The 57,671-nt window shown below is 42.3% G+C and carries 43 protein-coding genes (2 of these 43 running past the window's edge); 39 read left to right on the forward strand and 4 right to left on the reverse strand.

Going from position 1 to position 57,671, the window contains the following annotated elements:
- The 3 genes from ACTQ1L_RS04300 to ACTQ1L_RS04310 form a co-directional block, all read left to right on the forward strand.
- A protein-coding gene (locus tag ACTQ1L_RS04300; RefSeq protein WP_441365566.1) for a glycosyl hydrolase crosses the window boundary here: on the forward strand, nt 1–476 show its final stretch. It extends 3,601 nt beyond the left edge of the window; 476 of the gene's 4,077 nt are visible here — the last part of the coding sequence; the start codon falls outside the window, past its left edge; it ends in the stop codon at nt 474–476.
- 237 nt (nt 477–713) lie between these two features.
- On the forward strand, nt 714–1,517 hold the full coding sequence (locus ACTQ1L_RS04305) for an enoyl-CoA hydratase-related protein (RefSeq protein ID WP_441365568.1): 804 nt from the start codon (nt 714–716) through the stop codon (nt 1,515–1,517).
- A 281-nt stretch (nt 1,518–1,798) separates the two neighbouring features.
- A complete protein-coding gene (locus ACTQ1L_RS04310; RefSeq protein ID WP_321112111.1) occupies nt 1,799–3,145 on the forward strand; it encodes an MATE family efflux transporter in 1,347 nt (448 codons plus the stop codon).
- A gap of 10 nt (nt 3,146–3,155) precedes the next feature.
- On the opposite strand, the gene ACTQ1L_RS04315 is transcribed toward ACTQ1L_RS04310, so the two are convergent.
- Entirely contained in the window at nt 3,156–3,779 is a 624-nt protein-coding gene (locus ACTQ1L_RS04315; protein ID WP_441365570.1) for a TetR/AcrR family transcriptional regulator, read from the reverse strand.
- Nucleotides 3,780–4,019: 240 nt separating this feature from the next.
- On the opposite strand from ACTQ1L_RS04315, the gene ACTQ1L_RS04320 reads away from it, so the two are divergent.
- The 8 genes from ACTQ1L_RS04320 to ACTQ1L_RS04355 all read left to right on the forward strand — a co-directional run bounded on the left by ACTQ1L_RS04320 (nt 4,020) and on the right by ACTQ1L_RS04355 (nt 10,607).
- The gene (locus tag ACTQ1L_RS04320; RefSeq protein ID WP_441365571.1) at nt 4,020–4,352 is read left to right on the forward strand and encodes an SCP2 sterol-binding domain-containing protein; all 333 of its coding nucleotides are present in this window, start codon (nt 4,020–4,022) and stop codon (nt 4,350–4,352) included.
- Nucleotides 4,353–4,355: 3 nt separating this feature from the next.
- The gene (locus ACTQ1L_RS04325; protein WP_441365572.1) at nt 4,356–5,309 is read left to right on the forward strand and encodes an alpha/beta hydrolase; all 954 of its coding nucleotides are present in this window, start codon (nt 4,356–4,358) and stop codon (nt 5,307–5,309) included.
- A complete protein-coding gene (locus ACTQ1L_RS04330) occupies nt 5,309–6,724 on the forward strand; it encodes a condensation domain-containing protein (RefSeq protein ID WP_441365641.1) in 1,416 nt (471 codons plus the stop codon). The genes ACTQ1L_RS04325 and ACTQ1L_RS04330 overlap by 1 nt, the downstream gene beginning before the upstream one ends.
- 36 nt (nt 6,725–6,760) lie before the next feature.
- Nucleotides 6,761–6,991 carry an acyl carrier protein gene (locus ACTQ1L_RS04335; RefSeq protein ID WP_055061240.1) on the forward strand — a complete coding sequence of 77 codons (231 nt, stop codon included), beginning with the start codon at nt 6,761–6,763 and terminating at the stop codon, nt 6,989–6,991.
- 21 nt (nt 6,992–7,012) lie between these two features.
- Complete coding sequence (locus tag ACTQ1L_RS04340; RefSeq protein ID WP_441365573.1) at nt 7,013–8,527, forward strand: AMP-binding protein; 1,515 nt, start codon at nt 7,013–7,015, stop codon at nt 8,525–8,527.
- A gap of 362 nt (nt 8,528–8,889) precedes the next feature.
- A complete protein-coding gene (locus tag ACTQ1L_RS04345; RefSeq protein ID WP_441365574.1) occupies nt 8,890–9,903 on the forward strand; it encodes a glycosyltransferase in 1,014 nt (337 codons plus the stop codon).
- 25 nt (nt 9,904–9,928) lie between these two features.
- Entirely contained in the window at nt 9,929–10,210 is a 282-nt protein-coding gene (locus tag ACTQ1L_RS04350) for a nucleotidyltransferase family protein (RefSeq protein ID WP_441365575.1), read from the forward strand.
- A complete protein-coding gene (locus tag ACTQ1L_RS04355; protein WP_441365577.1) occupies nt 10,197–10,607 on the forward strand; it encodes an HI0074 family nucleotidyltransferase substrate-binding subunit in 411 nt (136 codons plus the stop codon). Before ACTQ1L_RS04350 ends, ACTQ1L_RS04355 begins: the two co-directional genes overlap by 14 nt.
- Nucleotides 10,608–10,663: 56 nt before the next feature.
- On the opposite strand, the gene nadA is transcribed toward ACTQ1L_RS04355, so the two are convergent.
- Entirely contained in the window at nt 10,664–11,584 is a 921-nt protein-coding gene (gene nadA / locus ACTQ1L_RS04360; RefSeq protein ID WP_441365578.1) for a quinolinate synthase NadA, read from the reverse strand.
- A gap of 280 nt (nt 11,585–11,864) precedes the next feature.
- Here nadA and ACTQ1L_RS04365 point away from each other — a divergent pair, with 280 nt between their 5' ends.
- The 5 genes from ACTQ1L_RS04365 to ACTQ1L_RS04385 all read left to right on the forward strand — a co-directional run bounded on the left by ACTQ1L_RS04365 (nt 11,865) and on the right by ACTQ1L_RS04385 (nt 17,113).
- Entirely contained in the window at nt 11,865–13,205 is a 1,341-nt protein-coding gene (locus tag ACTQ1L_RS04365) for an L-aspartate oxidase (protein ID WP_441365580.1), read from the forward strand.
- A gap of 88 nt (nt 13,206–13,293) precedes the next feature.
- Nucleotides 13,294–14,148 carry a carboxylating nicotinate-nucleotide diphosphorylase gene (gene nadC / locus ACTQ1L_RS04370; RefSeq protein ID WP_441365582.1) on the forward strand — a complete coding sequence of 285 codons (855 nt, stop codon included), beginning with the start codon at nt 13,294–13,296 and terminating at the stop codon, nt 14,146–14,148.
- 59 nt (nt 14,149–14,207) lie between these two features.
- Nucleotides 14,208–14,771, forward strand: coding sequence for a transcription repressor NadR (locus ACTQ1L_RS04375; protein ID WP_441365583.1), 564 nt, complete (start codon nt 14,208–14,210; stop codon nt 14,769–14,771).
- A 46-nt stretch (nt 14,772–14,817) separates the two neighbouring features.
- Nucleotides 14,818–15,531, forward strand: a complete 714-nt coding sequence (locus ACTQ1L_RS04380) for a PucR family transcriptional regulator (RefSeq protein WP_441365584.1) — start codon at nt 14,818–14,820, stop codon at nt 15,529–15,531.
- A gap of 205 nt (nt 15,532–15,736) precedes the next feature.
- Nucleotides 15,737–17,113 carry an aspartate aminotransferase family protein gene (locus tag ACTQ1L_RS04385; protein WP_441365586.1) on the forward strand — a complete coding sequence of 459 codons (1,377 nt, stop codon included), beginning with the start codon at nt 15,737–15,739 and terminating at the stop codon, nt 17,111–17,113.
- 49 nt (nt 17,114–17,162) lie between these two features.
- On the opposite strand, the gene ACTQ1L_RS04390 is transcribed toward ACTQ1L_RS04385, so the two are convergent.
- Nucleotides 17,163–17,780, reverse strand: coding sequence for a DUF4867 family protein (locus ACTQ1L_RS04390; protein ID WP_441365588.1), 618 nt, complete (start codon nt 17,778–17,780; stop codon nt 17,163–17,165).
- Nucleotides 17,781–17,983: 203 nt separating this feature from the next.
- On the opposite strand from ACTQ1L_RS04390, the gene ACTQ1L_RS04395 reads away from it, so the two are divergent.
- From ACTQ1L_RS04395 to ACTQ1L_RS04420, 6 genes are all read left to right on the forward strand, one after another.
- Nucleotides 17,984–19,609: a sugar ABC transporter substrate-binding protein gene (locus tag ACTQ1L_RS04395; protein WP_441365590.1), complete on the forward strand. Its 1,626-nt coding sequence runs from the start codon at nt 17,984–17,986 to the stop codon at nt 19,607–19,609.
- Between the two features lie 96 nt (nt 19,610–19,705).
- Complete coding sequence (locus ACTQ1L_RS04400; protein WP_441365592.1) at nt 19,706–21,637, forward strand: alpha/beta hydrolase-fold protein; 1,932 nt, start codon at nt 19,706–19,708, stop codon at nt 21,635–21,637.
- Between the two features lie 24 nt (nt 21,638–21,661).
- Nucleotides 21,662–22,804, forward strand: coding sequence for a glycosyl hydrolase family 8 (locus tag ACTQ1L_RS04405; protein WP_317350688.1), 1,143 nt, complete (start codon nt 21,662–21,664; stop codon nt 22,802–22,804).
- Between the two features lie 166 nt (nt 22,805–22,970).
- Entirely contained in the window at nt 22,971–26,384 is a 3,414-nt protein-coding gene (locus ACTQ1L_RS04410) for an endo-1,4-beta-xylanase (RefSeq protein ID WP_441365594.1), read from the forward strand.
- Between the two features lie 113 nt (nt 26,385–26,497).
- Complete coding sequence (locus ACTQ1L_RS04415; RefSeq protein ID WP_441365596.1) at nt 26,498–28,246, forward strand: SGNH/GDSL hydrolase family protein; 1,749 nt, start codon at nt 26,498–26,500, stop codon at nt 28,244–28,246.
- 19 nt (nt 28,247–28,265) lie between these two features.
- A complete protein-coding gene (locus ACTQ1L_RS04420) occupies nt 28,266–29,837 on the forward strand; it encodes a glycoside hydrolase family 43 protein (protein WP_441365597.1) in 1,572 nt (523 codons plus the stop codon).
- On the opposite strand, the gene ACTQ1L_RS04425 is transcribed toward ACTQ1L_RS04420, so the two are convergent.
- Nucleotides 29,827–30,684 carry an AraC family transcriptional regulator gene (locus ACTQ1L_RS04425; RefSeq protein ID WP_441365598.1) on the reverse strand — a complete coding sequence of 286 codons (858 nt, stop codon included), beginning with the start codon at nt 30,682–30,684 and terminating at the stop codon, nt 29,827–29,829. The two genes, ACTQ1L_RS04420 and ACTQ1L_RS04425, sit on opposite strands and share 11 nt — an antisense overlap.
- A 329-nt stretch (nt 30,685–31,013) precedes the next feature.
- Between ACTQ1L_RS04425 and ACTQ1L_RS04430 the strand changes: the two genes are divergently transcribed.
- From ACTQ1L_RS04430 to ACTQ1L_RS04510, 17 genes are all read left to right on the forward strand, one after another.
- Nucleotides 31,014–32,780, forward strand: a complete 1,767-nt coding sequence (locus ACTQ1L_RS04430) for a sensor histidine kinase (RefSeq protein WP_441365599.1) — start codon at nt 31,014–31,016, stop codon at nt 32,778–32,780.
- An 11-nt stretch (nt 32,781–32,791) separates the two neighbouring features.
- Nucleotides 32,792–34,387: a response regulator gene (locus ACTQ1L_RS04435; protein ID WP_441365601.1), complete on the forward strand. Its 1,596-nt coding sequence runs from the start codon at nt 32,792–32,794 to the stop codon at nt 34,385–34,387.
- Between the two features lie 141 nt (nt 34,388–34,528).
- The gene (locus tag ACTQ1L_RS04440; protein ID WP_317350676.1) at nt 34,529–36,199 is read left to right on the forward strand and encodes a sugar ABC transporter substrate-binding protein; all 1,671 of its coding nucleotides are present in this window, start codon (nt 34,529–34,531) and stop codon (nt 36,197–36,199) included.
- A 72-nt stretch (nt 36,200–36,271) separates the two neighbouring features.
- Entirely contained in the window at nt 36,272–37,228 is a 957-nt protein-coding gene (locus ACTQ1L_RS04445) for an ABC transporter permease (protein WP_317350674.1), read from the forward strand.
- 14 nt (nt 37,229–37,242) lie between these two features.
- On the forward strand, nt 37,243–38,151 hold the full coding sequence (locus tag ACTQ1L_RS04450; RefSeq protein ID WP_317350672.1) for a carbohydrate ABC transporter permease: 909 nt from the start codon (nt 37,243–37,245) through the stop codon (nt 38,149–38,151).
- Between the two features lie 207 nt (nt 38,152–38,358).
- Complete coding sequence (locus ACTQ1L_RS04455) at nt 38,359–40,116, forward strand: GGDEF domain-containing protein (protein ID WP_441365604.1); 1,758 nt, start codon at nt 38,359–38,361, stop codon at nt 40,114–40,116.
- A 101-nt stretch (nt 40,117–40,217) separates the two neighbouring features.
- Nucleotides 40,218–41,696, forward strand: coding sequence for a methyl-accepting chemotaxis protein (locus ACTQ1L_RS04460; protein WP_441365606.1), 1,479 nt, complete (start codon nt 40,218–40,220; stop codon nt 41,694–41,696).
- 237 nt (nt 41,697–41,933) lie between these two features.
- On the forward strand, nt 41,934–42,782 hold the full coding sequence (locus tag ACTQ1L_RS04465) for a hypothetical protein (protein ID WP_441365607.1): 849 nt from the start codon (nt 41,934–41,936) through the stop codon (nt 42,780–42,782).
- A 467-nt stretch (nt 42,783–43,249) separates the two neighbouring features.
- A complete protein-coding gene (ileS, locus tag ACTQ1L_RS04470) occupies nt 43,250–46,417 on the forward strand; it encodes an isoleucine--tRNA ligase (RefSeq protein WP_321110169.1) in 3,168 nt (1,055 codons plus the stop codon).
- A 58-nt stretch (nt 46,418–46,475) separates the two neighbouring features.
- Entirely contained in the window at nt 46,476–48,944 is a 2,469-nt protein-coding gene (locus ACTQ1L_RS04475; RefSeq protein WP_441365609.1) for a glycogen/starch/alpha-glucan phosphorylase, read from the forward strand.
- Between the two features lie 4 nt (nt 48,945–48,948).
- The gene (locus ACTQ1L_RS04480) at nt 48,949–49,734 is read left to right on the forward strand and encodes a TraX family protein (RefSeq protein WP_441365611.1); all 786 of its coding nucleotides are present in this window, start codon (nt 48,949–48,951) and stop codon (nt 49,732–49,734) included.
- A 35-nt stretch (nt 49,735–49,769) separates the two neighbouring features.
- Nucleotides 49,770–50,927: a transglutaminase domain-containing protein gene (locus ACTQ1L_RS04485; RefSeq protein ID WP_441365612.1), complete on the forward strand. Its 1,158-nt coding sequence runs from the start codon at nt 49,770–49,772 to the stop codon at nt 50,925–50,927.
- A 238-nt stretch (nt 50,928–51,165) separates the two neighbouring features.
- Nucleotides 51,166–54,666 (forward strand): DNA polymerase III subunit alpha, encoded by a 3,501-nt coding sequence (locus tag ACTQ1L_RS04490; protein WP_441365614.1) that lies wholly within the window; start codon nt 51,166–51,168, stop codon nt 54,664–54,666.
- Between the two features lie 63 nt (nt 54,667–54,729).
- Nucleotides 54,730–55,701, forward strand: coding sequence for a 6-phosphofructokinase (pfkA, locus tag ACTQ1L_RS04495; protein WP_441365616.1), 972 nt, complete (start codon nt 54,730–54,732; stop codon nt 55,699–55,701).
- Nucleotides 55,702–55,878: 177 nt separating this feature from the next.
- Nucleotides 55,879–56,670 carry a TrmH family RNA methyltransferase gene (locus ACTQ1L_RS04500; RefSeq protein WP_321110126.1) on the forward strand — a complete coding sequence of 264 codons (792 nt, stop codon included), beginning with the start codon at nt 55,879–55,881 and terminating at the stop codon, nt 56,668–56,670.
- 1 nt (nt 56,671) lies between these two features.
- Nucleotides 56,672–56,935 (forward strand): hypothetical protein, encoded by a 264-nt coding sequence (locus ACTQ1L_RS04505; RefSeq protein WP_321110127.1) that lies wholly within the window; start codon nt 56,672–56,674, stop codon nt 56,933–56,935.
- A 462-nt stretch (nt 56,936–57,397) separates the two neighbouring features.
- On the forward strand, nt 57,398–57,671 hold the 5' portion of the coding sequence (locus tag ACTQ1L_RS04510) for a GTP pyrophosphokinase (protein ID WP_012741925.1). Its footprint extends 401 nt past the window's final position; 274 of the gene's 675 nt are visible here — the first part of the coding sequence; its start codon is at nt 57,398–57,400; its stop codon lies off the right edge, out of view.

Raw genomic sequence — 57,671 nt, forward strand, 5'->3', positions numbered from 1 at the left:
CAAATATCACAAAGTTTGCAATCTGGTGTAATTCAATACCTGAAAATGGTGCAACAGATATCACATCAACTATTTACTTTGATGGTATCCGCGCTGTAAAACTCACAGACGATCAGCTTGCATTATCTGATCAGGATGCTGAGTACGGACTTATCGTAACAGACACAGCAATCGGTGAGCCTGCAATAAATGGTGGAAACCAGAACGACAGCGATGATAATAACGACAACAATGGTGGAAATCAGGGCGATAACAAAGACAATAATGGTGGAAGCAACGGTGGACAGGTAACAACACCTTCTACACAGCCATCACAGCCACAGGCTAAGCCAAACACGGTCAAGAAGAACACAACAACGAAAAAGGCTACAAAGACCGGAGACAACAGAAATATCCTTATCTGGGTTGCAGGATGTGCAGCAGGAGCAGGACTCCTCGGAGCATCAAGAAAGAAATCAAAGAAAACAATGAGATAGTATTGTTTTATGATATCAATCCAACACCGGTAAGAGGTATAACTACTCATAAATAAGCCAATGCAGGGAGCGGTTCACATAAAGTGAGCCGTTTTCTGCTGTATAATTAGATATGAAATAAAATTGGAAAATAAGGTCGGAAATAGTCTTACAGACATTGACAAAAATTTATCAAAGTGGTAGTATTTTGGTATAAATGTAGAACATACATATGGATTTTTAAGGAGGATTTATACAATGAGCGAGTTCAAAAATTTAACACTTGACGTAGCAGATCAGATTGCTGTACTTGCAATTTCAAGACCGGCTGCTCTTAATGCATTAAACAGTGAGACTCTTGATGAGTTAAACGTAGCATTAACAGAGATCGAGGCAAGAGATGATGTTAAGGTTGTTATCTTAACAGGTGGTCCTGACAAGAAGGGTAACGAGTTCAAGTCATTCGTAGCAGGAGCTGATATCGCTGAGATGGTTAACTTCACAGCACCACAGGCAAGAGCATTCGGAATCAAGGCTTCTGAGCCATTCTTCAAGCTTATGAATATGCGTCAGGTTACAATCGCAGCTGTTAACGGATTCGCACTCGGTGGTGGATGCGAGATCGCTATGGCATGTGATATCAGAATCGCTTCTGAAAACGCAATTTTCGGACAGCCAGAGACAGGACTTGGAATCATTCCTGGATTCGGTGGTACACAGAGACTTGCTCGTTTAGTAGGAATGGGACGTGCTAAGGAAATGATCTTCACATGCGACAACGTTGACGCTGCTGAAGCATACCGCATCGGTCTCGTTAATAAAGTAGTAGCTAAAGAAGAGTTAATGTCTACAGCAAAAGCTATGGCTGCTAAGATCATCTCTAAGGGAAGCTACGCAGTAGCAGTTGCTAAGGCTGCTATCAACAACGGATATGATATGGATATCAAGAACGCTGTTGAGATGGAAGCAAACCTCTTCGGTGTTGTAAATGATACAAACGACAAGAAAGAGGGAATGGGAGCATTCCTTGAGAAGAGAGCTGCAAACCTCACAGATTTCTAAATTATGATATACAGACGCTGTCTGGACGTGGGGCTGACATCATGATATCAGGCTGTGTGCAGCAGTGTAAATATGTAAGGTTTAAGGTATAAAAGCCGGTGCGTTTTAGCACCGGTTTTTTCTGCCCTTTTTAGATGTTTACAGGTCTTGAAAAAAGTATAAAATGTTTCTATAATAAATTAATATTTGATTTATCGGAGTATGACAAGAAAGTATTTGTAACTATTTCGTGAGAAAATATATTGTCATAGAAATATAATTTAAGCTTTACAAGAGGAAAAATGATGTCAAGAGCAGCACAGACCAAAGAACTGGATATGGTGAACGGACCACTCGCAAGGAAGATACTGATTTACTCCATACCGCTCATGTTTTCAAACCTGCTTCAGGTATTTTTTAATATGACGGATGTAGCAGTGGTGGGGAAATTTGCGGGTGCAAGAGCACTCGGCTCAGTCGGTTCCACGACAATCATCATCACACTCACAACAGGCATACTGCTTGGCATGGGAGGCGGTGTCAATGCTGTCACGGCACTGCACATGGGAGCAGAGGACTATCAGAGGGTGCATAAGACCGTCCACACATCAGTCATTCTGTGCTTTATAGCGGGACTTTTACTGTTAGTGGCAGGACTGGCTTTTTCAAAGCCCCTGCTTGAAGTGATGAATACAAAGCCGGAGCTGATAGACGGTGCCACAGCATATCTGATGATATACCTGTGCGGTTCGCCGGCGCTTGCGCTTTATAATTTCGGTAACGGTGTGCTGAGCGCAGTAGGAGATACAAAGAGGCCTCTTATATACCTGAGTGTCTCGGGAATTATCAATATAGTGCTCAACCTGTTTTTTGTAATAGTATGCAGACTGGGAGTGATAGGAGTAGCCATCGCAAGCATCATAGCACAGTACATCTCAGCGGCTCTCATCATCAGGTTTCTCATGAAGACATACGGCAGCTACGGTCTGCGCATGAAGGATATAGCGATTGACAGGGATGCAGCCGCAGCAGTGCTTCGGATTGGAGTTCCGGCAGCGATACAGTACTCGCTCTTTGCCATAGCAAATATATGCATCCAGACATCCATCAACTCCTTCAGCCATGTGGTCGTGGAGGGCAATTCAGCCGCCACCAATGCGGATTCACTCATCTATGACATGATGGCAGCATTTTACACCGCATGTACCAGCTTCATAGCGCAGAATCTGGGCGCAAGAAAAAAGGAAAGAGTGCTGAGGACATTTTTCATCACACTTGCATACTCGTTTCTGATGGGACTGGTGCTTGGAGTGGCATTGTTTATATTCCAGAGACCATTCCTGTTGCTTTTTACAAGTGATGATGCCGTGATACACTATGGACAGATCAGAATTGGTGTGATGGCATTCGTCTACTGTGTATCAGCATTCATGGACAATGCCACAGCCGCCGCCAGGGGCATCGGAAAAAGTGTAGCACCTACCATCATAGTGGTTATGGGCTCTGTCGTATTCAGGATTATATGGCTGCTCACAGTGTTTGCGTATTTTAAGACACTGCAGTCATTATATCTCATATATGTCATTTCGTGGACGCTCACCGCAATCGCCGGTAATATTTACTTTGCGTATCACTATAGGAAAATTTAAGTTGGAATTTTTACAGCTTGAGGAAATTTAGAGACCCTTCAGGATTGTCAGTGCCCTTCTCAAGCAGTGAGATGAGCTCAGAGATAGTCTGTTCGGTCTCTTCTTTTGTGGACGGAATCAGTGTATTGTCAAGCTTCACGACGAGCACGAGAAGCACAATCTCTGCAAGCGCATCAGGCTGTCGGCACACGATAAGTCCCTCAGCTGTTCCCTGCCTTATGATTTCACCGGTCACCGGCTTTAGCTCGGTAATCAGGTAATTGATGTATTTGTTGTGCAAAAATGCATTCTCCTGTACACCATTTCCGGCATCGGAATGGATTTTTAAAAAGGCGGCAGAGGAGTTGCGACACGCCTGAAATATCATCGCCATGCGCACAAACGGAGATATATCGGTGCGCTTTGCAAGCTCCTTTGCGGTGGCAAGCGGCTCTTCGTAGCTTTTTGCCATAAGTGCATCAAAGATAGCCTCCTTTGATGAAAAATAATAATATATGCTACCCTTGCCTATCCCGGCTGTCTGTGCGATTTCGCTGACAGATATCTGGGATATTTTTTTTGTTTCTAAAAGGGTTCTTAGCGCTTCAAGTATTTTCTCGTATTTTTCCGAATTTGGTCTTGCGGAATGTGGCATAGTGGCTCCTCTTTTATTAGTTACGTTCATTTTAATATATATTATCACAATCCATATGATTCTTCCATGAAATTTTACCGTGGTAATAGGTTTTGGTGATAATGATACTATATGTTTGGATAGTTTATGAAAAAATAACAGAATAGTTTGAAAATGAAAATATTTATATTGACCGCCAGTCGAAAAAGTGATACTGTAATGAAGTAACAAATTGACCGGTGGTCGAAAAGGAGAGTTGATATGACTTATGCAGACATGTTTTCAAAGGTAAAGGGACTGTTTATGGAGTCTGATGTGAGCGATATAAGCGAGCATCTTGCTTTTCAGTTCAATATAACAGGAGAGGCAGAGGGAATTTTCTATGCCGAGGTAAATGATGGTGTGCTGGCAGTGGAGCCGTATGAGTATTTTGACAGGGATGCGATTTTGATATGCAGCGCTGAGACTCTTTTCAAGCTGGCAGATGGAAGGCTTGATCCGATTCTTGCATTTACAACAGGCAAGCTCAAGGTGGAGGGGAATATTGATAAGGCACTTCGCCTGAAGCAGATTATAGATAGTAAGAAGGCGTAGGTGATGAGGATGAAGTGGGGAATAATTGCAGGTGTTTTAGGTGGTATTGCTGCAGCAGAGGCAGGCGGCAGTGCTTATTTCTACAGGAGAACCATGATGCGCTACAATGTCAAGAAGGAGCGCACGATGAAGATGTCGGGGGTTGACTGGGAGAGCTATTACAGCTTTATGAAGCCGCGCGGAGAGTGGATGAGAGCACAGACTCATGAGGATGTGTGGATTAAGTCTGATGATGGATTAAGACTGCATGCCACATATTTTCCGGGGATAGATGGAGGTAATCCGGATAAAGCCGTCATATGCTTCCACGGATACACAAGTGAAGCTATGTCTGATTACAGCAGCATATCCAATTACTATTTAAAGAAGGGCTATAGCATGCTGCTTGTAGATGCGAGGGCGCATGGACAAAGCGAGGGTAAATTCATAGGCTTCGGCTGCAAGGACCGCTATGATGCACTTAAATGGATTGACTGGATGATTAAGAAGGCAGGCAATGACATTAGAATAGTACTGATGGGAAATTCCATGGGAGGTGCCACTGTGCTTATGGCTAGTGGGCTTAATCTGCCATCGCAGGTGAAGGGAATTGTGTCAGACTGTGCATTTACCTCGCCTAAGGCGGTATTTACACATGTGCTTCACAGCATGTACCATCTGCCGGCTTTTCCGATGATTCAGATTGCAGATTTTGTAAACAGAAAAATGGCAGGGTATGGGCTTGATGAATGCAATGCTGCAAAAGAGGTGCAAAAGGCGAAGCTGCCTATTCTGTTTATCCATGGTGATAAGGATACATTTGTGCCATGCAGTATGTGTGATGAGCTTTATGCAAGCTGCGCGTCACAAAAGACAAAGCTGATAGTAAAGGGGGCAGGGCACTGCGAGAGCTATTACAAGAATACGAAAGCTTTCGAGGAAGCACTTGATAAATTTTTGGAAGGAGTTATGAGATGATGAAGACGAGAAAGGGACACAATGTATATCCGATTACGGTTGCACAAAAATTTCATTTGTACTATGCAAAGTACTGTCCGAATATGGCAGTACTCAATATAGGTACAAGCCTGACAATAGGTACGGAGCTTGACTGGAACGTGCTAAAGGATTCAATCAACTACGCGTATGCCAGAAACGAGGCCATGCGTATCCGTTTTACAAGGGATAAGGATGGAGAGTGCTATCAGTATATTGCGGATGTGGATGAGGATTTTAATGAGAGAACTGTCGATTTCAGGGATTTTACTGATGTAACTATGGAGGAGGCAGAGAATGAGATGCGAGGCTGGACACAGGTGCCGTTTGAGTTTGAGGACTCTCCTATGACTAAAATTGTGATGATAAAGATGCCTGATGGATTCAATGGCGTGTACTTCTTAGGTCATCACATGGTGGTTGATGCGCAGTCACTTATTACATTTTTAAAGGATATTATTGAGATATACTGTAATGCCATGTATGAGGGAGTACCTTTTCCTAAGGATATGTGCTCATACATTGAGCAGATAAAGAAGGATCTGGCATACGAAGCCGGAAGCAAGGCACAGCTTAGGGACAGAGAGTTCTTTGAGAAGCTTATCAGACAGTCGGAGCCAATCTACAACGGAATTGACGGCACAGCAAAGCTTGAGAAGGCAAGAGAACTGATGCATGATAACAAGCTAAGGAGTGCATTCAATGTATCGGATGATGTCACCTCAGCACTTGATATCTTTCATCTGGAGGCTGAGCCGACAAAGCGGCTTATGGATTTTTGTGAGAAATATCATGTTTCGCTTGCATGTCTGCTTCTCATGGGAATCAGGACGTTTTTCCAGAAGGAAAACGGCTTCGATGATGTCTCCGTAAATAATGCCATCGCCAGACGTGCGACACTCAAGGAGAAGAGGTCAGGCGGCACACGTATTCATTCGTTTCCGTTTAGGACGTGCTTTTCAAAGGATGTACGCTTTATCGATGCCATGTATACCATCAGGGATAAGCAAAACGAGCTGTTCCGCCATGCAAACTACAACCCGACAGAGTACTTTGCACTGCGCTCAAAGACGTATCCGCAGCCAAAGGCGGGGCTTACATATGAGCCGATGTCGCTTACATATCAGCCTATGACATTAAAGGAAAAGGGCTTAATCGACCTGGGAGATATAAAATACAAGACTAAGTGGTACCCGAACGGCATGACCACACAGGCTATGTATCTAACGGTAATGCACCGTCCGGAGGACAACGGACTGGATTTCAGCTTCGAGCATCAGGTCAAGGCAGTCTCAAGAAAGCAGCTTGAGTATATGTACTATTATCTGTGCAAAATCATGTTCAAGGGTGCAGAAAACCCTGAGCTTACAATAGGCGAAATCATTAAATTAGTGTAGTGGATTAGGAAACGTATTAGGTAAAAGGAGATTATTATGTTTGATGAATTAGTGGAAATTATCTGTAATTATGTTGATGTTCAGCCGGCAGATGTGCACGAAGAGTCACGTTTTATGGAGGATCTTGGCTTCACATCATTTGACTTCATGAGCATGCTCGGAGAGATAGAGGATACCTTTGATGTGGAGATTGAGCAGACAAAGGCTGCAGAAATCCGCACAGTACAGGAAGCAATCGATTATCTTGAGACATTAAAAGACGCATAATCGGCGCAGATAGGAGAAAATATGTTATTTCACACAATTCCTGAAATTCTTTCATATGCAAATGAAGCTTACGGCGCGGATGATGCGATAAGATGGAAAAAATCCAAAAATGAGATAGAGTCAAGAACCTACAGTGAGCTTAAGAATGATACAGACAGCTTTGCCAATGCCATCGAAAAGCTTGGAAAAAAAGGGCAGCATATCGCTGTAATAGGCCTTTCATCATATGAGTGGATAGTATCCTATCTGGCAATCACAGAAAGCGGAAGTGTTGCGGTTCCAATCGATGCATCGCTTCCGGCAGAGGATATATGTGAGCTTTTGGACAGAGCCGATGTGAGGATGCTTATATTTGATGAGGCACGTTCGGATGTGGCTGAGGCCGCAGCTAAAAGCTGTCATGATATAAATGTGTATGTGTCTATGAACAGTACAGAGCATTGTCCACAGGTGCTTTCGTTTAAAGGGCTTATAGATGACAACAGGGGAGGCTACGAGCCGGCAGTGGCAGAGGATGCGCTTTGCACTATCATGTTTACGTCCGGAACCACAGGAAAGAGCAAGGGAGTAATGCTGACGCAGAACAACCTGGCTGAAAATGCCACATGCCTTGACATGAAAATTGGACCTCACACGGTAATTTTGTCTGTGCTTCCGATACACCATGCATACTGTCTGAGCATGGATATTCTGAAAGGAATTTCACTGGGTTCGGTAATATGCATCAATGATTCCATCATGCGCATGGCAAAAAATATACAGCTTTTTACTCCCGACATGATTCTTATGGTGCCTCTCATGATTGAGACATTTGCCAGAAAGCTTGAGGAGGTAAGGGCAGCAGGACTTCCTGCAGAGCCGGTCCGTAAGAAAATATTTGGAGAGAGGCTTCATACAATCTGCAGTGGCGGTGCGTACCTAAATCCTGATTATGTTGATTTATTTGCAGAGTTTGGTATCACCATATTGCAGGGCTATGGCATGACGGAGTGTTCTCCGGTCATAAGCACAAATCTAAGCTGGGATATCCGCAAAAACTCGGTAGGCAAGCTGATGCCAAACTGTGAGGCAAAAACAGTTGGCGGTGAGCTTTTAGTCCGCGGTACAAGTGTGATGCAGGGCTATTATAAGATGCCAAAGGAGACAGAGGAGACACTGTCGGACGGCTGGCTTCACACGGGTGACTTAGGCTATGTGGACGAGGATGGATATATTTATCTGACCGGCAGAAGAAAGAATCTGATTATCACCAAAAACGGTGAGAATGTGTCACCGGAGGAGCTTGAAAACGCTCTGAGCGTAAATCATCTCATAAGGGAAATCATAGTGCGTGAGTCTGAAGGTGTGATTGAAGCTGAGATTTTCCCGGACAGCGAGTATGCTCAAAATACCGGCATCGCCGATATAAGGCCAGCTCTGCAGGAGCTTATTGATGGGTACAATATCAAGGCACCTGCCTACAAGCGTATCTATAGCCTTAAAGTGAGGGAAAGTGAGTTTGAAAAGACGGCTTCACGTAAGATAAAGAGAAGCTGATAGAAATAATAACATAGTTACTATAATACTAAAAAGAGGAAGCCGATGCATGTGGCTTGCATCGGCTATATATGAAAAAGATTAGTATGAGTATTGCGTAATTAATATGTTTTGTTGCTTTTGTTTTGTATATTTCGTTTATGATGTTAGTATACAAATCAATTGTGAAAACCGTGTGTTTTGATTTTCACTTTTCTGTAAACAAAATATGAACAAAGTGTGTAGGTCTAAGGTACCACAAAAAATCCTTAGACAATATCATGATTTTGTGTATAATTATAGTATCGGTATTTGTTATTGCATATAGGAAAAATTTTATGCATAATCAAACAGCGATATTATTTTTTTACAAGGGGAAGAAGATGAAATTATTAAGTTTTGCAATCCCATGTTACAATTCAAAGGATTACATGGAGCATTGTATAGAGTCTATCCTGCCGGGTGGAGATGATGTGGAGATAATTATTGTTGATGACGGTTCAAAGGATGAGACAGCAGCGATAGCTGACAGATATGCAGCCGAATATCCTGACATAGTAAAGGCTGTACACCAGGAGAACGGTGGACATGGAGAGGCTGTAAACACAGGTCTCAAAAATGCCACAGGCAAATATTTCAAGGTCGTTGACAGCGATGACTGGGTGGATTTGGAATCATACAGGAAGATACTGGACAAGCTAAGGGAGTTTGAGCAGGAGAATACACAGATTGATATGCTTCTTGCCAACTATGTCTACGAGAAAGAAGGAGCAAGACGTAAAAAGGTTATGCGTCAGACCGGCTTTCCACGCAATGAGATATTTACATGGAGTGATATAAAGCATATTCACAAGGGACATTACATACTGATGCATTCGGTAATATACAGGACAGAGCTTTTGAGAAGCTTTGGACTTGAGCTGCCAAAGCATACCTTTTATGTGGATAATATCTATGTATATAAGCCGCTTCCGTATGTGCGCACGATGTACTATCTGGATGTGGACTTCTACAGATATTTTATCGGTCGCGATGACCAGTCGGTCAATGAGCAGGTGATGATACGCCGTATTGACCAGCAGATTCGTGTAAATAAGATTATGTTTGACGATGTCAAATTGAATGAGATAACAAATGAGATGTGCAGGAAGTATATGTACAGCTATCTGGAGATTATTACGACTATTTCTACTATTCTGGCAATTATCTCAGGCACCGATGAGAACATGGCTAAGAAGGATGAACTGTGGGCATACATGAAGGAGCACGATGAAGAAACCTACAAGAAGCTGCGCCATGGCGTCATGGGACAGTTAATGAACCTGCCGGGCAAGGGAGGCAGAAAGATAGCTATCGGTGCGTATAAGCTGTCACAGAAGGTTGTCGGATTTAATTAGACGGATGTGAAATAAGGAGTATTATATGGATGAAGTATATAAGCAAATTGTTAATATAGCAAAAAAATATAATACAAAAAAAGTAGTGCTGTTTGGTTCACGCGCCAGAGGCACGAGTAATCCTAAAAGTGATATTGATCTGGCTATTTATGGATGTGAGGATTTTGGTGATTTATCGGATTGTCTTAATGAGGAGTTGTGGTCTTTACTAAAGCTGGACATAATAAATATGGATGATAAGCATATTTCACCGGTACTGGTGACAGAAATAGAAAGGGATGGGAGGGTATTGTATGAAAAAATTTGACCAGTATGTCAGCCACTTGAGGATATTGTCAAGGGCATTTGATGAAGACTTGACAAATGATTTTATTGTGAGCGGTATAATTGATAAATATTATATACAATTTGAGCTGGGCTGGAAGGTCTTAAAGGAACTGTTACGATATGAGGGCGCTAATCAGGCTGCAACAGGTTCTCCAAGAGAAATTATAAAAACTGCATATGCGTATTATGATTTTATTGATGAGAGTGTTTGGCTTGGAATGTTAAGAGACAGAAATGATACAACTCATATATACAATGAGGAAGCTGCACGTCAGCTTGTGAATAAGGTGCTTGACAGTTATATTCATGAATTTCAGGTGATGGAAATGAAAATTAAAGAAAGATATTCAGATGAGGTATTATCATCAATTAATTAAAGTAAAGACCACAGAGCAAAACAGAGACTCTGTGGTCTTTTAATATTGCAATTAAATTATTCTCCAAGTGTGAGCATGGTATCTATGCAGGCCTTGGCCTTTGTTCTTATATCGTTAGGCAGTATGATTTCTTCTCCGCCTGCTCCCTTAACACAATTGTATACATCCATCAGGGTAGTGAGCTTCATATTGTGGCATACGCAGTCCTTTGAGAGTGGATAGAAGCTCTTTTCAGGGCACTCATACTGTAAGTGCTGCAGTATGCTGTTTTCAGTTCCGATGATAAATTCCCTGTCTGTGCTGTTTTTAGCATAGTCAATGATGCCGGTGGTGCTTCCGATATAGTCTGCAGCCTTTGAAACATCAGCAAGGCACTCCGGATGTACGAGAAGTTTTGCAGCAGGATGAGCCGCTTTTGCTCTCTCAACATCTGCTATTGACATGCGCAGGTGAGTAGGACAGCCACCATGTACAAATTTGAAGGTCTTTTCCGGAACCTGTTTCTCAACCCATGCGCCCAGATTGCAGTCAGGGATGAAAAGAATCTTGTTATTGTCAATATTTTTAACAATTTTTACAGCGGATGAAGATGTGACGCACACATCGCATATGGTTTTAAGCTCTGATGTGGTGTTTATGTAGGCAACCACTGTATAGTCAGGGTTCTCAGCCTTTAACGATTGTAAGAGCTCTACATCGAGCTGCTCCGCCATAGGACAGCCTGCTGCGCTGTTTGACAAAAATACATGCTTGTCAGGAGATAAAATCTTGCAGGTCTCTGCCATGAAGCGGACACCGCACATGAGCACATTCTTCTGTGGTGCTGTGGCAGCCTGCTTGCTGAGTCCATATGAGTCGCCTGTGAAGTCGGCAACCTCAAGTATCTCGTGACTCTGATAAGCGTGAGCTAATATACAGATATCATTTTCCTTCTTTAATCGGATAATCTCATCCTGTAATTCTCTTGTTGTCATCATAATATGATATACCTCTTGAAATTCCTAGTGTGATTGAAGCACAGTTATATCAATGTAAGCCCCTTTTGGATTTTACATAAAGAACCGGCCAAAATAAATAAGTTACTTGTCATTATACTTAGCTGTAAACCAGCTGTCAACACAAAAGTTTTACAGGTGTCTTGTCAGTTGTAAATTTTAGTGTTATAATACGCCCATTACAGTAAATCGCATCCAGGGGGATGTTGCTAAAGAAGCGGCTACATCGGTGGATGCAGGTAAATAAAAGAGGTAACATACTATGAATACAGATGTACTTATTGTGGGAAGCGGCTGCTCAGGTCTTTATTGTGCGCTTAAGCTTCCAAGAGACATAAGAATTACACTGATAACAAAGTCAGATCTGGAGAGCAATGATTCATTTCTGGCGCAGGGTGGCATGTGCATGCTTAAAGAGCAGTCTGATTTCGACAGCTTTTTTGAGGATACCTTAAAGGCCGGACACTACGAGAATGACAGGGAGTCGGTTGGGATAATGATAAACTCATCACCTGAGGTGGTGAAGGATCTTGTTTCATACGGAGCAGATTTTGCGAGAAATGATGACGGCTCACTTGCCTATACGAGAGAGGGAGCTCATTCACACAACAGAATTATTTTCCATGAAGATGTGACCGGAAAAGAGATAACAAGCACATTGCTTGCACAGGTTAAGAAGCTTTCAAATGTGACACTCATGGAGTATACGACGATGGTTGACATCATCGAAAGGGATAACAAATGCTACGGCGCCATCATCAGAAAACAGGATGGCACGCTGGAAAAGGTGACAGCGGCATACACTGTCATGGCTTGTGGTGGAGTTGGAGGACTGTACAGATTTTCAACAAATTTCAGACATCTGACAGGTGACTCGCTTGCTATTGCAAAAAAGCATGGCATAGAGCTTAAAAACCCAGACTATGTGCAGATTCACCCAACGACCTTTTACACGAAAAAGCATGAGGAGAGAAGCTTTCTCATTTCAGAGTCCGTAAGAGGCGAGGGTGCTAAGCTTTTGGACAAGAATATGAACAGGTTTGTCGATGAGCTCTTACCAAGAGACGTGCTGACCGGCAAAATCCGTGAGCAGATGAAAAAGGACGGCACAGACTTTGTCTGGGAGGATTTGCGTACCATTCCAAGGGATGAGCTTGTATCACATTTTCCAAATATCATTGAACATTGCAAGGAGATGGGATATGATGTCTTTAAGGAGCCTATTCCTGTTGTTCCGGCACAGCACTATTTCATGGGCGGCGTCAAGGTGAATCACCACAGCCGCACATCCATGGAATGTCTCTATGCAGTTGGAGAGAGCGCTTGCAACGGAGTGCACGGAAGAAACCGTCTTGCAAGCAATTCACTGCTTGAGAGCCTGGTATTCGCAAAGCGTGCAGCAGGACAGATGGCGGAGATTGGCTTTGTAAATGATGAGATAGCAGCCAAAAAGGCCGCAGATAGCATCGACCTCGCAGACTACAGCGATGAAAAAGCTGTAGAGAGAGAATACAGGAAGCTCGCCATGGAGGCAATAGAGGGCCGCACCAGCGTAGGTACAGAAGAGACTGTCGAATCAGGCATTGCCTATATTCAGGCATAAAAGCAAGTTTCACCCCGGCACCGCACAGCATAAAAAGTGCGAAACCGTCATAAATAAGAATGAATTTGAACGAAAGGAATCTAAATATATGTACGATCAGGTAACACTGGGCCTCAATGTAGACCCATTCATATTAAGCGCATTAAAGGAGGACATCACAAGCGAGGACGTATCCACAAACAGCGTGATGCCACATCCACAGGCAGGAGAGGTGGATTTAATCTGCAAACAGGACGGAATCATCTGTGGACTGCAGGTTTTTGAGAGAGTTTTCACACTGCTTGATGCAGATACAAAGGTAGAGTTTTACGTAAAGGATGGCGATAAGGTAGAAAATAAGCAGCTTATCGGCAAGGTTTACGGAGATATCAGAGTACTCTTGTGCGGTGAGAGAACTGCGCTCAATTATTTACAGCGCATGAGTGGAATTGCCACTTATACCAGTCAGGTTGCAGCGCTCTTAGAGGGCACCGGCATCAGGCTTTTGGATACCAGAAAGACAACTCCAAACAATAGAATTTTTGAAAAATACTCGGTCAGAGTCGGTGGTGGAAACAACCACAGATACAATCTCTCGGATGGAGTGCTTCTTAAGGATAACCACATAGGAGCAGCTGGCGGCGTAAAAGAGGCAATCGCCATGGCAAAGGCCTATGCTCCGTTTGTCAGAAAGATTGAGGTTGAGGTAGAGAGCTTTGATATGGTGAAGGATGCGGTTGAAGCCGGTGCCGATATTATCATGCTCGACAACATGTCCACAGAGCTTTTAAAGCAGTGCATCGACTACATTGACGGCAGAGCCGAGATCGAGGTTTCGGGAAATGTTACCAAAGAAAATATTGAAAGAATAAAGGGTCTTGGTGTAGACTATGTATCAAGTGGTGCGCTCACACATTCAGCGCCTATTATGGATTTATCACTTAAAAATCTACATACAGTATAGATTTTAGACTGCCGGTCGCACTATGCTGTGACAGTAATGTTTTACAGAAAGGAACGAAAATGAACGGTGATGAGAGAAGAAAAAAAATAATAAATATTCTATCCTCGTCAAAGTCGCCTGTGGCGGGAGTTGCGCTTGCAAAGGAGCTTGATGTGAGTCGTCAGGTGATTGTGCAGGACATAGCACTGCTTCGAGCAAACGGAGCCGCGATTTTTTCGACAAACAGAGGATATCTGATACAGGCGGATAAGCAGTATTCGAGAGTATTAAAGGTGGTTCACGAGGATGATGAAGTAGAGGAGGAGCTTTCAACAATAGTTGATGCCGGAGGCCATGTGAAGGACGTATTTGTATACCACAAGGTCTACGGAGTGCTCCGCGCCCATATGGACATCAAGTCAAGACGTGACGTCAGAAATTATCTCGAGGAAATCCGTACAGGCAAGTCAAGCCTTCTTAAAAATGTAACTTCAGGTTATCACTATCACACAATATGTGCGGAGAGTGAAGAGGTGCTTGATGCCATACAGGAGGAGCTTAAGCAGAAGGGCTTCCTTGCAAAGCTGCAGGATTATGAGCCGGTGGATTTCTGGGGAGACAACGAGGACGAGGAGAAGGCTTAATTAGATATTCACACGATGAATACCAATATCAGATGGAGCTTGATACATGAATTGTGACGATATGATGAGGCTGCCACAGCTTAAGGAGGAACTTAAGCTTAGGGCGGGCGGTGATGGTCTGAAAAATACTGTCAGATGGATTTATTTTGCAGACTGCCTGCAGTGTATACAAAGTGAATACAGGATAGAGGATTTTATCCACGGAGGAGAGCTTGTAATACTTACAAACAGGAATGTCACGGATGATGCCGGAAAGCTCATGTCACTTGTAAGGCAGATGGTGAACCATGGCATTTCTGCAATAGGTATAAATGAGGGACAGATTCCCAAGGTGCTGATTACATATTGTGATGATAAGCATATCCCGCTTTTCGAGCTTGCAGAGCGGTTTCCTCTTATAGATTTGTCGCAGATTATCTGTCAGAAGCTTACTCTTGAAAAAAACAGTGCAGTCACCGGAATAGATACAATACTATCCCATGTCGATGATAAGGCAGTGCTTGATGCATATGTGGATGAACACATAGGAAGGCTGCTGCAGGCGGATGAAATAAAGCATGGCAGCTTGTGCGAAACACTTGAAAGATACCTGAAAAATAATTGCAACGCAAAAAAGACGGCAGAAGAGATGTTTCTTCACAGAAACACACTAAACTACAGGCTTAAAAAAATCAGTGAAATACTGGGCTGTGATTTCACCAGTCTGGATGACTGTATGAAGCTTAAGCTGGCATTTACGATATTAAGATATTGCAATTGAAATGATTTATGCACCGTGCACAAAAAATCTGGTCTGTGATGTACATTGTACTCCTTTTGCGAAATGATATAATATAGCTAAATAAAGAATAACTTTTATAGACAAGGGCGTCAGATACAATGTATCCGGCGTCTGTTTTCGTATATGGACATTAAATCGGTAAGGGCGTAAAAATCCATATACAAAGGGCAGGGAGGAAAATATCATGACAACACAAGAGCTTAGAACAGCATTACCAAAGATTAATACAGCACAGGTACCGGGGCCAAAATCAAAGGAGCTTTTAGACAGAAGAGATGCAGCAATTCCAAAGGCACTCTGTGGAAAGACATATCCAATCTGTATCAAACAGGGCAGCGGAGCAATGTTTGAGGATATGGACGACATCAGGTTCCTTGACTGGGTAGGCGGTGTCGGTGTATTAAATATAGGATACTCAGATCCAGAGGTTATAGAGGCAGTAAAGGCACAGACTGAGAAATATTTCCATACAATTTTCAATGTATATGTTCATGATGGATATGTATCTCTAGCAGAAAAATTAAACGAAATCATGCCATGCAGGGGTGATGTGAAAAAGACATACTTTGCAAATTCAGGAGCGGAGTGTGATGAGAATGCCATAAAAATAGCAAAGGCATACACTGGCAGAAGTGGTGTTATCTGCTTTACAGGTGCCTTCCACGGCAGAACAAACCTCACCATGGCGCTTACAGCAAAGAAGGTTTATGCACAGGGCATGGGACCTTTCCCGGCAGGCATTTACAGAGCACCTTATCCGTATCTGTACAGAGCACCAAAGGGCTATACTGAGGAGGAAGCCGTAAAATACTATATCAATGAGCTTGAGAGAATCTTTGATGAGGGCGCTCCGGCAAGTGAAATCGCATGTATGATAGTTGAGCCGTTCCAGGGTGAGGGCGGATTTATCCCGGCACCTATAGAGTGGTTAAAAGCAGTAAGAAAAATCTGTGATGAGAACGGCATTATGCTGATAGCGGATGAGGTGCAGTGCGGTAACTGCAGAACCGGTAAATACTATGCGTCAGAGTACTGGGCAGAGGCAGGCGCAGCACCTGATATTATTACAACAGCAAAATCCCTCGGTGCAGGACTTCCAATTTCAGCAATCACAGCAAGGGCAGAGGTTATGGATGCGGCACCGGCAGGCACAATAGGAGGCACCTTCTGCGGAAATCCTGTTTCATGCGCTGCAGCACTTGCAGTAATTGATATCATGAAGCGTGATGACTATGCAGGAAAGGCAAGACATATCGGAGAGGTTGTCACAAAGCGCTATAACGAGTTAAAGGACAAATATGAGGTTGTCGGAGATGTCAGAGGACTCGGAGCTATGATCGGTATCGAGCTTGTAAAGGATAAAGAGTCAAAAGAGCCTGCAACAGAGATCGCATCAAAACTTATCTATAACGCAATGCAGAAAGGACTTCTCCTTGAGAGTTGTGGTACAGCAAACAATGTCATAAGATTTTTAGCTCCGCTTACTATGTCAGACGAGCAGATGGCAAAGGGACTTGAGATATTTGAGGAGTCACTTAAAGAGGCTATTGCAGAGGAATGAAACTGTGAATAATAATTGCCCGGGTGAATGCCCGGGCTGTTTTTGATTTCTATTTAATTTCCAGATTTTCACCTGTAAGCCCTATGTATGATCCATCAGGAAGTCCACCTTCAGGATGTCCGATAAGCCATTTGTTTTTAGCTGCAAGAAGAGCATCTTCTCCGCCGGTGTGTGGATGTTCCAGAGCTTCATTTGTGCCTTTTGGAAGTGCAACGGCTACCAGAAATCCGCCATCAGATGCATTACATGGTGCGTAGTGCAGTGTTGTGGCATAAAGCTCGACTGCTGTTCCGGAAGGAATTCTGAAAGCTTCCATCAAAGAGGTATCATATGTATTTTCCACGGAGATATCCTGCTGTCGGCCGAGTATCAGTATGGCATCAGTTGCGGCAATATTGACCTCAGAGCATCTGTGATACTCAACAGCATTGAGCTTATGATTGTTGCCTATGCACCAGCCTATCTGTATAGGAAGCTCCCCGTATGTTTTCTGTTGTAATTCTGTAGCGCATTTTAGCTTTTCGAGTGCAGAAATGGATGGCTCATAAACCACATCAGCAGGAATTTCTACTGTCTGCATTGTGCTGACCAGCTCTGTAAGATCTATAGAGTCAATCACCTTTCCATATTTCTTAAAACATTCTTCTGTTATTTCATGTATGATCATTATATGGTCCTCCTGATTTTTAAAATTGTAGAAATTATAATGTATGACAGAGAAAATGTCAGCAGGATAAATTATTGTTTTATACCCTAGTTATTAGATATATTTATTTTAGGATTTGTAAAAATATTTTTTATGGGATATAATGACTATTATGCAATTTTATAGCAGAGACTGAACAAAAGAAAATAGGGAGAAAACATGGTATGAAAAAAAGATTGGTTTCCGCAGCGGTTACAGTGGCATTGTTTATCGGACTTATAGCCGGTGTTACTTTTAAAGCGTCAGATAAAAAAGAAATAAAGCATTTTACGGCTTTTTTTTCTGTAGAAGGAGATAATATAGATCCGGATAATGATATAAAGCAGCTCATAGCAGAGCAGATCGGTGCTGAATGTGAGGAAACCTGGCTTGTTGGACAGGATAAGGACGATGCAATAAATTCTCTCATAGCAACCGGGGAATATCCGGATTTTGTATTGGGTGAGACTGCGCTGTATGAGGCAGGTGCACTCATTCCAATAGATGAATACTGGGACGATTATCCGAACATAAAAGAATATCTCAGTGATGAACAATGGGAAAAGTTCAGACAGCCGGATGGACACATATATTGGATTCCACAGTTTGGAGTATCACATGGGGATAATGTGGAGATGCTGCATAATGGTGAAGCCTTCTGGATTCAGACAAGAGTATTAAAATGGGCTGGATATCCAAAGATTACAACGATAGAGCAGTACTTTGACCTGATAGAAAGCTATGTACAGGCAAATCCCACAATGCCGGATGGAACAGAAAATATACCATTTACGATACTTTGTGATGACTGGCGGTATTTTTGCCTTGAAAATGTGCCGCAGTTTCTGGACGGATTTCCAAACGATGGAAGCTGTATGGTAGACACGGAAACCAAAAAAGTGATGGATTACAATGTGACCGACACAGCCAAACGATATTTCGGAAAGCTTAACGAAGAGTTCCATAAGGGAATAATGGATCCCGGGGCGTTTAATGCCACCTATGATCAATATCTGGATAAGCTGTCAACAGGAGCAGTGCTTGGGATGGTCGACCAGTGGTGGCAGTTTTATTATGTAATAGATCCTGTATTCAAAAAACAGAATCTGGCACAGCTTGGGTGTGATTATGTCCCTCTTCCTGTCACGATTGATGATGGTATTCACAACAGATGGCATACAAACAGGATGGCAGAAATAGATTATTCTTCAGGAGTGTCCATTACCACCTCCTGTAAAGATATCGAAGGTGCGATGAAGTTTGTCAGTGATCTTCTGGAATCTGATATCATAAGAGAAAGGTTCTGGGGTGAGGAGGGCAAGGACTATTCAGTCGATGAAAACGGTTTGTTTTACCTTACCAATGAGCAGGCAAAGAAAAAAAGTGACAGCTCATATCAGACAGCGCATATGTGTTCGTACTCATATTTTCCAAGAGTGGAGGGAATGCTTGATGATGGTATAAATGCGTTTTCAATGGAGTTTCAGCAGAACGAGTTTTTCAGAAATCAGCCTGTGGATATTCAGGAATGTTTTAAAGCCTATGGAGTGGAAAACTATGTAGATATGCTTGGAAAAAATGAGGCTCCCGGCTCGTGGTATCCGATGTATTCATATTCAGATTCAATTCCCTCGACCTCTGAATGTGGGAAAGTAAAGAATAATATTGTGGCAGTAAAGAAAATATGGCTGCCGCAGGTTATCATGGCAGATGATTTTGATGCTGCCTGGAATCAGTATATGGATGAGTACAATGCCTGTAATCCACAGATATATTTTGATTATTTACAGCAAAAGGTAAATGAAAATTAGCAATATTTGAATACTGTTTGGCAATTTATTAATAGAATAACAAGCCCCTGTTCGTTTACACTTGTATATATCAATAAACGAATGGGGGGATTTATTTTGGATTATTTAAAAAATGGTGCTTTGTATATAGGCACGATACCATCATCAATGGACAATAACAGATGCTCGGTCACACTTGAGGATGATGGAAGCGTTACCTTTTATATCTATGCGCCAAATGCCAATAAAGTAGAAGTAGCCGGAATGGGAGGCTATTTCAGCTCAGAACGCATACAGTTAAAGCCTGATATGCAGGGTGGATTTTCGGCAAACATTAAAGATTTCCACTGGGCAATGCATTATTATTTCTGGTATGTAGATGATGTCTGCATAACAAATCCTCATGCGGCTATATCATATGGCTGTTTTGCTGCAATAAACACATTTGAAGTGCCGGAAGAGGGCGAGGATTTCTATTTTGTCAGGGATGTGCCGCATGGAACGGTAAGTCTGTGCAAATATACCTCACAGGTAAACGGTCACATAAAGGAGAGCTATGTGTATACTCCACCTGGATATGAGAGCGGAGATGGAAGGTATCCTGTATTGTATTTACAGCATGGTGTCGGGGAGAATGAGACCGGATGGGGATGGCAGGGTAAGATGAATTTCATCATGGACAATCTGATAGCAGACAAAAAATGTGTGCCGATGATCATAGTTGCAAGCAGTGGCTACGCATTTAAGGATAACGAATACCCTGTATTTTTTCCGGGAGATTTTGACAGTGAGCTTGTAAATAGCATAATCCCTTATATAGAGGAAAATTTTAAGGTCAAAAAAGGAAGAAACAACCGTGCTGTGGCAGGACTTTCACTTGGTTCAGGGCAGGCTACGGATATAGCGGCAAGACACCCGGAGCTTTTTTCAGCAGTTGGAGTATTTTCAGGTGTTGCAATACATCTCATGAAAAAAATCATCGACAGCCCATATCGGTTTGAAGCTGTCTTTATGTCGGCAGGAGATGAAGAAAAAGAGATACTGCTTGGAATCAATGAGATGGTAAAGGAATTTTCACGACAGGGGAAAAACAGTACACAAAAAGTATATGAGGGCTATCATGAATGGCATGTATGGAGAAAGAGCTTTAAGGATTTCGCACAGATGCTTTTTACATGGGATGACGCAGAACTTGATGATATTGATAAAGCTGTCCCGGTCAGATCAAAGAATATTGATTTTACCACACCGGTACAGGCGGATGAGAGCATGGTATTTTTTGATCCGGTGTACAGGCAGATACAGTTCGAAAATGACGAGGATGGAAAACCGGCTGGCAAATATCCGGATGTCATACATGGTATCCGTGTGACGGAGGATAACAGCATTGAAGTAAATCTTTTTGCACCTGATGCAAAAAGCGTGAGCGTAGTTCTTGAAAATGGCACGGAGGAGTTTCTTTACAGATCAAAGAAAAATGATGGTTACTGGGAAAAAACAATAGGCAATCCGGCAGAGGGATTTAACTATGTGACATTTATGGTAAATGGAACACCTGTAGTAAACCCTGCGGCACCTGTCGGGTTCGGATATAACAGGGCTGTAAACTTTGCTGAGGTACCTGAGAGAAACTTTAGCTGGCATGAGCTTAAGAAAACAGATCATGGTCAGATACATATCCATTATTCGTGTGATGGAGACGGACAGGTCAGTATGAATTATGTTTATACACCAGCCGGTTATGGAGAGGATAACTGTGACACCGGCAGAGTAGGTGTGCTTGAGTGTGCTTCGGACGAAAGAAATTTTTGCTGGATACATCAGGGAAAGATAGCAAATATCATGGATAATCTGTCCGGCGAAGGCAGGATAAAAGGAATTATGATAATAATGGCAGACAGCACTATATCTGATGATATCATCGGGAACATAACAGACATATACGGAATTAAGGACAGTACACAGAAAGAATGGTTCAAAAAAGGAGATAATGAATCCTGGACATCATGCAGACACAGATTTGTAAATTTCATGTGCGGGATACAGTAAAACAGGGACAAAAAGGAGAGAAAAATGGCAGGAGCATATAAGACAGGCAAATACAGAAATGTGTTCAAAGAATGTGGATATTCTGAAGAAGAGATACAAAAAAGGGTAGAGGATACTTTTAATACGATATTCTATGGTAATGATGATGAGCGTTTTTATCATGAAGCCGGTGATGATATGGGATATATGGAGGATACCGGCAATCATGATGTAAGAACCGAGGGAATGTCATATGGCATGATGGTATGTGTACAGCTGGATAAAAAAGCAGAGTTTGACAGACTGTGGAAATGGGTGCGCACATATATGTACATAGAAGATGGTCCGGCAAAAAATTATTTTGCGTGGTCATGTCAGACAAACGGAAAGCGAAATGCCGAAGGACCGGCACCTGATGGTGAAGAGTATTTTGCAATGGCATTGTTTTTTGCCTCCAAAAGATGGGGAGATGGCGATGGTATATTCTGCTACAGCAAAGAGGCACAAAATATCTTAAGGGAGTGTGTACACAAGGGTGAGCCGGGACACAGCGGAGAGCCGATGTGGGAGCCTTCCAACAAGCTGATAAAGTTTGTCACAAATATGGATTTCAGTGATCCTTCATACCATCTGCCACATTTTTATGAACTTTTTGCCCAAAGGGCTTATGAGGAGGACCGGGACTTCTGGAAAGAAGCAGCAGCTGCCAGCAGAGCATATCTGCACAGTGCATGCCATGAAAAGACAGGACTTAGCGCAGAATATGCAGATTATGACGGAAAGCCTCATACGGGGCATAAGGAAATATTTGGAAGACATGACTGGTATTACAGTGATGCATACCGCACGATCGCCAATATAGCGATGGATCATCTGTGGTTTGATGCAGATCCGTGGCAGATTAAAACGGCAGAAAACCTTCAGAAGTTTTATTGTGAGGATCAGAAGGACAATTGGGATGGTGTATTTCTTATAGATGGTACACCGCTTGATGAGAAGGCACTTCACCCTGTAGCAATCATTGCTGTTAATGCAGAAGCTTCACTCGCAGCAGATGGAAAATATGCAAAGCAATGTGTTGAAAAGTTCTGGAACACTCCACTTAGGACAGGTGACAGAAGATACTATGACAATTTCCTTTACATGTTTGCAATGTTAGCACTTTCAGGAAATTACAGGATTTATTGATTTTTATATACAAGGGATCTGGTACCGCAGACTTACTATTATTTGAATTTATTTAGGACAGATATAATTTGGCTTGTTATATTCTATAATTTGCCCCATATTTTAAAATCTCTCTTATGGTAGAGTGTTTTTGTAATTACAAATACACATGTAAGGAGGACATGGGGTGAAAAGAAAAAAACTATTGAAACAGGGAGTATGTATTGCGGTGTGCAGTACTATGCTTGCCACAGGGGGCACACCGCTTATACCTGCGTATCAGGCGCAGTCGTTAGTATTCGCTGATGAAGTTCAGCAGAGTATAAAGAAAACGACATACACAGCTGATCAATTGGAAGTAATATGGGGAAATGACTGCTATGAGCGGACAGATGGTGTGTGGAAACTTACATTTAACAATCAGTACGATCAGGTTAAATGGAAACTGCCGGATGCTGTTGATATGTCAACTGTAAAATCTGTGACCTTTAATGTGAAGGATCAGAAAGGAACAGTTTCGCTAAAGGTCTACAAGAGTGGAGATGAAGATGCTGATCCCACAAATACGCAGTATAATCTTACAGGCGCAGATGAATACTCGATAAGTCCGAAAGGTGAAGGTGATATGGAAGCAGTTGGTCTTATGACTACTGATAATGCCGGTTCGGGATCAGCTATCAGCCTCGTAAGTGTGACAGTGGAAACTGATACAACACCAAAGGCACCACCTGAGATAGAGCAGGGTATTGAGGACTGGAAAAATTCTGTCACAAGCGACGATGCTCTTGGAAAAGATGCAATCGCAGGAACAGCTATCATGTCAAATGAGATTGATAACAATACGCTCATGGATCTTGTGGAGAAGCATTTTAATGCAGTTACATTTGGAAATGAATTAAAACCGGATGCACTTTTTAATTATAAGCTTGATAAATCGGTTGAAACAAAAACAGTTCAGTTTGATGGGCAGGATCTTGAAGTACCGATGGTAAATGACGCAGGGGACAGCCTTGATTTCTCAAGAGCTGATGCGATGGTAGATAAGATTTTGGAGTGGAATAAGGCACATCCGGGCAAGGAAATACGTATAAGAGGTCATGTTCTCGTATGGCATTCACAGACTCAGGAATGGTTCTTCCATGAGAACTATGATATCAGTAAGCCATATGTAGATAAAGAGACTATGAACCGCAGACTTGAGTGGTATATCTCAAGTGTATTCGACCACTACTTCGGAAAGGCAGCAAATGGAAAGTATGATGGACTTTTCTATGGCTGGGATGTAGTAAATGAGGCCGTTATCGGCAATACATATCGTACTGATACGGTAAGCCCGGCAGAGAGCCTTGATGAGATACGTCATGGGAACAATTCGAGCTGGTGGCATGTATACAAGAGCAATGAGTTCATAATCAATGCATTTAAGTATGCGAATAAATATGCACCTAAGAATGTAGAACTTTACTACAATGATTTCGGAGAGACAGACAATATCAAGTCAGAAGGAATCATAAAGCTCATAAGTGACGTAAAATCAGCAGAGGGAACACGACTTGATGCATTTGGTATGCAGGCACATTACAGTGTGGACAGCTTCTCAGCAGCACAGTTTAAGACAGTAGCAAAAAAATATGCCAAAGCAGCAGGAAAGGTTCAGCTTACAGAGCTGGATTTCCAGTCAAGCGCAGCTTACAAATCAGGAGCATCAAAAGAGAGCGAGTATACAAAGATGGCATACTGTCACAAACAGCTTTTTGATGCTGCAAATGACTTAAAGAAAAACGGTACAAATGTAGCAGGAATCACTGTGTGGGGAGTTATTGAGCCAAATTCATGGCTTCATGAACAGTCAAATGTTGGTGGCGGAGCTGACGGATCAAAGCAGTGTCCACTGCTTTTTGATGGAAAATACAAGGCAAAGCCTGCATACTGGGCTTATGTAGATGCCACAAAGCTTGAGCCGTCAATACAGGATATCGTTGTAGCTGAGCAGAAAGGTGATACAATATCCGGAACAGAATACAGTTTTTCGGATGATGATACACAGGCAGCTTTTATTCCAACATGGGATAAGGATGGATTAAATGTACTTGTAAGCGTAAAGGATGCCACAATAGATGATACGGATGCAGTTACAGTATATGTGGATGAGACAAACTCAGCAGGAGATGTGACACCGGTAAAGAGGACAGTTAAGCGTTCTGAGGCACAGGCTGTTGATGGTGGATACCGTGCAACCATCAAAGTACCTATGACAGATTTAAAAGTTGCAAAGACTATCGGCATGGATGTAAAAGTTATGAATAAAGATAAAGCTGTAAACTTCAACGACCTTACAGGAAAGCAGGAGACAAGCAGCAAATATTATGCAAAGGCTACTCTCAAGCCGGGCATTGAAAGAGTGACAAAAGGAACTGTAAAGATTGACGGAGAAGCCGACAGTGCATGGGATAAGGCTGTGGCTATTCCTCTTACAATAAACCTTAAAGCTTCTGTAACAGCAGATGCCAAGGTGTTGTGGGATGACGAAAACCTTTATGTATATGCAACAGTTAAAGATCCGGTGCTTAATAAAGACGGTGGAGATGCATATCAGCAGGATTCACTCGAGGTATTTATCGATGAGAATAATGCCAAGACAGAGTCATATGATGACGATGATAAGCAGTATAGGATCAATTATGAGAATGAGCATTCTTTCAATGGAAAGAAATGTCTCGAGGAAAATGTACAATCTGCCGCAAAAGTGACTGGGGATGGATATGTGATTGAGGCAGCCTTTAAGTGGACAGACATACAGCCAAAAGAGGGTGACAGGATTGGCCTTGAGTTCCAGATAAATGATGCTGATGCTTCAGGAGCAAGAATCGGAACCTTAAGCTGGAATGATGAAACAGGCATGGGCTGGTCTAAATCATCGGTATACGGAACAATAGAGCTTGCAGCAGGGCCAACACCGGAACCAGAGCCAACACCGGAACCAACACCAACACCGGAGCCAACACCAACACCAACACCGGCAACAGGCAGCACAAAATATGATGTAAAACAGACAGCAGAAGGAGCTACAATCAGTCATAATGTTTCTGAAACTGATAAAGCAAATGCAGGAATCACAGTAACAAATAACAAACCAGATATTGCTGACGCAAGTCTTGAGTCAGTAAAAGCTGACCTTAAAGTTAATGACGTTAAGGACATTAGTGTAATTGATGTATTTGATGTAAAGGCTCCAGCAAACTATGATGGTAATCCAATTTGGATCACATTAGATGCAAATTATTCAGCAGATTATAGTGTACTTCATTTTCAAGATGGAAAATGGGTAGTATTAGAGACCAGAAAATCTAGTGATGGAAAGCTTCAGGCTAAATTCACTAAATTCTCTCCAACAGCTATTGTTTCAATTGCATCTAAGGCTTATACAAAGCCAGCTGATACAACAGGCAGCACAAATAAGCCTTTAGCAAAAAAGCCGGCGGCAAAAAAAGCTGCAAAGACATCAGATCAATCAGCAACGGCAGCGTTTATCGTGTTGTTTCTTGCAGGAGTTTCGATGGCAGGGGCTTCAAGATTAAGAAGAAGCAGAAAGCAGTCATAAACTATAAAAGACAGGACAAATATCTATAATTTCTCCCGGTGCAAAGCACCGGGAGTTTTTGTATCATATAGTCATTATAGCTGATAAAATCGACACAACAAGGAGGCAGAAAGATGGCAGGGCCAAAAGCACCAAAGGATCCCGAAAGAAAAAGACCGTATTTCTACATCATGAAGGATAAGGATATATACGGCTCAGTACAGGAAGATGGAAGCATTATACATTTTATATATGAAAGCGACGGAAGACTGATAAACAGTGCACAAATAGCCGGAAATATAGAAAATAAAGAGGAACTGGGGCTATTAGAGACGGTGGAAGGTTTTGGCAGGCTGGTACACAGCATAGGTGTATCTGTGGAAACAGATAATCAAAACGAACAGATCGAATTTGTGTTTCAGATGTACGGAAAGCAGGACCTGTACGGAGGCGGTACTAATCTTAAGGTAAAGCTGACAGGCGATGGAATGGAGAGAAAGATATACCTGTCAGATTATAAGTGGACACCGGATGATGATATACCGGGACAGATAAAGTTCATATTTAATACACCGGATATCATGGGAAAAGCGAGTGTCAGACTGTATCTGAATGACGGCTATGAGGCTCCGGCAGATATTGAGGAAACAGAGGTGGATATGAACTCTGATGAATATTGCAGCATGATAAGCCATTCGCTTATGAATATGGGAAATGCATACCGCATAAGAAAAGCCATCGAAAAGACAAAAGCCGGAAAAGAGGTAACACTTGCATACATCGGTGGATCTATCACACAGGGAGCAGGTGCGACACCTATAAATACAGAGTGCTACGCATACAAATCCTATCAGCTTTTCCAGAGGCGTTTTTCTGCAAAGAATAATGTGAAATTCATAAAAGCCGGTGTGGGTGGCACACCATCGGAGCTGGGAATGATCAGATTTGACAGGGATGTACTAAGAGACGGACAGCAGCCTGATATAGTAGTTATTGAATTTGCTGTAAATGATGAGGGGGATGAGACAAAGGGTGACTGCTATGAAAGCCTTGTACGTAAAGTACTTAATCTGCCATGGAAACCGGCAGTCATATTGCTTTTTTCCGTATTTGCAAATGACTGGAACCTTCAAGACCGCCTAAGCCCGGTTGGAAAGCTCTATGATCTGCCTATGGTAAGCGTGCTGGATGCGGTTTCCCCTCAGTTCGCATTAAAAAATGACGAGGGAAGGGTAATAAGCAAAAATCATTTTTTCTATGATATGTTTCATCCGAGCAATGCAGGCCATTCCGTCATGGCAGACTGCATAGAGTATCTTTTTGAAAGAATAGATCAGGCAGGGCATGCAAGTTTGGATGCATTTGAACTGGGACTGACAGAGGAAAAAATATTGCAGGAAAACCTAAATCTTGCACCGGTAATAGGAAACAGCTTTGAAAATATAAGACTGCTCGACAAAAAGGATATATATGCAAAGGCATATATTGACGAGGGTGGCTTCGATTCGACAGATACACAGCTGCAAAGCGTTGAGATGGATGATCAGCTTTCGCTGACTCCGGAATTCCCGTATAACTGGATGTATGATGGCACAAAAAATACATTAAACAGGGAAAAAGCGTATTTCGAGCTTGAGATGGAGTGCAGGGCACTTCTCCTTGTATTTAAGGATTCGGGAGAGGTAAACGTGGGAAAGGCGAAGGTATATGTGGACGGAGAGTATCATTTTACGGCTGATCCACATATCAATAACTGGCAGCACTGCAATGCGGTAATAATATTTAACAATAAGACCAGTGAAAATCATGTTGTAAGGATTGAAATTGCAGAGGAAGACAGAGACAAGCAGTTTACGATACTGGGCTTTGGATATGTATTATAGGAAATGAGAGGTAAGAGACATGGTAACAGCAAAAAATCCAATACTTTCAGGTTTTTATCCTGATCCATCAATATGCAGAGTCGGGGAAGACTATTATCTGGTGACATCAAGCTTTGTGTATGCACCGGGTGTTCCCATATTTCATAGCCGGGATCTGGCTCATTGGGAGCAGATTGGCAATATACTTGACAGACCATCGCAACTATGCGTGGAGAATGAAGAAATATCGAGAGGTATTTTTGCACCGACCATAAGATATCATGAAGGAACTTTTTATATGATAACGACCAATGTATCGCATGGCGGGAATTTTATAGTGACAGCGCAGGATCCGGCAGGACCGTGGTCTGATCCGTATTATTTGGGAGAAGAAGCAGTAGGAATAGACCCAAGCCTTTTCTTTGATGATGACGGCAGATGTTATTACTGTGGCACACGCCCAAACCCTGAAGGAGTACGCTACAATGGAGACTGGGAGATATGGATACAGGAGCTTGATCTTGGAACCATGAAGCTTAAGGGCAGGAGCATGGCCATATGGAAAGGTGCTGTAAAGGGCTGCATATGGCCGGAAGGACCACATATCTACAAGATAAACGGATATTATTATCTGATGCATGCAGAGGGCGGCACTGGACCGGAGCACAGTATAACAATAGCAAGAAGCACGGAGCTTTTTAAATGGTTTGAAGGATGTCCGAGAAATCCGATATTTACACACAGAAATCTGGGGATGGATTATCCGGTCATCTATGCAGGACATGGTGATCTGGTGGATGATATAAACGGAAACTGGTATGTGGTCATGCTTGCGTCAAGACCATGCAAAAAGCACAGCAGCATGGGCAGGGAGACCTTTATTGCAAAAACAATATGGGAAAACGAATGGCCGGTAATAGCACCCGGGATAGGACATCTTGAGGATACGGTAGATATACCGCTTGAAGAGTGCAGATTTATAGATGAGATATCAGAAAATGATTTTATAACTTTCTGTGAAGCCAAGCCTGATAAGAGGCTGGTTGGAATAGGAAAACGCAACGAGTCTTTTTACTCCCTTAAGGAAAATCCGGGAGTACTGAGACTGTACACAAACAAAGAGCAGATCACTGATCTTGGCACAAGCGCATTTCTTGGACTAAGACAGAAGGGCTATGAGTTTTCGGTAAAGACAGCAGTGCGTTTTATCCCACAGTCGGATAATGAGACGGCAGGACTTGTACTTTTCCAGAACAATGAGAATCATCTTCGCGCTGAGATAACAATGGAAGCCGGAAGGCTGGTATTTGTGGTGACTACACATATTAAGGGAACTGACAAAAAGATAGCAGTGGCAGATATTATGGAGTACAGCAATACAGAAAAAAATCCACTGTGGAATATATGTATGATCTGTAAGGAACAGGAAGCATCTATATGGATAGGTACGGCCGAAAAGAGCGTAAAAGTCGCAGAAAAAATAAGTCTGCTGCCATATACCACAGAAGAAGCAGGTGGCTTTGTGGGCTGTACGGTCGGTATGTATGCATCCTCAAATGGCAGCAATAGTGATAACTATGCAGATTTTTCATACATAATGCTCACCCAGTAAACATTTTGCGGAATTCAGTCGGGGTGTAGCCCTTTTCAGCTTTGAACAGCCTTATGAAAGTGGATGGATTTGCAAAGCCTGACTGCATTGCAGCCTCGGTGACTGATATATTGGGATCAGCCAGAAGGGTCAGGGCAAGCTCTATTCTTTTCTGATTTAAGTATTTGTAAAAGGTATTATTGGTAAACTGCTTAAATAGCCGGGTAAAGTGATATTTACTGAATCCGGCTATTTTTGCGATTTCATCAAGTGTTATGTCCTCAGTGCAATGTGCATCGATATACTCACAGATAGACAGAAAACGCTCTAGATATTCCTGCTGCTTGTGTCTGCCGACATTAAAATGACAACTGCTAGCAGTATGATGTCTTCCAATAAGGACCAGTACTTCAAGCATTTTGGAGTAGATCACGGCTTCTGATAGAAATGAGTCGGTCTGGTATTCATCTGCTATATCAAGCAGCAGTTTACGGATATTGCTGTGGATATCACCGGAAGTTTCCGGGGTTAGCGTTATAGCAGGTGCTATAAGTGTAAGTATGGAATTTAATTCCTTTATTTTTGAGACAGCAGACCACTCAATCTGCAGGATAAGCCTTTTTCCGGTGTCAGGTGCGATAAGCCTGTGTTTTACACCGGAAGCTATAAAGATAATATCACTCTCATTAAGATGTACCAAATCATCCCCAATCTGCGTTGTATAGCCGCCTTCAAGCGGCATGATGATCTCCATGGGAGTATGCCAGTGAATGGGATAATCTTCTGCTTCCGCATTTATAAAAAGTTTTACATTGCTGTTTTCTTTATATTTTACTGTCTCATGTATTCCATTCAGATTTTCGATCATATATACTTGTCTCCATACGGCTGATATTTATGCGCATTTGCGTGAATATAGTTATTATAGCACAAATAGCAATTTTTGAATATTGTGGGGCAACAATTAGAAAGAAAATTAATGTGTCTTGGATTTGATGCAATTATAGAAGGTGAAGAGGGTGATGCCGGAAATGAATATGCAAGCGGACAGAGCGCATTGAGATCACAAGATGTGGAGAGAAAACAGGGGTAGATTATTAATAATAAATATGTTATTCTATAATTAATGACAAGTTAAAAAAGACTTTAGGAGCGGACATATGTCGGCTCCTTTAAGTGATTTCAGAGGAATTGTTTATGAGAGGACCAATATGGGATGCCATTGAGAGAAAGCTTGATGATTATTCACTCAGAAAAAAATTCTACATATTTTATGTACTTTGTGTCATGCTGCCGCTCATAGTGACTGATGCAGTGGTGCTTTCCATCGTAGAACATGCTGAAAAAGAAAGCAGCAGACATGAAATGTCGAGCATAGCAAGTGCTGTGGGATATAATCTGAGCAGCATGGTCAATAACGCAGGAGAGGCAGCTAAGAGTATCTACACCAGCAAGCGCATAGACTATTTTATATCAAAGGAATACACAAGCTCTGCTGAGTATGTATCAGAGTATCAGAGCTTCTTTCAGGATACACTTTTTGAAAACACACTTGGAATGAGCAATATAGTATTTTTCCTGTATGCTGACAATCCTACAATAGTAAATGGCGGAAAAGTAAATGATATGTCTGCTGTAAGAAATACGGATTCTTACAGACTTCTGGAGCAGAAGGAAAGCGGAGGACTCTTTTTTGTATATGAAAAAGGCGTAGCCGGATTGTCAGATGAAAGACGTATGATTTATATGCAAAAGCTGGATTTTTACTCATCTGATATCGAAAAGGTACTCAAGATAGAGTTTAATTATGGCAGCATGATGCGTACTTTTAAGAATATGAATTATGATAATGAAGTGCTTATCTGCCATGGAGATGACATAGTGCTGTCAAATGGGGCCTACAGTGAAGTCAACAAACCATTTAAGACATTGGAGGCGATTGGGAAAATAAGCGACTCCGTATACAGGCAGAAGATCTCTTTGTATGGCTGTGATCTTGATATATATGTGTTTAAGACACGCAGTAATATATGGAGTATGCTTATGCACAATGCACCGATTATTGTTTTTCTGATGCTTATAAATGTATTCTTTCCACTTTGTCTGTTCAGTATCTTTAACCATTCCTTTACGGGCAGGATATTACAGCTTTCAAAGGTATTTAAGTCAGTTGACAGCGAAAAGCTTGTATCTATGACTGTCAGGGAGAGCAAAGATGAGATCGGCAGCATGATAAAAAATTACAACAGGATGGTAAGCCGCACAAATGACTTGATCCAGACTGTATATAAGAATAAGATAAAAGAGCAGGAGATGATTGTAAGTCAGAAAAATGCAGAGCTTCTTGCACTGCACAGCCAGATAAATCCGCACTTTCTGTTTAATGCGCTTGAGAGCATACGAATGCACAGTCTGCTGAAAAGGGAAAATGAGACGGCTGATATGGTCGAAAAACTTGCAATCATGCAACGACAGTATGTGGAGTGGGGAAATGATGCTGTAACCGTTGCAAAGGAATGTGAATTTGTAAAAGCCTATCTGGCATTGCAGAAATACCGGTTTGGCGAGCGGCTGAACTATAACATAGATATAGAAGCAGACTGCATGGAATGTCAGGTGCCAAAACTTACGCTTGTAACCTTTGTTGAAAATGCCTGTGTGCATGGCATAGAAAGTAAAGCTGCTCCGGGCTGGATATTTGTGCGTATATTCAAAAAATCCGGGTTCATGCATATAGAGGTTGAGGATACAGGCAGCGGAATTGATCCGGATGCTCTTGAAAAAATGAAAAGTAACATGAAAAATGCAGATATCGATATGTTAAAGACCGGTGGCAGAGTGGGTGTGATAAATGCCTGTCTGCGTATCAAAATAGTAACGGAATCTAAAGCAGTATTTGATGTGGACAGTGAGGAAGGCTGCGGTACGACTGTTATGATAAAAATACCGGAAACATATTTATAGGGAGATTTAAAATGCTTAAAGTATTATTGGTGGATGATGAGCCTTTTATAATACAGGGGCTTAAGGTGCTCATTGATTGGGAAAATGAAGAATTTGAGATAGCAGGAACGGCCTCAAATGGAAAGGAAGCCCTGCAGTTTCTGGAAAATGAGAATGTGGATCTGGTCATAGCCGATATAAGGATGCCGGAGATGACAGGACTTGAGCTGCTTGAGACTTTGAGAAAAGATAAAAAATCAGATGTGTATTTTGTGATATTAAGCGGTTATGCAGATTTTAGCTATGCGCAGCAGGCCATGCAGAATGACTGTACGGATTACATACTAAAGCCGGTGGATAAGGAGATGCTGCTTAAGGTACTAAACAAGGTTCTTGTGCTCAAAAACGAGAAAAACCAGATCAATGAGGATAACAAAAAGATGAAACAGGCATACCTTGCAAGACACCTGATATCTCTGATACAGGGCAAATATGATGAAGTAAACCTGAACTATGTAAAAGACAATATGAGGTGTGAGGGTGGAGCAAGGTATGTTGAGATACAGATGGAGCAGCTTCCGGCAGGTGATGAGATACTCGATAGTGATATGAGAAGCTTACAGCGCAAGATGTACGAAAGCTGTGTTGCTTTTCTGGGGGCTGATTCGGCACATTGTGTATTTGATGTATCGGTAAATGAAAAAGTGTATGACATAGGCTTTATATTCTCAGATTATATGGCAGAGGAAGCCGCAAAAAACGAGAGAAAATATCTGGAGGATCTGAGAAAGTATATATGTGATAATACACAAAAGAATATAGTTATGCTGGTCGGAAGAAAAGTATCAGATATATCAAAGATAGCCAGATCATACGGCAATGCATGTATGCTTAGGTCGTTTCAGGGCTTTCGCATAGCAAAGAGCATATATTACTATGAGGATGAAGTAAAGATATCGGCAGATGGAATAGTGCTTTGTAAAGATAGTCTGGATAAGCTGCTTAGGACAGTGGAACAGAATAACCATGTTGAGATAAGAAATGCAGTTGCCAAATTTTATGATGAGATGTCCAGCAAGGGTATGAATGGGGAAAGCATGAACTTAAATATTAATTATCTGTTGTTTCAGTTCATACACCTGGCAAGTGAGCAGGATGATAATGTAAATCAGCAGGAGATTTTGCGACTCATAAGTGAGAGCAGCTTTAAGACCGGTATTGAGAGGGGAAGCCGTGCACATATGACCAGATTTTGCTGTGAGTATGGTGATTATCTGTCACAGCTTAGAAAAAATGTGTCAAGAGGTGTGATCGGCATGGTAGAAAAGGAAGTAAGAGACAATTATGCCACGAACATCACGCTTAAGAGCCTGAGTGAGAAGTATTATGTAAACAGTGCATACTTAGGGCAGCTTTTCAGAAAAAAATACGGACAGTCCTTTAAGGATTATCTGAACAATTACAGGATGGAACGGGCGGCAGAGCTTCTGCTTAGGACTGATAAGAAGATAATACAGATAGCAGAGGAAGTCGGATATCATGATATGGATTATTTTGTGAACAGGTTTATACAGGTAAAAGGCTGCACGCCGGCACGTTTCAGACGCCAGATGCAAAGTGGAGAATAATATATGTTACTGAAAAAACAGGGTAAATTATAGTTTTTTTTGAGAAACTATAATTTACCCTGTTTTTGACTATAGTTACTCCGATTGTTTGAAAACTTAAAAAGTATAAAATTAAGTTATCAAAAGGGAGGTCATTACAATATGAGAAGAAAAAAAATTGTAAGCATGCTGCTTGTGGCTACCATGGCAGCAACACTGTTTGCCGGATGTGGTAGTGATAGTGGCAAAAAAGGTAGCTCTGAAACTGGAGACGTGAAAGAGTTTGATGCATTCTTTGCGACACCGGGATCTGAGATCAATGATGATAATGAAATCCAGAAGATCATTGAGGAAAAGACAGGTGTAAGGGTAAAGGAAACCTGGCTTACCGGACAGACAGCAGATGAGGCAGTTGGAACAATGATCGCAGGTGGCGAGTATCCTGATTTCATTGAAGGTGCAAGTGGACAGAAGCAGTTATATGACGCAGGCGCACTTGTTCCACTGGATGACTACATCGAGAAATATCCAAACATCAAAAATCTTTTCACAGAACTTGAGTGGGAAAAACTTCGTCAGGATGACGGACATATCTATTGGATACCACAGTTTAGCTGCATAAAGGGAGAAGAGAAAGCCTGCGCACACAATGACGAGGCATTCTGGATCCAGGCAAGAGTACTTAAATGGGCTGGCTATCCGAAGATTACGACACTGGATGAGTATTTTGACCTCATCGAGAGATATAATGAAGCAAATCCAACAATGGCTGATGGAACAGAAAATATTCCATATACAATCCTTTGTGAGGACTGGAGATATTTCTGTCTTGAGAATGCACCACAGTTCCTTGACGGATATCCAAACGATGGATCATGTATGGTAGATCCTGATACAAAGAAAGTGCTTGACTATAATACATCTGATACAGCAGTTAAATATTTCAAGAAGCTCAATGAAGAGTATCAGAAGGGAATTGTAGATCCTGAGTCATTCACACAGACATATGATGAATATATCGCTAAGCTTTCTACAGGACGTGTACTTGGAATGATTGACCAGTGGTGGGATTTTGCATTCACAGCAGGTGATGCAATTAAACAGGCAGGTCTTGATGAGCAGGGATGCGATTATATTCCGGTACCTGTAACAATCGACGGCCGTCCAAATCAGTGGCACAATGCAGGCGGTGCTTTCAACGAGTCAACAGGTCTTGCTGTTACAACATCCTGTGATGATGTAGATGCGGCCATGAAGTTTGTAAATGATCTTCTTGATCAGGATATCCACAATCTCAGATTCTGGGGTGTCGAGGGTACTGACTATGAAGTAGATGAGAATGGCGAGTTTTACAAAACACCAGATGAGAGAAAGCAGGCTTCTGATACAGCATACAAGGCTTCTCATTTATGCTCATACTCATACTTTCCACAGTACAATGGAACAAGTGATGATGGAATCAATGCCAACAAACCTGATGGACAGGCAAGAGAGTTCTATGATGGTCTTAACAGTGATGTACAAGAGGCTTTCGATGCCTATGGTGTTAAGACATACGTTGAAATGCTTGGAACAAACGATGCACCTGGAGACTGGTATCCGATGTGGTCATTCTCTAACAACTTTACCACAGACACTCCTGGTGGAGTAGCCTGGACAAAGATTGGCGAAGTTAAGCATGCGCAGCTTCCAAAGGTTGTTATGGCAGAAGACTTTGACAGTGCATGGGATACATACATGGATAAATACAATGCATGCAATCCACAGGATTTCCTGGATGAATTACAGACCGAGCTTGATACAAGATTAGAGCAGGCTGCTAAGTTCAAATAAAGCTTAAATGAAATTTAAGGCAGGCAGATATAATAGCGTTTTATCTGCCTGCTGCCTTTAAGGAGTGGTGTCATGTCATTAACGAGAAAAAATAAAAAAGAGAAGGTCAGAGAACCTAGAACAAAAATTACATGGAAAGAAGTCAAACGCCAGAAAGTGCTGCTGTTCTGGGCAGCAATAATGGTGGCATATGGAGTGGTATTCTATTATCTGCCGCTCGCTGGCTGGGCAATGGCATTTCAGGATTACAAACCAAGACTTGGTATATTCCATTCTGCATTTGTTGGATTGGACAAATTCAAGATGCTGTTCTCGGATATGACATTTATCCGTGTTATAAGAAATACACTCGCAATGGGTGTTATCAATCTGGTTGTAACTTTTGTCACAGCCATAGCATTTGCAATCTTACTGAATGAGATTGTATCAAAAGGTGGAAAGAAAGTAGTACAAACTATATCGTATCTGCCACATTTCCTTTCATGGATCATTGTAACAGGTATTTTACACGATATGCTTTCAGGAACAGGTATTATAAATGAGTTCCTTGTAAATATGCATATTATAGACCAGCCGATAAACTTTTTCGCACATCCGGGATATTTCTGGCCGATAGTGGCATTTGCCAATGTATGGAAAGAAACAGGATGGAATGCAATCATATATCTTGCAGCCATTACATCAATAGATCCTTCACTTTACGAAGCAGCATCTATTGATGGAGCGGGACGCTGGGCAAAGATCAAGTATGTAACACTGCCGGGAATCAAACCAACTATCATAATCCTTCTTCTTATGAATGTAGGTAATGTTTTAAATGCAGGATTTGAGATACAGTATCTCTTAGGAAACGGCCTGGTACAGGATGTATCACAGACTATTGATATTTATGTACTTAAATGGGGCATAAGCCAGGGAGATTATGCAATAGGTACCGCAGCAGGTATATTCAAGAGTGCGGTAAGTATAATTCTTATATTTATTGCAAATAGAATTGCCAAACATAGTGGTGAAGAGCAGTTGTTTTAAGGAGGTCTTTTACGATGGCAGATGTAACAGCAGGCTCTGTAAAGAGCAAAAAGAAAAAGAAGATAAGAATATTTCCAATTGTAAATGGTATCATTATGGCACTGTTTGTGATCATAACGCTTTATCCGGTTCTTAATACGCTTGCGATATCGCTTAATGATGGTACAGATGCATTAAGAGGTGGAATTTACCTCTTACCAAGAAAGTTTACCTGGAAGAATTATATAACGGTTTTACAAAAAGATAATCTTATAACAGGAGCATACATTACTGTTGCCAGAACAATAATTGGAACAATCTTAGCACTGATGGCAAATGCAATCCTTGCTTTTATAGTCAGCAGAAAAAGATTTTTGTTCAAAAGAGGTTTATCATTATTCTGGGTTATCACGATGTATGTTAATGGTGGATTAATCCCTACCTTCCTCCTGTACAAGGGACTTGGGCTTACCAATAGTTTTTGGGTTTATGTAGTCCCTGGAATGGTCAGTGCGTTTAACATGCTCGTTATCAGGACCTATATGAATGGAATTCCTGACAGCTTAGAGGAGTCAGCGCAGCTTGACGGTGCAGGATATACCACCATTTTTCTGAAGATTTATTCCCCTCTCTGCAAACCGGTATATGCGACAGTAGCTTTATTCGTAGCAGTAGGACAGTGGAACTCATGGTTTGATGCAATGCTTTATAACCGTATGAATACAAAGCTTACAACATTACAGTATGAGCTTATGAAGCTTCTTTCATCTGTAACGAATCAGGGAGGAACAGCAGAAACAATGAAAAATGCTGTAGGCGCAGTTACACCTACCTCAGTTCGTGCCGCAGCAACAATTGTAACAATGCTTCCGATCATATGTATTTACCCGTTTTTACAGAAATACTTTGTTACAGGACTTACACTTGGAGGAGTTAAAGAATAAATATTTTTTTACAGGATGCCCGGCAGGATAACTGCCGGGTGTTTTTGTGTAAATGTTTATTTATAATCATGCCTGTCCGCTGGAAACCTCACTTATTGTATAAAATATTGAAAAAAGTGGAAAAAAGTTGAAAAATGTTTTATAATAAAAATAATATGTAAAACAGTTGTTTATGAAAATGTAACCAAAAGCGGAGAAGAAAACCATATGGAAGAATTTAAGAAATTAAATCTAAGACAAAAAACAATCGGCTTTATAGTTATGCTTGTTACAGCTATAGTTATGATAGTGACATTTATGTCCATGACATCAGCAGACAGGGTGGACTCAAATGAAATAGAGCTCGATGATGGCTGGGATGTCACTATAAATGAAAAGGAATACCATAATGTTACATTGAGCAAATTCCGGTTTGATATGTGTAACCGTGGAGATGTTCTGGTATTAAAACATGTTGTTCCACGATATGACAACATTAAGCTGCCTACATTAGATATATATACCATACATTCAGCGGTAAAGGTTTATCTGGACGACGAAGTCATATATATGTATGGACAGAAACTTTATGAAGAGAAAAAGCTCCTGGGATATGGACAGCATTTTGTGAGTATGCCATACGGTGCGGTAGGTAAATGGCTTACTATAGAGATGATGGTATCTGAGGACAATGCCTTTGACGGAGTGGGGACTGTAAGAATATTGGATGGAAACTCATCATTGGTAAAGAATCTGAGTGGAAAAAGACTCACTTTGTCAATTACAATGTTTCTTATTGTGTTTGGTGTCATCATAATGGTGCTTTCAATGCTTATGCTAAAGAGGTCATTAAATTTCATACAGACTTTCTGCATTGCAATGTTTTCATTCCTTATTGGCTGCTGGACACTTTGCAATAAAGACCTGATAGAGTATTTTACGACGGATCTTTTAATGAAATCATATCTGGAATATATGTCACTTTATATGCTGCCTTTGCCGTTTACATATTATTTTAAGGACAGGATTGATGAAAAGGATACTCCGAAGTGGATGAAGATATATTTTTATGTGCTTGTTGCAGCGGAGGTGATATATATACTGTCAGCTTTGATATTGCAGATTACAAATATTGTCCATCTGCCACAGGTGCTTGAAGGCTCACATATACTGATGATTTTTGCAATAATTCTTATATTAGTTATCAGTTTTATAGATATGAAAGTGAAAAAACAAAAGCCTTCAGTCGTGATGGTTGGATTTTTGATTGCAATTGTAATTGTTATTGAGGAGCTTGTCAGGTTCAATCTGGATAAATATATAACAGGCTTCGAAAAGAATGAATATAGCTCTAATTTGTGTTTTGCGGTGCTTATTATTGTGATTTCACTGCTTGTTGATTATGGTAACAAAATATCAAAGACCCTGTTTGAGAATGCGCAGAGGGCAGTTCTTGAGCAGATGGCATATATGGATGAGCTTACAGGACTTGGCAACAGGAGATTATGTGAGAAAAAGCTTAAAGAGCTTGAAGTAAATGCAAAGACCTCTGATAGCAGGTATGCTATTTTGAGTCTTGACCTCAATTTCTTAAAGCATACAAATGATACCTATGGCCATGAAAAGGGAGATGAGCTCATAAGGAGCTTTGCCGATGTGCTGACGAATGTGTTTGGAATGTATGGCTCTGTGATGAGGACAGGCGGAGATGAGTTTGTTGTCATTCTGGAGGATATCGCAGAGGAACAGGTGAAAAAGCTTCTGGCGCAGATGCTTGATGAGCTTGAAGAGAAAAATAAGACAGAATCTGAGATAAAATTAAGCACGGCATATGGTTATGCCATGAGTGATGAGACTGTTTTAAAACAGGATTTTTCTGAGGAGCTTAAGATAAAGGTAGTGGATATTAATCCGCGTACCATATACCGTATTGCCGATGACAGAATGTACGAAAACAAGCGTAAATCAAAGCTTGGAAGGCAGTGAATAACATAAAATAGAAATAGGATGTTGGGACTAAAAAATAGTGGATTATTATGAAAAAATGTTGTATAATACAACTAATAAAACGAAAGAAGGGGGTCTATATGAATAATAAACAGTTTAACAGGGCCAATCGAAAAGTATTTATTGCAGTAATAATAGTATTTGCGTATGTAGCATTTTCATTATTTGCTGCATTGGGTGCAGACGGAGGAAAGAATTTTGTCGGGAAGCTGGTACAGCTTATTGCAGCAATTGCGGTAATAGTAGTCTCGGCCATAGCTTTTATGACAAAAAGAGAGTCAAAGAGCTGTTCAATTGTACTTGTTTCAGCAATGACTGCAGGTTACTTTTTTGTCAGATTACTCAATTCCACACCGGGCACATGGACATATGCCCTGCCTCTTATGGTAGCAACAGCGGCATATCTGGACAGCCGGCTCATAATCATTTCAAGCTCAGTTATGTTTGCAACTAATATCCTAAGACTTTTGATTGAGCTTAATGCGGGAGGTGAAGTGCTTCAAAGAAATGTGGTGGCTGTTTTGGTAATGGCATTATCAGGCTATGCGGTAATCATGGTTACAAGAACTCTTGACCAGTTTTTTGAAGAAAACATGGAAGAAATCAAAGAAGCAGCTTTGCAGCAGGTTGAAAACGGTAAGAAGATGATTTTAGTTGCTGATAATATTTCAAAGCACTTTGATGAAGCCATGACCATGCTGAAAGAGCTTGACGAGGCAGTTTCAGTGAGCCATAATTCAATTCAGGATATCGCAGACAGCACAGAGAGCACAGCGGAGGCTATTCAGAAGCAGGCGTCTATGTGTGTTGAGATTCAGGGAAATACTGATAGTGCAGAGAGCGGAATTAAAGCTATGATAGATGCTTCACGCCAGACAGACGAGACTGTAAAGCAGGGAGCTGATGTAGTTGAGGAGCTCAAGGAGCAGGCTAACAATGTGGCAGAGGCAAGCAATGTCACAGTATCGGTTATCCAGAGCCTTACAGCAAAGGTAGAGGAAGTAAAGAGTTTTGTAGAGTCGATTATCAATATTTCAAACCAGACCAATCTCCTTGCCCTCAATGCTTCAATTGAGGCAGCCAGAGCAGGCGAGGCAGGTAAAGGTTTTGCGGTAGTTGCAGATGAAATCAGACAGCTCTCAGAGCAGACTAAGGATGCATCAGCCAACATCACAGAGATTATCATCAAGCTCAATGAGGACACAAAGCGTGCTAATGAGAGCATAGAAAACTCTGTATCATCGGTTGAGAAGCAGAATGAGCTTATTGATGATACAAGAGATAAGTTTAACGCTATGGGAGAGGCTGTTGAGCTGTTGATGAGAGCTATCAGTGTGGCAGAGGAGAGCATCAAGAAGATTCTTGATTCTACAACAGTAATATCAGAAAATATTACTCATCTCTCAGCTACTGGAGAAGAGGTCGCAGCTTCTTCAACAGAGGGAATTCGTATGGCTGACATTACGGTTGAGAACATGGCAAAGTGCAAGAAGGTACTTGAGAATATCTATATGCTTGCAGATGACCTTAAAAATTCAGCCGAGGATGAAGAGCAGTAAATAAGGTTTTGAATAGTAAAATGATATGATTTTTTATGGCAGGAACAGAAGTGGTCCTGCCATTTTTAAGATTTAAAAATAGTTTGTAAATAAAAATATTTACATTATTGTAATATATGATAAAATATTTGTAGTGGGTTGCATTTATATGCATCACCTGCATGTGTGGTTTCACAGTATAATTTTATGGTGCAGATGGATCACATGCTATACAAAGATAGATAAATGGAGGAAGTTATGGACGATAACAATTATATGAACAATGACAACCGGTCGTCAGGCACACCGGACAATACAGGTGTATTCGGTCAGTCTTCAGGAACAGCAAATGGCTCAGACATATACAGCCAGCCGCAGGACACATACAGTCAGCCAACAGACACATATAATCAGTCTGTATCCCGGCAGGAAAGTGGGAATGCATATGCATATGGACAGTCATCAGACCAGACAGGCAGCACAGACGGATATGTCAATAATCAGGGCAGTGCATATGGTTATGCAAATCAGGGTGTATACAATCAGAATCCAAATGCCCAGGGCACATACAACCAGAACACATATGCTCAGGGCTCGTTTAATCAGTCAGCTTATGGACAGACACAGTATGGCCAGCAGCCAAACGGACAGGGTGGCTACAATCAGACCGCATACGGACAGACAGCCTACAATCAGCCACAGTATGGAGCTAATCCATACAACCAGCCACCAAAGAACAGCAATGGCTTTGGTATAGCTTCTCTGGTACTTGGAATTGCATCTATTGTACTGTTTTGTACATGCATCAATTATGTGACAGCTCTGCTTGCTATCATTTTTGGTATTATACATATAATAAAGGGCAACAACAAGGTGTTTGGTATAGTTGGTATAGCAACAGCAGTTATCTCAATTATAGTCAGCATCATATTCTGGGTTGTGGCAGGCTCAAGTGTAAGCACAGATTTAGAAAAGGAGTTCATGAAGGGCTTTGATGAGGGCTATGAGTATTATAATGATGACGATTCCTATGAGGATTATGATTATGATTCTTATGATTATGACGATTTTGATTATCAGAATTTTGAGTATGATGGAATTTATTAGAGTTAATTATTATCAAATTATTACAGAATCAATTACATCTTGACAACAGTGGCTTTTCAGTTATATACTTAAACACAGTTAGTAAAAGGCTGTGACGAAGACAGTAGAGATGGCAGGAAAGTCAAAGAGAGCCGGGACAGGTGAGAGCCGGTATGAGTAGAGCCGTTTTGAAAATCACTTCTGAGCCGCAGGCTAAAATCGCAATACAGTGTTGTGAGAGTAGGTTCTGACGTATTCCCTACGTTACAGGGACAGGTATGCAAGGGTATTTCCCTTAAGTACATTGTAATAGGTGGTATAGACGTATCAGGCACGCGTTCCTAATTACAGGAATGTGTGCCTTTTTTGTGAATATTCCATAAACCGAAAATTGTAGTGGCGTAAGTCAAAAATAAGCCTCGTAAGAGGCGAATTTGAGGTGCATGTTGGGGATGTTCACGAACAATATAGAATAAGGAGAGATAGTCATGTACAACAAAGTTGACACCAATATGAACTTCGTTGAACGCGAGAAGAAGACAGAGCAGTTCTGGAGAGAGAACAATATCTTCAGAAAATCCATGGAAAACAGAAAAGAAGGAGAGACATACACATTCTATGATGGACCTCCTACAGCAAACGGAAAGCCTCACATCGGACATGTTGAGACACGTACCATAAAGGATATGATTCCAAGATTCCAGACGATGAAGGGCAAATATGTGCCACGTAAAGCAGGCTGGGATACACACGGACTTCCAGTTGAGATTGAGGTGGAGAAGCTTCTCGGCCTTGACGGCAAGGATCAGATTGAGAACTACGGACTTGAGCCATTCATCAAGAAGTGTAAAGAGTCTGTATGGAAATACAAGGGTATGTGGGAGGATTTCTCCAACACTGTAGGCTTCTGGGCTGATATGGACAATCCATATGTCACATATGACGACAATTTCATTGAGTCAGAGTGGTGGGCTCTCAAGGAAATCTGGAACAAGGGACTTCTTTACAAGGGCTTCAAGATTGTTCCTTACTGTCCTCGTTGTGGAACACCGCTTTCTGCACAGGAGGTGGCACAGGGCTACAAGACAGTTAAAGAAAAATCAGCAGTAGTACGTTTTAAGGTAGTAGGAGAGGATGCATATTTCCTCGCATGGACCACAACTCCATGGACACTTCCAAGCAACGTGGCACTCTGTGTGAACCCTAATGACACATATGTAAAGGTAAAGGCTGTTGATGGCTACACATATTATATGGCAGAGGCACTTGCAGACAAGGTGCTCTCACAGCTTCTTTCAAAAGAGGACGCAGAAGCAGGCAAGAAGGCATATGAGGTGCTTGAGACATACAAAGGAAAGGATCTTGAGTACAAGGAGTATGAGCCGCTTTATGACTGTGCTAAGCAGGTTGCCGATAAGCAGGGCAAGAAGGGCTTTTTTGTGACATGTGACACATATGTTACTATGTCAGACGGTACAGGAATCGTTCATATCGCTCCTGCATTTGGTGAGGATGATGCCAATGTCGGAAGAAACTATGACCTTCCATTCGTACAGTTTGTAAACGACAAGGGAGAGCTCACAGCTGAGACTCCGTTTGCCGGTATGTGGGTAAAGGATGCAGATCCTGAGGTATTAAAGGACTTAAGCGGCAGAAAGCAGCTCTTCGATGCTCCGAAATTTGAGCATGAGTATCCACACTGCTGGAGATGTGACAAGCCTCTCATCTACTACGCAAGAGAGTCATGGTACATCAAGGAGACAGCAGTAAAGGATGACCTTATCAGAAACAACAATACAGTAAACTGGATTCCTGAGTCTATCGGTTCAGGACGTTTCGGAAACTGGCTTGAGAATATACAGGATTGGGCTATCTCACGTAACCGTTACTGGGGCACACCACTCAATATCTGGGAGTGTGAATGCGGACACAGAGAGTGTATCGGAAGCCGTGCAGAGCTTGCCGAAAAAGCAGGAGATCCAAAGGCAGCAGAGGTAGAGCTTCACAGACCATACATCGACGCTGTGACAATCAAGTGTCCTGAGTGTGGCAAGGATATGCACCGTGTACCTGAGGTACTTGACTGCTGGTTTGATTCAGGAGCCATGCCATTCGCACAGCACCACTATCCATTCGAGAACAAGGAAGTATTTGAGAAGCAGTTCCCGGCCAAGTTTATCTCAGAGGCAGTTGACCAGACACGTGGATGGTTCCATTCACTCATGGCTGAGTCTACACTCCTTTTCAACAAGGCTCCTTATGAGAATGTCATCGTGCTTGGACACGTACAGGATGAGAACGGACAGAAGATGTCCAAGTCAAAGGGCAACGCGGTAGATCCGTTTGATGCACTTGAGACATACGGTGCGGATGCCATCAGATGGTATTTCTACACAGCATCAGCTCCATGGATTCCAAAGAAGTTTTCAGGAAAGCTCGTGCTTGAGGGACAGCGTAAGTTTATGGGAACACTCTGGAACACATACGCATTCTTCGTGCTTTATGCAAATATAGACAACTTTGATGCTACAAAATACAGCCTTGAGTATGATAAGCTTGCAGTAATGGACAAGTGGATTCTTTCAAAGCTCAACTCAGCAGTGGCAGGAGTGGATGAGTGCCTGTCAAACTACAAGATTCCGGAGGCGGCAAAGTACCTTCAGGAGTTCGTAGACGACTTAAGTAACTGGTATGTACGCCGCAGCCGTGAGCGTTTCTGGGCAAAGGGCATGGAGCAGGACAAGATAAACGCATACATGACACTTTATACAGCACTTGTCACCATATCAAAGGCGGCAGCACCTATGATTCCTTTCATGACAGAGGATATCTACAGAAATCTTGTCTGCTCTATCGACAAGAGCGCACCGGAGTCAATTCATCTGTGCGACTATCCTGTAGTTGATGAGAAGCTGATTGACAAAAAGCTCGAAGCTGATATGGATGAGGTACTAAAGGTTGTAGTACTCGGACGTGCATGCCGTAACGAGGCAAATATCAAAAACCGTCAGCCAATCGGAAAAATGTTTGTAAAGGCTCCGGAAAAACTGGATGAATTTTATGTGGATATCATCGCAGACGAGCTCAACGTAAAAGAGGTTGAGTTTACTGATGATGTATCACATTACACCACCTACAAATTCAAGCCACAGCTTAGAACAGTGGGTCCTAAGTATGGTAAATACCTTGGCCAGATTAAGGCAGTTTTAGCTGAGCTTGATGGTCATAAGGCCATGGAGGAGCTTAATAACAGCGGCTCTCTCAAACTTGACAGCATTAGCGATGAAGTTGTATTATCTAAAGAGGATTTACTTATCGAGATGACTCAGATGGAGGGCTATGTGACACAGTCTGACAACAATATAACCGTTGTCCTTGATACCAACCTCACTCCTGAGCTTATCGAGGAAGGTTTCGTAAGAGAAATCATCAGTAAGATCCAGACAATGCGTAAGGACGCAGGCTTTGAGGTTATGGACCACATCGCTGTGACATACGAGGCAGATGAGAAGCTTTCAAATGTATTTGAAAAGTTTGGTGATGAAATCAAAACCGAGGTTCTTGCTGTATCAATTAAATCAGGCGAACTTAAGGGCTATAAAAAAGATTGGAAGATTAATGGCGAGGCTGTTAAGCTTGCAGTTGAAAAACAATAATCTTTGCACGGGAGGGAGCATTAATTTGCTCCCTTTTGGTGCCATAAGGAGGAATAAGATGAGAGATAATACGTTTAGCAAAAAGGTGTTTATTAAGACTGTATCAGACAATTTAAAAAATAAATATCGTAAGACTATAGATGATGCCACACAGCAGGAACTTTATCAGGCTGTATCAGAGGCCGTAAAGGATGTCATCATGGATGAGTGGATTGCCACACAGAGAGTGATGGACAAGGACGATCCAAAGGTTGTTTACTATATGTCCATGGAGTTTCTGATGGGAAGAGCTCTCGGCAACAACCTTATAAACCTCTCAGCATACAAGGAGGTCAAGGAGGCTCTCGATGAGATTGGTGTGGATATCAATGCTATTGAGGACCAGGAGCCTGATCCGGCACTTGGAAACGGTGGACTCGGAAGATTGGCAGCGTGCTTCATGGATTCACTTGCCACACTCGGATATCCTGCATACGGCTGTGGAATCAGATACAGATATGGTATGTTCAAGCAGCAGATTTCAGACGGCTTCCAGATTGAGGTGCCTGACAACTGGCTCAAGGACGGATATCCATTCGAGCTTCGTCGTCCGGAGTACTGCTATGAGGTCAAGTTTGGAGGATATGTGCAGGAGAGCACAGATGAAAACGGAGAGCTTCATTTCGAGCAGAAGGACTATCAGTCGGTGCTTGCAGTGCCTTATGATATGCCTATAGTCGGTTATGACAACAATGTGGTCAATTCTCTCATGATATGGGATGCAGAGCCAAAAAACGGCTTCTCGCTTGAGTCCTTTGACCAGGGTGACTACGACAAGGCAGTGGAGCAGGAAAATCTTGCAAGAAACCTTGTTGAGGTGCTCTATCCAAACGATAACCATGTAAAGGGCAAGGAGCTTCGATTAAAGCAGCAGTATTTCTTTGTATCAGCAAGCATCCAGCGTGCACTTGCAAGGTTTAAAAAGCATCACAGCGATTTAAAAGATCTCCCAAATAAAGCTGTTTTCCAGATGAACGATACTCACCCTACAGTTGCAGTCGCAGAGCTTATGAGAATCCTTGTGGACGAGGAACATCTGTCATGGGATGATGCATGGGATATCACTACAAGATGTGTAGCCTACACTAACCATACAATCATGGCTGAGGCGCTTGAGAAGTGGCCAATTGAGATATTCCAGAGACTGCTTCCTCGTGTATACCAGATTGTTGACGAGATAAACAGAAGATTTGTGATTCAGATTAATGAGAGATATCCTGGCAATGAGGACAAGGTAAGAAAGATGGCTATCCTCTATGACGGACAGGTCAAGATGGCAAATATGGCTATCGTTGCAGGTTATTCTGTAAACGGTGTTGCAAAGCTTCACACAGAGATACTTAAGAATCAGGAGCTTCATGATTTCTATGAGATGTTCCCTGAGAAGTTCAATAACAAGACAAACGGAATCACACAGCGTAGATTCTTAGCACATGCAAATCCACTCCTTGCAGACTGGGTAACAAAAAAGGTAGGAGCCGGCTGGATTACAGATCTTACAATGCTTTCAAAGCTCAAGGCTTATGCGGACAGCCCTGTTGCACAGCAGGAGTTTGCTGAGATTAAGAGAGCAAACAAGGTGCGTTTAGCAAAGTATATCAAGGAGCACAATGGTATTGATGTAAATCCGGATTCTATCTTTGATGTGCAGGTTAAGAGACTTCACGAGTACAAGAGACAGCTCATGAACATCCTTCATGTGATGTATCTGTACAACAAGATTAAGGAAAATCCGTCTATGGATTTCTATCCTAGAACATTCATTTTTGGAGCAAAGGCAGCAGCAGGCTACAGAAATGCAAAGAAAACAATAAAGCTCATCAACAGTGTGGCTGACGTGATAAATAACGATGCTTCTATTGGCGGCAAGCTCAAGGTAGTATTTATCGAGGATTACAAGGTATCCAATGCCGAGATTATTTTTGCGGCAGCAGATGTCAGCGAGCAGATTTCCACAGCGAGCAAGGAGGCATCCGGAACAGGAAACATGAAGTTTATGCTCAATGGAGCGCTCACTATCGGAACTATGGATGGTGCCAATGTCGAGATGTTCGATGAGGTAGGGGCTGACAACATGTTTATCTTTGGAATGAGCTCTGATGAGGTCATCTCACACGAGAACAGACATGACTACAATCCTGTTGATGTATATAATAACGATGCCGAGCTAAGAAAGGTAGTAAACCAGCTCGTAGACGGCACATATTCACCAAATGACCATGAGCTTTTCAGGGAGCTATACAACTCACTGCTCAATCCACAGCAGGGACAGGTGGCTGACCGCTACTTTATCCTCGCAGACTTCCGCTCATATGCAAATGCACAGCAGAAGATTAATGATTATTACAAGAACAAGAGCGCATGGAGAAAGAGTGCACTGCTCAATATCGCACATGTAGGAAAGTTCTCTTCAGACAGAACAATCCAGGAATATGTGGACGATATCTGGCATCTTGACAGGATTACCGTAAATATGGCAGGAGTATAGGATTTTGGAAAAAGTTATCGCAAAGTCTGGTATCAGTGGAAGCACGCTTAAGCTTATAGCCATTTTTACCATGCTCATAGACCATATTGCGGCAACGGTTATTCTTCAGATGATAAATAACGGGATAGGTGGACAAACGCTTATTGATATCTACTGGGTCATGCGTTCTATAGGGCGCATGGCCTTTCCTGTTTTCTGCTTCCTGCTTGTGGAGGGCTTCAAATATACACACAGCAGGGAAAAATATGCTGCGAGGATGTTTATATTCGCGCTTATCTCTGAGATACCGTTTGACCTTGCAATAAACAATACAGTGCTCGAATTTAAGAGCAACAATGTGTTTTTTACACTGCTTTTAGGCCTGCTTGCCATCACAGTGCTTGATTGGCTTAAGTCGGTCGATAAAATAGAAAAGGCATCCTCTGCAGTCAAGTGGTTTTTTGTCACACTGATCAGGTGTATAGTAATGGTATCAGTAGTGCTTGTTATGATGATTATTGCAGAGTTTGTGCTTTGCTGTGATTATGGTGCGGCGGGTGTAGGGTGCATTGTCATGATGTACCTGCTTTCTTCAAACCGGGATGTTGCATTTGCCGTGGCAGTCATACTGCTTGGACTTTTCTCAGGTACCATAGAGTTTTTTGCACTGTTTATGCTTATACCGCTTCGCTATTACAATGGAAAAAGAGGCATTTCACTAAAATATGTCTTTTACGCCTTTTATCCGGTGCATCTTTTGGGATTGTATCTGATATGCAGGTTTGCTATGGCTGCTGCTGTTCACACCTAACAGAGTGACAGACGACGATTAAAATGGGGGAATAGATGAAAAAGCTTTTAAAAACCATACCGGCACTTGTGTTTGCTGCCTGTTGCTTTATGTTCGCTGCAAAATGCTTAAAGGCAGTAGGGTTTACAGGTGCTATAGCTGATTTACCTACAGCTATACACAGGGCAGTAAAGGGGCAGATGCAGGCCACAACAGACTATTTAAACGGCGAACAGACAGAGTACGATGAGTCAGTATTTACAGGGGAATATCACTACTACTACGAGAAGCTGTCAGATGATGACAAGCTTATTTACAGGCAGATTTATGCGATGATGCAAAAGCGCATGGATGGAATTTCGTTAAATACTACAGACACTGACAACGTTAGCCGTATACAGCAGTTTGTGCTGTTAGACAATCCACAGTTTTTCTACATAGAAAAGAGTCAGTATATTGTGAGAAACAGCATCATTTTTTCGCCTGTATACAATATGTCTGAGTCTGATATCGACAACGCAATAAGTGTGATTTCAGGCTATGTGTCAGCCTGTATGGCAGGTATCGATGAAGGTGCATCGGATTATGACAAGGCTGTGCATTTCTATGAATATGTGATAGAGCATGCCGAGTATGAGGAAAATTCTCCTCACAACCAGGATATGTACTCAGCAGTGCTTGGAAGGACGGTCTGTCAGGGCTATGCGATGATGTTTAAGTATCTGTGTGACAGGGCCGGTATCAGCTCACTTATTGTGACAGGCACCACATCTGATGCAAACCACGCCTGGAATATGGTATATCTGGACGGTGCGTGGTGTGCGGTGGACTGTACCTACGGTGATGGTGATTATCTGGGAAAGGACATATCATACAGCTGGTTCGGAGTGCCTCTTGATGTGGTAAAGCTTACACGCACATTGGACAATGAGGATATGCTGCCGCAGGAAGCGTCATTGGAGGATGACTATTATTACAGGAATGGGCTGTATTTTACATCCTACGACCTTAAAGCATTACAGGGCATGACAATGTCATCAAACTATATTACGTTCAAGTTTTCGGACAGAGAAACCTATGATACTGCATGTCACAGTCTTTTTGAGAAGGGTGACTACGAATATCTGATTCCGACAGCAAGAGGCGGCACTATCACATATATGCAGGAGCCCAATTCGCTTGCGGTCTTTATACACATAGAGCTGGGAAGCTGATAAACTCTGTTTGAGGCGGCATTTACTCCAACTAGGCTAAGGAATTATGAAAGCGTATGCCACAGACGTACGCCGCGCCGAAAGTGTGCATCTGGCGAATGTACACAAACCTTGAGCCGAAATTCGACGCCTGACAAATTAACGCAATTCTTACGAATTGTTCTGCCACAGTACCCGCCGGGTGGCACACCCCATGAAGGGCGGGCGGCTATACAAAAATAAAGAAAGAGGAATCCAAATGTCATTTTGTCATCTTCACACCCATACCGAGTACAGTCTGCTCGATGGGTCAAACAAGATAAAAGAATATGTAAAGCGCGTCAAGGAGCTTGGCATGAACTCTGCCGCAATCACAGACCATGGTAATATGTACGGTGTGGTGGAGTTTTACAAGACGGCAAAGGCAAATGATATCAATCCGGTCATAGGCTGCGAGGTATATGTGGCACCAAATTCGCGCTTTGACAGGGAGACAAGCCACGGTGATGACAGGTATTATCATCTGATTCTGCTTGCTGAAAATAATACAGGCTATGCCAATCTCATGAAGATAGTGTCAATAGGGTTCACAGAGGGCTATTATTACAGGCCGAGAGTGGATTTTGAGACGCTTGAGAGATATCACGAGGGGCTTATATGCCTGTCTGCCTGTCTGGCAGGAGAAATCCCTAGATACATCGTAAGAGGCTTTTATGACGAGGCGAAGGAGATTGCAAGGAAGTATCAGGACTGCTTTGGAAAAGACAACTTCTTCCTTGAGCTGCAGGACCATGGCATTGATGACCAGAAGCTTGTGAATCAGCAGCTTCTTAGGATGAGCAAGGAGCTTGAAATAGGGTTAGTGTGTACTAATGATGTGCACTACACCTACGAGTCCGATGCGGAGGCACATGATGTGCTTTTGTGTATCCAGACCGGGAAAAAGGTGTCTGACGAGGACAGGATGCGCTATGATGGCGGACAGTTTTTCGTAAAGAGCGAAGAGCAGATGAGAGCGCTTTTCCCATATGCCACAGAGGCTATTGAGAATACGCAGAAAATTGCCGACAGATGCAATGTGACGCTTGAGTTTGGCAATTACAAGATTCCAAAGTATGAGGTGCCAGAGGGCTATGATAGTGCCGAAGCCTTTCTTACAGAGCTTTGCGAGAAGGGCTTTAGGGAGAAATACATAGGCTGTGGCGAGTACAGTGCTGAGGAGCTTAAAAAGATACATGCAGATATGGACTATGAGCTTGGTATCATAAAGACCATGGGCTTTATAGAGTATATCCTTATCGTGTGGGATTATATCAACTGGTGTCGCACGCACGACTGCTGGGTAGGCCCGGGACGAGGCTCAGCGGCGGGAAGCAGGGTGTGCTATTGTACCGGAATCACGGATATTGATCCGGTTAAATACAATCTGCTTTTTGAAAGATTTCTTAACCCTGAGCGAGTTTCCATGCCTGATATCGATGTGGATTTCGAGTATGCGGAGAGATATCGCGCCATAGAGTATGTTCAGCAGAAGTACGGACACGATTCTGTAACACAGATAGTCACCTTTGGTACGATGGCAGCAAGAGGAGTCATAAAATCAGTCGGAAAGGCACTGGATTTCCCATATGCAGAGACTGACAGGCTTGCAAAGATGGTGCCTCAGGAGCTTAATATCACGATTGACAAGGCTCTTCAGATGAACCCGGAGTTTAAGGGCATTTACGACAGTGATGCGAGAGTGCATGAAATGATAGATATGGCAAAAAGGCTTGAGGGACTGCCAAACCACACGTCCGTGCATGCAGCAGGTGTGGTAATCTATCCGGGTGTGGCGAGCGATTATGTGCCTCTTGGAAGGGCAAACGACGGAAGCCCTACCGCAGAGTACAACATGGTACAGCTCGAGGAGCTTGGCCTTTTAAAGATGGATTTTCTGGGGCTTCGTACACTCACGGTGCTAAAGGATTCTGTGAAGAATATCAAGGCATCAAGGGGCATTGATGTGGATATTGACCATATTGATTTCAACGATAAGGGCACACTTGACTTTATCGGAACAGGAAAGACGGAAGGGGTATTCCAGCTAGAGTCTGCCGGTATGCAAAGCTTCATGAAGGAACTCAGTCCACAGAGTTTTGAGGACATCGTGGCCGGTATTTCGCTCTACCGTCCGGGTCCTATGGATTTCATTCCCAACTATATAAAGGGCAAGAACAATCCAAAGGAGATAAGCTATGTGACACCTGAGCTTGAGAGTATTTTAGAGCCGACCTACGGCTGTATAGTATACCAGGAACAGGTCATGCAGATAGTGCAGAAGCTCGCAGGCTATACAATGGGTCAGGCGGACAACATCCGTCGTGCCATGAGCAAGAAGAAGCAGTATGTCATTGACGCAGAGCGCCAGAGCTTTGTGTACGGAGACGAGGAGCGCGGTATAAAGGGCTGTGTGGCAAACGGCATAGATGAAAAGGCTGCCAACAGCATATACGATTCGATGGTTGATTTTGCTAAGTATGCGTTCAACAAATCACATGCAGCCGCGTATGCGAAAATCAGTGTTCAGACTGCATGGCTCAAAAACTACTATCCGGTCGAATTTATGGCAGCGCTCATGACTTCTGTTATAGACAATTCAGCCAAGGCGGCGCAGTATCTTTACAGCTGTCGTGATATGGGTATTAAGGTGCTTCCGCCGGATATCAACTGTGGACAGGGCGAGTTTACCGCAGAGGGTGACCATGTCAGATATGGCATGTACGCCATCAAATCTCTGGGCAGGCCGGTAATAGACCAGATAATCGAGGAGCGGGAAAGTGGCGGCAGATACCGCACACTCTCAGATTTTATCGAGAGAACCTGCCAGAAGGAGCTTATCAACAAGCGTGCGATTGAGAATCTGATAAAGGCGGGAGCCTGCGATTCACTCGACGGCACGAGAAAGCAGATGGCAATGGTGTATGCATCGATTGTGGACAGGGTGCAGCATGACAAAAAGTCAACAATGGCAGGGCAGATGAGCCTGTTTGACCTGGTCTCAGATGAGGATAGGCAGTCATTTGAGCTTAAGTATCCAAATGTTGGTGAATATGACGCTGAGGAAGCCCTGGCCTATGAAAAAGAGGTGCTTGGCATCTATTTAAGCGGACACCCTCTGGAAAAATATGCAGCTGCCCTAAAGAAAAACATCACAGCAAATGCGATAGATTTTGTGCTTGAAGAGGAGAGCGGTGCCGTAAAGATAAAGGACAATGCGCACGTGGTAATCGGAGGCATGATAGCTGCAAAGACGATTAAGTTTACCAAGTACAATCAGGCCATGGCTTTTATCACGATAGAGGACCTGACAGGAACTGTTGAGGTAATTATTTTTCCGAGAGATTACGAGCGCTACCAGAGATATTTACAGGACGATGCTAAAATATTTGTTATCGGACATGCGACAGTCGAGGATGAGCAGAACGGCAAGATAATCTGCGAGAGAATCATACCGTTTGATGAGCTTCCGAAGCAGCTATGGCTCAGGTTTGATACGATGGAGGACTATAAGAAAAACGAGAGCAGGCTTCTTGAGACAATCCGTGAATCTGACGGAGGAGATGAAGTCATAATTTACATCGCAGATACAAAGCAGATGAAAAAACTTGGCAGAAATTATTCCGTAAATGCAAATAATGAGCTCATGGAGCAGCTTTTGGAATTTTTAGACAAAGAAAATGCGAAAATTGTTGAAAAGAATATTGAAAAAATATGCTAAAACAAGTACAATAGATTGGGATTAGAATAAATGATAATTTTTTAACATATGGAGGTTATAGCAATGGCAAAAGAGATTAACACAATAGGTGTACTTACAAGTGGTGGTGACGCACCGGGAATGAACGCAGCGATTCGTGCCGTTGTTCGTCAGGCTCTCTCAAAGGGCAAGAAGGTTAAAGGAATCAAGAGAGGATACGCAGGTCTGTTAAATGAAGAAATCGTGGATATGGATTCAAAGAGCGTTTCAGACACAATCTCACGCGGTGGTACAATCTTACAGACAGCCAGATGTAAGGAGTTCGTTACAGCAGAGGGACAGCAGAAGGGCGCTGAAATCTGCAAGAAGCATGGTATCGATGCTATCGTAGTTATCGGTGGTGACGGATCTTTCCAGGGTGCGCAGAAGCTTGCTGCACTTGGCATCAATACAATCGGTCTTCCGGGCACAATCGACCTTGATATCGCATGTACAGATTACACAATCGGTTTTGATACAGCCTGCAACACAGCTATGGAGGCTATTGACAAGGTACGTGATACATCTACATCACACGAGAGATGCTCAATCATTGAGGTTATGGGACGTGGAGCAGGATACATTGCATTATGGTGTGGTCTTGCAAACGGCGCTGAGGAAGTATTACTTCCTGAGAAGTATGACAACAACCTTGAGGCACTCATCGAGAGAGTAGCTCATGCAAGAGAGCTCGGCAAGCAGCATTACATCATCATCAATGCTGAGGGTGTAGGACATTCACAGGAGATGGCTAAGGAAATCGAGGCTGCTACAGGCATCGAGACTCGAGCAACTATCCTTGGACATATGCAAAGAGGTGGAAGCCCTACCTGCAAGGACCGTGTATACGCTACAATCATGGGCGCTATGGCAGTTGATTTACTCTGCGAGGGCAAGTCAAACAGAGTTGTTGCCCATAAGGATGGCAATTTCGTAGATTTCGATATCGACGAGGCACTTGCTATGAAGAAGAGTGTAGACGAGTACATGTACGATATCTCTAAATCTCTGGTTTAGTATCTAATATAGTTACTTTACAATAAATATGAATGCCCTTGTATCCGGCACATCAAATGCAGGTAATTGCGTGCATGTGTCGGTGCAGGGGCATTTATGCATTCGGAGAAAGACGAATGTTGATCATGAAAATCACTGTCAGTAGGATTATTTAAATCGATATAGAAAGAGAAGAAAATGATTACAAGTGCATCAAACAAAAGTATAAAAAATGTGCAGGCTCTTTTAAGCAAGGCAAAGGAGCGGAAAAAGCAGGGCGTATTCGTGGTTGAGGGTCCAAAGATGAGCTTTGAGGCGCCATATGACTGGGTAAGTGCCGTATATATGTCTGAGTCATTTTTTAATGATGACAGGTTTAAGGAAGAGAAGAATCGTTTCCTTGACAAAACAGAAATAGTGAGTGACCCGGTGTTTAAGAGCATGTCTGACACGCAGACTCCGCAGGGGGTGCTTGCTATAGTAAAGATGCCGCACTATGAGATAGATGAACTTTTTAAGGGCGACAAGACAGAGCTTCTTGTGCTTGAGAGTATACAGGATCCGGGAAACTTAGGCACTATGATCCGCACAGGTGAGGGCGCAGGTGTAAGCGGCATTATAATGAATCGCACAACAGTGGACATTTTTAATCCAAAGACTGTGCGCTCAACCATGGGCTCACTCTACCGTGTGCCGTTTTTCATCACAGATGACCTTCCGGAGACTATAGAGTATGCAAAGTCAAAGGGAGTTCCTCTCTACGCAGCTCATTTAAAGGGTAAGTGCTCTTATGACAGACAGGACTACACCGGAGCCTGTGGCTTTATGATAGGAAATGAGGGCAATGGATTATCAGATGAGATAGCTGACATGGCGGACACATATATCCGCATACCTATGGAGGGAGCTGTGGAGTCGCTTAATGCCGCAATATCAGCCACTTTGCTCATGTATGAGTGCAATCGTCAGAGAAGACTTTTGGGAGAATAATATGCGTATTTGGTTTAAGATTTATACTGACACGCACCTGATGCGTGATATTACAATAGAAAATGACAGTGACGACACACGTACACACAAGATTTTTAAGGCACTTGAGGATGCATGCCTTGCTTTTGACCTGGGAAAGCCCATCTGGCTTGAAAGCAACATAAGTGATTTCAAGAGGCATGGAAAGACCCGTTTTACGAAGGATAATTTTGTGGAGGACATCGACTTTGATTTTCTCGAGATGCACATCATCGAGGAGGATTGATACCTCATTATGGATATGATGAGTTATTATTGATATAAGGACGGTCCGCACGCTGCAGGCACGGCGGCACACACGTACTCTCTCGTAAGCTACGCTACGCCATTAAGAATCTGTAGGAATTATGCCTTTTGGTTTTCTATGCTTGACGAAACCGGCTTTTATGCGCCGTCCATGGCGCATAACACCTTGCCCCGGCGTCCATGCCGGTGCATTTCTGGTTGTGAAGCATAATTCAACAGATTCTAAATAGCTTCGCTATGCGCCTACGAGAGAGTACGTGTGTGCCGCCGTGCCTGCAGCGTGCGGACCTGTGCACATACAAAATAAGCAACATATAAAATAACAAGAATAAAAAATATATAAATAATAGTTATAATTTGCCAATTATACGAATAAATATGCTATAATTGAGTAAAAGAGTCTGATAAACATACAGGCGAATAGATCACAGGGAGGTTTTTAATGGAACAAGAGTTTGCGGAGGGCATTGATAGTTGGGAGACTATGATGTTTCTATACAATTCTGCACTGAAAGAGGTCAATACTAAGCTCGAGATACTAAATGACGAGTTTGTTCACATACATAATTATAATCCGATAGAGTATATAAAGTCGCGTATCAAGACTCCTGAAAGCATAGTTAAGAAGCTCAAAAAGGGAGGCTACGAGAGCACTATAGAGAATATGGTCACATATGTAAAGGACATAGCGGGCATCAGAATCGTGTGCTCGTTCA

This window comes from Agathobacter sp. LCP21S3_B2 (assembly GCF_052118705.1).
Classification (GTDB): Bacteria; Bacillota; Clostridia; order Lachnospirales; family Lachnospiraceae; genus Roseburia.

Coding starts and splice junctions, on each gene's coding strand:
- ACTQ1L_RS04405 (WP_317350688.1), top strand. CDS start 21,662: ATGGCAGGAGCATATAAGACAGGCAAATACAGAAATGTGTTCAAAGAA.
- nadC (WP_441365582.1), top strand. CDS start 13,294: ATGTACGATCAGGTAACACTGGGCCTCAATGTAGACCCATTCATATTA.
- ACTQ1L_RS04365 (WP_441365580.1), top strand. CDS start 11,865: ATGAATACAGATGTACTTATTGTGGGAAGCGGCTGCTCAGGTCTTTAT.
- ACTQ1L_RS04325 (WP_441365572.1), top strand. CDS start 4,356: ATGAGGATGAAGTGGGGAATAATTGCAGGTGTTTTAGGTGGTATTGCT.
- ACTQ1L_RS04335 (WP_055061240.1), top strand. CDS start 6,761: ATGTTTGATGAATTAGTGGAAATTATCTGTAATTATGTTGATGTTCAG.
- ACTQ1L_RS04490 (WP_441365614.1), top strand. CDS start 51,166: ATGTCATTTTGTCATCTTCACACCCATACCGAGTACAGTCTGCTCGAT.
- nadA (WP_441365578.1), bottom strand. CDS start 11,584: ATGATGACAACAAGAGAATTACAGGATGAGATTATCCGATTAAAGAAG.
- ACTQ1L_RS04425 (WP_441365598.1), bottom strand. CDS start 30,684: ATGATCGAAAATCTGAATGGAATACATGAGACAGTAAAATATAAAGAA.
- ACTQ1L_RS04330 (WP_441365641.1), top strand. CDS start 5,309: ATGAAGACGAGAAAGGGACACAATGTATATCCGATTACGGTTGCACAA.
- ACTQ1L_RS04310 (WP_321112111.1), top strand. CDS start 1,799: ATGATGTCAAGAGCAGCACAGACCAAAGAACTGGATATGGTGAACGGA.
- ACTQ1L_RS04395 (WP_441365590.1), top strand. CDS start 17,984: ATGAAAAAAAGATTGGTTTCCGCAGCGGTTACAGTGGCATTGTTTATC.
- ACTQ1L_RS04385 (WP_441365586.1), top strand. CDS start 15,737: ATGACAACACAAGAGCTTAGAACAGCATTACCAAAGATTAATACAGCA.
- ACTQ1L_RS04380 (WP_441365584.1), top strand. CDS start 14,818: ATGAATTGTGACGATATGATGAGGCTGCCACAGCTTAAGGAGGAACTT.
- ACTQ1L_RS04455 (WP_441365604.1), top strand. CDS start 38,359: ATGGAAGAATTTAAGAAATTAAATCTAAGACAAAAAACAATCGGCTTT.
- ACTQ1L_RS04375 (WP_441365583.1), top strand. CDS start 14,208: ATGAACGGTGATGAGAGAAGAAAAAAAATAATAAATATTCTATCCTCG.
- ACTQ1L_RS04475 (WP_441365609.1), top strand. CDS start 46,476: ATGAGAGATAATACGTTTAGCAAAAAGGTGTTTATTAAGACTGTATCA.
- ACTQ1L_RS04345 (WP_441365574.1), top strand. CDS start 8,890: ATGAAATTATTAAGTTTTGCAATCCCATGTTACAATTCAAAGGATTAC.
- ACTQ1L_RS04350 (WP_441365575.1), top strand. CDS start 9,929: ATGGATGAAGTATATAAGCAAATTGTTAATATAGCAAAAAAATATAAT.
- ACTQ1L_RS04460 (WP_441365606.1), top strand. CDS start 40,218: ATGAATAATAAACAGTTTAACAGGGCCAATCGAAAAGTATTTATTGCA.
- ACTQ1L_RS04320 (WP_441365571.1), top strand. CDS start 4,020: ATGACTTATGCAGACATGTTTTCAAAGGTAAAGGGACTGTTTATGGAG.
- ACTQ1L_RS04390 (WP_441365588.1), bottom strand. CDS start 17,780: ATGATCATACATGAAATAACAGAAGAATGTTTTAAGAAATATGGAAAG.
- ACTQ1L_RS04505 (WP_321110127.1), top strand. CDS start 56,672: ATGCGTATTTGGTTTAAGATTTATACTGACACGCACCTGATGCGTGAT.
- ACTQ1L_RS04340 (WP_441365573.1), top strand. CDS start 7,013: ATGTTATTTCACACAATTCCTGAAATTCTTTCATATGCAAATGAAGCT.
- ACTQ1L_RS04355 (WP_441365577.1), top strand. CDS start 10,197: ATGAAAAAATTTGACCAGTATGTCAGCCACTTGAGGATATTGTCAAGG.
- ACTQ1L_RS04430 (WP_441365599.1), top strand. CDS start 31,014: ATGAGAGGACCAATATGGGATGCCATTGAGAGAAAGCTTGATGATTAT.
- ileS (WP_321110169.1), top strand. CDS start 43,250: ATGTACAACAAAGTTGACACCAATATGAACTTCGTTGAACGCGAGAAG.
- ACTQ1L_RS04445 (WP_317350674.1), top strand. CDS start 36,272: ATGTCATTAACGAGAAAAAATAAAAAAGAGAAGGTCAGAGAACCTAGA.
- ACTQ1L_RS04465 (WP_441365607.1), top strand. CDS start 41,934: ATGGACGATAACAATTATATGAACAATGACAACCGGTCGTCAGGCACA.
- pfkA (WP_441365616.1), top strand. CDS start 54,730: ATGGCAAAAGAGATTAACACAATAGGTGTACTTACAAGTGGTGGTGAC.
- ACTQ1L_RS04485 (WP_441365612.1), top strand. CDS start 49,770: ATGAAAAAGCTTTTAAAAACCATACCGGCACTTGTGTTTGCTGCCTGT.
- ACTQ1L_RS04415 (WP_441365596.1), top strand. CDS start 26,498: ATGGCAGGGCCAAAAGCACCAAAGGATCCCGAAAGAAAAAGACCGTAT.
- ACTQ1L_RS04435 (WP_441365601.1), top strand. CDS start 32,792: ATGCTTAAAGTATTATTGGTGGATGATGAGCCTTTTATAATACAGGGG.
- ACTQ1L_RS04500 (WP_321110126.1), top strand. CDS start 55,879: ATGATTACAAGTGCATCAAACAAAAGTATAAAAAATGTGCAGGCTCTT.
- ACTQ1L_RS04450 (WP_317350672.1), top strand. CDS start 37,243: ATGGCAGATGTAACAGCAGGCTCTGTAAAGAGCAAAAAGAAAAAGAAG.
- ACTQ1L_RS04440 (WP_317350676.1), top strand. CDS start 34,529: ATGAGAAGAAAAAAAATTGTAAGCATGCTGCTTGTGGCTACCATGGCA.
- ACTQ1L_RS04315 (WP_441365570.1), bottom strand. CDS start 3,779: ATGCCACATTCCGCAAGACCAAATTCGGAAAAATACGAGAAAATACTT.
- ACTQ1L_RS04305 (WP_441365568.1), top strand. CDS start 714: ATGAGCGAGTTCAAAAATTTAACACTTGACGTAGCAGATCAGATTGCT.
- ACTQ1L_RS04420 (WP_441365597.1), top strand. CDS start 28,266: ATGGTAACAGCAAAAAATCCAATACTTTCAGGTTTTTATCCTGATCCA.